This is a genomic window from Vibrio sp. 10N.286.52.F8 (assembly GCF_041468745.1).
Taxonomy (GTDB): Bacteria; Pseudomonadota; Gammaproteobacteria; order Enterobacterales; family Vibrionaceae; genus Vibrio; species Vibrio crassostreae_C.
Genome location: NZ_JBFRJF010000032.1, coordinates 1 through 57,671 on the forward strand (window position 1 = coordinate 1; position 57,671 = coordinate 57,671).

The 57,671-nt window shown below is 44.7% G+C and carries 46 protein-coding genes (1 of these 46 running past the window's edge); 20 read left to right on the forward strand and 26 right to left on the reverse strand.

What is annotated here, in order from left to right; genetic code table 11:
• Window positions 1-66 precede the first annotated feature (66 nt).
• A complete protein-coding gene (glmS, locus tag AB4133_RS15435) occupies window positions 67-1,899 on the reverse strand; it encodes a glutamine--fructose-6-phosphate transaminase (isomerizing) (RefSeq protein ID WP_017061405.1) in 1,833 nt (610 codons plus the stop codon).
• A 107-nt stretch (window positions 1,900-2,006) separates the two neighbouring features.
• Complete coding sequence (locus AB4133_RS15440) at window positions 2,007-2,777, reverse strand: DeoR/GlpR family DNA-binding transcription regulator (protein ID WP_017061404.1); 771 nt, start codon at window positions 2,775-2,777, stop codon at window positions 2,007-2,009.
• 429 nt (window positions 2,778-3,206) lie between these two features.
• On the opposite strand from AB4133_RS15440, the gene pykF reads away from it, so the two are divergent.
• Both pykF and AB4133_RS15450 read left to right on the forward strand, forming a co-directional pair.
• A complete protein-coding gene (gene pykF, locus AB4133_RS15445; protein ID WP_017061403.1) occupies window positions 3,207-4,619 on the forward strand; it encodes a pyruvate kinase PykF in 1,413 nt (470 codons plus the stop codon).
• Between the two features lie 176 nt (window positions 4,620-4,795).
• A complete protein-coding gene (locus AB4133_RS15450) occupies window positions 4,796-5,467 on the forward strand; it encodes a GntR family transcriptional regulator (RefSeq protein WP_080582236.1) in 672 nt (223 codons plus the stop codon).
• A gap of 581 nt (window positions 5,468-6,048) precedes the next feature.
• Here the strand turns inward: AB4133_RS15450 and AB4133_RS15455 are convergent.
• From AB4133_RS15455 to AB4133_RS15500, 10 genes are all read right to left on the reverse strand, one after another.
• On the reverse strand, window positions 6,049-7,932 hold the full coding sequence (locus tag AB4133_RS15455; RefSeq protein ID WP_372224976.1) for a diguanylate cyclase: 1,884 nt from the start codon (window positions 7,930-7,932) through the stop codon (window positions 6,049-6,051).
• 113 nt (window positions 7,933-8,045) lie between these two features.
• Entirely contained in the window at window positions 8,046-8,540 is a 495-nt protein-coding gene (gene ilvN, locus AB4133_RS15460) for an acetolactate synthase small subunit (RefSeq protein ID WP_008219984.1), read from the reverse strand.
• A gap of 1 nt (window position 8,541) precedes the next feature.
• Window positions 8,542-10,299 (reverse strand): acetolactate synthase 3 large subunit, encoded by a 1,758-nt coding sequence (locus tag AB4133_RS15465; protein WP_017062926.1) that lies wholly within the window; start codon window positions 10,297-10,299, stop codon window positions 8,542-8,544.
• A gap of 460 nt (window positions 10,300-10,759) precedes the next feature.
• Window positions 10,760-12,568, reverse strand: coding sequence for a long-chain fatty acid--CoA ligase (locus AB4133_RS15470; protein WP_136973936.1), 1,809 nt, complete (start codon window positions 12,566-12,568; stop codon window positions 10,760-10,762).
• A gap of 201 nt (window positions 12,569-12,769) precedes the next feature.
• On the reverse strand, window positions 12,770-13,729 hold the full coding sequence (gene leuO / locus AB4133_RS15475) for a transcriptional regulator LeuO (protein ID WP_136973937.1): 960 nt from the start codon (window positions 13,727-13,729) through the stop codon (window positions 12,770-12,772).
• 346 nt (window positions 13,730-14,075) lie between these two features.
• Window positions 14,076-15,131 carry an MJ1255/VC2487 family glycosyltransferase gene (locus tag AB4133_RS15480; protein ID WP_017061396.1) on the reverse strand — a complete coding sequence of 352 codons (1,056 nt, stop codon included), beginning with the start codon at window positions 15,129-15,131 and terminating at the stop codon, window positions 14,076-14,078.
• 54 nt (window positions 15,132-15,185) lie between these two features.
• On the reverse strand, window positions 15,186-15,710 hold the full coding sequence (locus AB4133_RS15485; RefSeq protein ID WP_017062930.1) for a phosphatase PAP2 family protein: 525 nt from the start codon (window positions 15,708-15,710) through the stop codon (window positions 15,186-15,188).
• A 294-nt stretch (window positions 15,711-16,004) separates the two neighbouring features.
• Entirely contained in the window at window positions 16,005-19,112 is a 3,108-nt protein-coding gene (locus AB4133_RS15490) for an efflux RND transporter permease subunit (protein ID WP_372224979.1), read from the reverse strand.
• Window positions 19,109-20,446: an efflux RND transporter periplasmic adaptor subunit gene (locus AB4133_RS15495; RefSeq protein WP_372224980.1), complete on the reverse strand. Its 1,338-nt coding sequence runs from the start codon at window positions 20,444-20,446 to the stop codon at window positions 19,109-19,111. Before AB4133_RS15495 ends, AB4133_RS15490 begins: the two co-directional genes overlap by 4 nt.
• A complete protein-coding gene (locus AB4133_RS15500; RefSeq protein ID WP_017062933.1) occupies window positions 20,446-21,105 on the reverse strand; it encodes a TetR/AcrR family transcriptional regulator in 660 nt (219 codons plus the stop codon). Before AB4133_RS15500 ends, AB4133_RS15495 begins: the two co-directional genes overlap by 1 nt.
• 568 nt (window positions 21,106-21,673) lie before the next feature.
• On the opposite strand from AB4133_RS15500, the gene leuA reads away from it, so the two are divergent.
• The 5 genes from leuA to AB4133_RS15525 all read left to right on the forward strand — a co-directional run bounded on the left by leuA (window position 21,674) and on the right by AB4133_RS15525 (window position 27,535).
• Window positions 21,674-23,221, forward strand: coding sequence for a 2-isopropylmalate synthase (leuA, locus tag AB4133_RS15505; RefSeq protein WP_372123319.1), 1,548 nt, complete (start codon window positions 21,674-21,676; stop codon window positions 23,219-23,221).
• Window positions 23,222-23,318: 97 nt separating this feature from the next.
• The gene (gene leuB, locus AB4133_RS15510) at window positions 23,319-24,410 is read left to right on the forward strand and encodes a 3-isopropylmalate dehydrogenase (protein WP_017061390.1); all 1,092 of its coding nucleotides are present in this window, start codon (window positions 23,319-23,321) and stop codon (window positions 24,408-24,410) included.
• Between the two features lie 117 nt (window positions 24,411-24,527).
• On the forward strand, window positions 24,528-25,940 hold the full coding sequence (leuC, locus tag AB4133_RS15515) for a 3-isopropylmalate dehydratase large subunit (RefSeq protein WP_017062936.1): 1,413 nt from the start codon (window positions 24,528-24,530) through the stop codon (window positions 25,938-25,940).
• A 14-nt stretch (window positions 25,941-25,954) separates the two neighbouring features.
• Window positions 25,955-26,557, forward strand: a complete 603-nt coding sequence (leuD, locus tag AB4133_RS15520; protein WP_017062937.1) for a 3-isopropylmalate dehydratase small subunit — start codon at window positions 25,955-25,957, stop codon at window positions 26,555-26,557.
• A 189-nt stretch (window positions 26,558-26,746) separates the two neighbouring features.
• On the forward strand, window positions 26,747-27,535 hold the full coding sequence (locus AB4133_RS15525; protein WP_372224983.1) for a DUF547 domain-containing protein: 789 nt from the start codon (window positions 26,747-26,749) through the stop codon (window positions 27,533-27,535).
• 89 nt (window positions 27,536-27,624) lie between these two features.
• Here the strand turns inward: AB4133_RS15525 and AB4133_RS15530 are convergent, their stop codons facing one another.
• Both AB4133_RS15530 and djlA read right to left on the reverse strand, forming a co-directional pair.
• Entirely contained in the window at window positions 27,625-28,170 is a 546-nt protein-coding gene (locus AB4133_RS15530; RefSeq protein ID WP_372224985.1) for a DUF924 family protein, read from the reverse strand.
• A gap of 57 nt (window positions 28,171-28,227) precedes the next feature.
• Entirely contained in the window at window positions 28,228-29,082 is an 855-nt protein-coding gene (gene djlA / locus AB4133_RS15535; RefSeq protein WP_017061385.1) for a co-chaperone DjlA, read from the reverse strand.
• A gap of 149 nt (window positions 29,083-29,231) precedes the next feature.
• On the opposite strand from djlA, the gene lptD reads away from it, so the two are divergent.
• The 6 genes from lptD to AB4133_RS15565 all read left to right on the forward strand — a co-directional run bounded on the left by lptD (window position 29,232) and on the right by AB4133_RS15565 (window position 35,997).
• Window positions 29,232-31,562 (forward strand): LPS assembly protein LptD, encoded by a 2,331-nt coding sequence (gene lptD / locus AB4133_RS15540; protein ID WP_372224987.1) that lies wholly within the window; start codon window positions 29,232-29,234, stop codon window positions 31,560-31,562.
• A gap of 43 nt (window positions 31,563-31,605) precedes the next feature.
• The gene (surA, locus tag AB4133_RS15545; RefSeq protein WP_136979300.1) at window positions 31,606-32,904 is read left to right on the forward strand and encodes a peptidylprolyl isomerase SurA; all 1,299 of its coding nucleotides are present in this window, start codon (window positions 31,606-31,608) and stop codon (window positions 32,902-32,904) included.
• Complete coding sequence (gene pdxA / locus AB4133_RS15550; protein ID WP_017062941.1) at window positions 32,891-33,883, forward strand: 4-hydroxythreonine-4-phosphate dehydrogenase PdxA; 993 nt, start codon at window positions 32,891-32,893, stop codon at window positions 33,881-33,883. Before surA ends, pdxA begins: the two co-directional genes overlap by 14 nt.
• The gene (rsmA, locus tag AB4133_RS15555) at window positions 33,880-34,695 is read left to right on the forward strand and encodes a 16S rRNA (adenine(1518)-N(6)/adenine(1519)-N(6))-dimethyltransferase RsmA (protein WP_017062942.1); all 816 of its coding nucleotides are present in this window, start codon (window positions 33,880-33,882) and stop codon (window positions 34,693-34,695) included. The genes pdxA and rsmA overlap by 4 nt, the downstream gene beginning before the upstream one ends.
• Window positions 34,696-34,783: 88 nt before the next feature.
• On the forward strand, window positions 34,784-35,164 hold the full coding sequence (apaG, locus tag AB4133_RS15560; RefSeq protein WP_004735899.1) for a Co2+/Mg2+ efflux protein ApaG: 381 nt from the start codon (window positions 34,784-34,786) through the stop codon (window positions 35,162-35,164).
• 29 nt (window positions 35,165-35,193) lie between these two features.
• Complete coding sequence (locus AB4133_RS15565) at window positions 35,194-35,997, forward strand: symmetrical bis(5'-nucleosyl)-tetraphosphatase (protein ID WP_017061380.1); 804 nt, start codon at window positions 35,194-35,196, stop codon at window positions 35,995-35,997.
• 74 nt (window positions 35,998-36,071) lie between these two features.
• Here AB4133_RS15565 and folA read toward each other — a convergent pair whose 3' ends face one another.
• The 6 genes from folA to rplU form a co-directional block, all read right to left on the reverse strand.
• Window positions 36,072-36,551 (reverse strand): type 3 dihydrofolate reductase, encoded by a 480-nt coding sequence (folA, locus tag AB4133_RS15570; protein WP_017061379.1) that lies wholly within the window; start codon window positions 36,549-36,551, stop codon window positions 36,072-36,074.
• A gap of 36 nt (window positions 36,552-36,587) precedes the next feature.
• Window positions 36,588-37,061, reverse strand: a complete 474-nt coding sequence (locus AB4133_RS15575; RefSeq protein ID WP_017062945.1) for a threonine/serine exporter family protein — start codon at window positions 37,059-37,061, stop codon at window positions 36,588-36,590.
• Window positions 37,061-37,828, reverse strand: a complete 768-nt coding sequence (locus AB4133_RS15580; RefSeq protein ID WP_017061378.1) for a threonine/serine exporter ThrE family protein — start codon at window positions 37,826-37,828, stop codon at window positions 37,061-37,063. The genes AB4133_RS15575 and AB4133_RS15580 overlap by 1 nt, the downstream gene beginning before the upstream one ends.
• A gap of 164 nt (window positions 37,829-37,992) precedes the next feature.
• Window positions 37,993-39,165: an Obg family GTPase CgtA gene (gene cgtA / locus AB4133_RS15585; protein ID WP_017061377.1), complete on the reverse strand. Its 1,173-nt coding sequence runs from the start codon at window positions 39,163-39,165 to the stop codon at window positions 37,993-37,995.
• A gap of 324 nt (window positions 39,166-39,489) precedes the next feature.
• A complete protein-coding gene (gene rpmA, locus AB4133_RS15590; protein ID WP_004735905.1) occupies window positions 39,490-39,747 on the reverse strand; it encodes a 50S ribosomal protein L27 in 258 nt (85 codons plus the stop codon).
• Window positions 39,748-39,766: 19 nt separating this feature from the next.
• The gene (rplU, locus tag AB4133_RS15595) at window positions 39,767-40,078 is read right to left on the reverse strand and encodes a 50S ribosomal protein L21 (RefSeq protein WP_004740823.1); all 312 of its coding nucleotides are present in this window, start codon (window positions 40,076-40,078) and stop codon (window positions 39,767-39,769) included.
• A gap of 268 nt (window positions 40,079-40,346) precedes the next feature.
• On the opposite strand from rplU, the gene ispB reads away from it, so the two are divergent.
• Entirely contained in the window at window positions 40,347-41,318 is a 972-nt protein-coding gene (ispB, locus tag AB4133_RS15600) for an octaprenyl diphosphate synthase (protein ID WP_372224989.1), read from the forward strand.
• A 104-nt stretch (window positions 41,319-41,422) separates the two neighbouring features.
• Here ispB and AB4133_RS15605 read toward each other — a convergent pair whose 3' ends face one another.
• Complete coding sequence (locus tag AB4133_RS15605; protein ID WP_017061375.1) at window positions 41,423-41,614, reverse strand: hypothetical protein; 192 nt, start codon at window positions 41,612-41,614, stop codon at window positions 41,423-41,425.
• Between the two features lie 124 nt (window positions 41,615-41,738).
• A complete protein-coding gene (gene mdh / locus AB4133_RS15610) occupies window positions 41,739-42,674 on the reverse strand; it encodes a malate dehydrogenase (protein WP_009847834.1) in 936 nt (311 codons plus the stop codon).
• Window positions 42,675-43,006: 332 nt separating this feature from the next.
• On the opposite strand from mdh, the gene argR reads away from it, so the two are divergent.
• The 4 genes from argR to AB4133_RS15630 all read left to right on the forward strand — a co-directional run bounded on the left by argR (window position 43,007) and on the right by AB4133_RS15630 (window position 48,168).
• Window positions 43,007-43,477 carry a transcriptional regulator ArgR gene (argR, locus tag AB4133_RS15615; RefSeq protein ID WP_004740827.1) on the forward strand — a complete coding sequence of 157 codons (471 nt, stop codon included), beginning with the start codon at window positions 43,007-43,009 and terminating at the stop codon, window positions 43,475-43,477.
• A 342-nt stretch (window positions 43,478-43,819) separates the two neighbouring features.
• The gene (locus AB4133_RS15620; protein WP_017061374.1) at window positions 43,820-44,788 is read left to right on the forward strand and encodes a TAXI family TRAP transporter solute-binding subunit; all 969 of its coding nucleotides are present in this window, start codon (window positions 43,820-43,822) and stop codon (window positions 44,786-44,788) included.
• Between the two features lie 255 nt (window positions 44,789-45,043).
• Window positions 45,044-47,623: a TRAP transporter permease gene (locus AB4133_RS15625; RefSeq protein WP_372224991.1), complete on the forward strand. Its 2,580-nt coding sequence runs from the start codon at window positions 45,044-45,046 to the stop codon at window positions 47,621-47,623.
• Between the two features lie 107 nt (window positions 47,624-47,730).
• The gene (locus AB4133_RS15630) at window positions 47,731-48,168 is read left to right on the forward strand and encodes a universal stress protein (protein WP_048609641.1); all 438 of its coding nucleotides are present in this window, start codon (window positions 47,731-47,733) and stop codon (window positions 48,166-48,168) included.
• Between the two features lie 85 nt (window positions 48,169-48,253).
• Here AB4133_RS15630 and AB4133_RS15635 read toward each other — a convergent pair whose 3' ends face one another.
• Together AB4133_RS15635 and rluA are read right to left on the reverse strand one after the other, a co-directional pair.
• Entirely contained in the window at window positions 48,254-49,216 is a 963-nt protein-coding gene (locus AB4133_RS15635; protein WP_372224993.1) for a D-2-hydroxyacid dehydrogenase, read from the reverse strand.
• 36 nt (window positions 49,217-49,252) lie between these two features.
• Entirely contained in the window at window positions 49,253-49,987 is a 735-nt protein-coding gene (rluA, locus tag AB4133_RS15640; protein WP_372224995.1) for a bifunctional tRNA pseudouridine(32) synthase/23S rRNA pseudouridine(746) synthase RluA, read from the reverse strand.
• A 158-nt stretch (window positions 49,988-50,145) separates the two neighbouring features.
• Here rluA and AB4133_RS15645 point away from each other — a divergent pair, with 158 nt between their 5' ends.
• Window positions 50,146-51,423 (forward strand): NRAMP family divalent metal transporter, encoded by a 1,278-nt coding sequence (locus AB4133_RS15645; RefSeq protein WP_372111108.1) that lies wholly within the window; start codon window positions 50,146-50,148, stop codon window positions 51,421-51,423.
• Window positions 51,424-51,515: 92 nt separating this feature from the next.
• Here AB4133_RS15645 and rapA read toward each other — a convergent pair whose 3' ends face one another.
• Window positions 51,516-54,425: an RNA polymerase-associated protein RapA gene (gene rapA / locus AB4133_RS15650; RefSeq protein ID WP_372224997.1), complete on the reverse strand. Its 2,910-nt coding sequence runs from the start codon at window positions 54,423-54,425 to the stop codon at window positions 51,516-51,518.
• Between the two features lie 466 nt (window positions 54,426-54,891).
• Here rapA and AB4133_RS15655 point away from each other — a divergent pair, with 466 nt between their 5' ends.
• Window positions 54,892-56,271, forward strand: coding sequence for a PhoH family protein (locus tag AB4133_RS15655; RefSeq protein WP_017062953.1), 1,380 nt, complete (start codon window positions 54,892-54,894; stop codon window positions 56,269-56,271).
• Between the two features lie 108 nt (window positions 56,272-56,379).
• Here AB4133_RS15655 and tldD read toward each other — a convergent pair whose 3' ends face one another.
• Window positions 56,380-57,671, reverse strand: the 3' portion of a protein-coding gene (gene tldD, locus AB4133_RS15660; RefSeq protein ID WP_017061366.1) for a metalloprotease TldD. 154 nt of this gene lie beyond the right edge of the window; the window shows 1,292 of its 1,446 coding nt (coding positions 155-1,446); its start codon lies off the right edge, out of view; it ends in the stop codon at window positions 56,380-56,382.

The window sequence follows — 57,671 nt, forward strand, 5'->3', positions numbered from 1 at the left end:
ATGAACCATAAAAAAGCCCATCACAGGATGGGCTTCTTATTATCTATATCTTAGGTAAGCTGTCGATTACTCAACTGTTACCGCTTTCGCTAGGTTACGAGGTTGGTCAACGTCGGTACCTTTTATTAGTGCGACATGGTAAGACAGCAGCTGCATCGGTACTGTGTAGTAGATAGGCGCTGTTACTTCACTTACGTGAGGCATCTTGATGATCTTCATGTTCTCATCGCTTTCAAAGCCCGCATCTTCATCAGCGAATACGTAAAGTAGACCGCCACGAGCACGCACTTCTTCAACGTTCGATTTCAGCTTCTCTAGCAAGTCGTTGCTTGGTGCAATAACGACTACAGGCATATCTGCATCGATAAGAGCCAAAGGACCGTGCTTAAGCTCACCAGCTGCGTATGCTTCTGCGTGGATGTAAGAGATCTCTTTCAGTTTAAGAGACGCTTCCATCGCGATTGGGTAGAACTCACCACGACCCAAGAACAGTGTGTGATGCTTATCAGCAAAATCAGGTGCCAGTGCTTCAATTTCTTTATCGAACGCTAATGCTTTCTCGATATCAGCAGGCAGTTGGTGAAGTGCTTGAACGATTTCCGCTTCTTTTTCTTCATTGATACGACCTTGTAGACGACCAATTGACGTTACCATCATCAGCATCGCTGCTAGTTGAGTTGTGAAAGCTTTAGTAGAAGCAACACCGATCTCTGTTCCTGCGCGAGTCATGAAGGCAAAATCAGATTCACGAACCAGTGAAGAACCCGCAACGTTACAGATAGTCATTGCAGACATATAACCCTTCTCTTTTGCAAGACGAAGTGCAGCAAGCGTATCCGCCGTTTCACCAGATTGAGACAGAGTCACCAATAGGCTGTTCGGACGAACAACGAAATCACGGTAACGGAATTCAGAAGCAATCTCTACGTCACAGCTTACGCCAGCTAGAGATTCAAACCAGTAACGCGCTGCCATGCCTGAGTTGTAAGACGTACCACATGCGATGATCTGCACGTGTTCAACCTTGCTTAGGATCTCTTCAGCTTTAACGCCGATCGCGTTAGTGATAACCGAAGTGTCAGAGATACGGCCTTCCATTGTATTGATCAGCGCTGTTGGCTGCTCGAAGATCTCTTTCTGCATGAAGTGGCGGTATTGACCTTTGTCACCTGCGTCGTGTTCAGCGTTTGACTCAACGATTTCACGCTCAACACGCTCACCCGCTACATCAAATACCGTAACATCACGACGAGTTACCTCAGCAACATCACCTTCTTCTAGGTACATGAAGCGACGAGTTACGCTCAGTAGCGCCAGTTGATCAGAAGCAAGGAAGTTCTCGCCGACACCAAAACCGATAACGATCGGGCTACCAGAACGAGCTACAACGATACGGCTAGGATCTTTACGATCAACCGCAACCGTGCCGTACGCACCGTCTAATTGTTTTGCTGTTTTCTGTAGCGCTTCAACCAAAGAAGCTGAAGTGCGAAGTTCCCACTCAACTAAGTGAGCAATAACTTCTGTATCCGTTTGTGAAGTAAATACGTAACCACGCTCTTGCAGCATAGCGCGCAGTGCTTCGTGGTTTTCGATAATGCCATTGTGTACAACGGCAATATCACCAGACATGTGTGGGTGTGCGTTCGCTTCAGACGGCTCACCGTGTGTCGCCCAACGTGTATGAGCGATACCTGTACCACCAATCACTTGTTGCTCTTCTACTGCGTCAGCTAGCTCTTGTACTTTACCTAGGCGGCGTACACGAGTTAGGTTAGATTCAGTATCGACTACAGCGACACCAGCTGAATCGTAGCCACGGTATTCTAGACGACGAAGGCCTTCTACTAAAATTTCAGCTACATCACGCTGTGCTACTGCACCAACAATTCCACACATAGTTTCACTCCATCAATTTTGTTTTATTCCTATTGGCAGCAAGCAAAGGCCAAATCTTCATTAAGATCAATTATAGGAAGGTAAATGCATAATACTTAAATTTGTTTTTACGCTGGATCGGTCAGGATCACTCGAACATCATGTGATTCGATACTTGCTTTGGATTCTTCGCCTAAGTCTGTATCGGTAATTAAGATGTCAATGTGTTCCCATGCCAGCTCTAAGTTCGGGATCTTTCGTCCCACCTTTTCCGACTCAACCATCACGATCACTTCTCGTGACACTTCAGCCATTACTTTGCTCAGGCCAACCAGTTCGTTAAACGTGGTTGTGCCTCTATCGAGGTCGATACCATCAGCCCCAATAAATAGTTGGTCAAAATCGTAAGCACGAAGTACCGACTCTGCAACTTTGCCTTGGAAAGAGTCCGAATGGGTATCCCAAGTGCCGCCAGTCATTAATAACGTCGGCTCGCTTTCAAGCTCATTAAGCGCATTAGCAACGTGCAATGAGTTGGTCATAACAACCAAGCCACGCTTAGCATTAAGCTGCTGAATTAGAGCACCGGTCGTACTGCCACTATCGATCACGATGCGGTTATGGTCGCGAATTAAATCTGCAGCGGCTTTTGCCAATGAAATCTTTCGAGTCGAAACTTGTTGACCCAGTTCTTCGTTGACAACCTCTTTCGGTAACGAAATCGCACCACCATAACGGCGTAAAAGCTGACCGTTTTTCTCTAAAGACGCCAAGTCCTTTCTAATAGTGACTTCTGAGGTTTCGAACTTAGCGGATAATTCATCAACACTAACCTCCCCTTTTTCATTCACTAGGTTAGAAATTGCATGTCTTCTGAGCTGGGTGTTTCGTTTCGACATTTAAAAAAGGCCATTAAGTTTCGATATGAAACATATTATAGTTACAACGAAACTATTTAGTCCATTTATTTTGATCCAAAAAATTAATAAATAGCGATAAAACCTTGTCCTAAGACAATTGTTAAGCAGTGATATTGAACTCATTAGGTGGTAGAATCCGCACCCGAAAAGAAAAAAAATTACAAAACTGACTGTTATTTTTTTGCAACTTACCCCCTATATAGTGGGGTAAGTCACAGAAAACCGATATTGAATCAAAATCTTTTAGTCATAAAATGACTAAAATTGATGAAAGACTTACAACTCTGAAGGACATATTGGAAGTCCCGCGCTTTTACACAACAGGCACAAAATGTTGATGTAGCGGACCAATCTTCAGAACTTAAATAAATTTCAAATTGTAACAATACTTACCGGAGAGTACCTTCCATGAAAAAGACCAAAATCGTATGTACGATTGGCCCTAAAACTGAATCTGTAGAGAAGCTAACTGAACTAGTAGATGCTGGCATGAACGTTATGCGTCTTAACTTCTCTCACGGTGATTTCGCAGAGCACGGCACTCGTATCGCGAACTTCCGTAAAGTAATGGAAAACAAAGGTGAGCAACTTGCTATCCTTCTAGATACTAAAGGTCCAGAAATCCGTACTATCAAACTTGAAGATGGTAACGACGTAGATCTAGTAGCTGGTCAAGAGTTCACTTTCACAACTGACGCAACAGTTGTTGGTAACAAAGACGTAGTAGCAGTAACTTACCTAGGTTTCGCTAAAGACCTAACAGCAGGTAACACTATCCTTGTTGATGACGGCCTAATCGAAATGGAAGTTATCGCAACAACAGAAACTGAAGTTAAGTGTAAAGTTCTTAACAACGGTGCTCTAGGCGAAAACAAAGGTGTTAACCTTCCTGGCGTTTCTGTTCAACTTCCTGCTCTTTCTGAGAAAGACAAAGCTGACCTTAAGTTTGGTTGTGAGCAAGGCGTAGATTTCGTTGCTGCTTCTTTCATCCGTAAAGAAGAAGACGTTAAAGAAATCCGTGAGCTTCTAAACGCTAACGGCGGCGAGAACATCCACATCATTTCTAAGATTGAAAACCAAGAAGGTGTAGATAACTTCGATTCAATCCTTGAAGCTTCTGACGGCATCATGGTTGCTCGTGGTGACCTAGGTGTTGAAATCCCAGCTGAAGAAGTAATCTTCGCTCAGAAGATGATGATCGAGAAGTGTAACCGTGCACGTAAGATGGTTATCACTGCAACTCAAATGCTTGACTCTATGATCAGCAACCCACGTCCAACTCGTGCTGAAGCGGGTGACGTTGCGAACGCAATCATGGATGGTACTGATGCAGTAATGCTTTCTGGTGAAACTGCTAAAGGTAAGTACCCAGTTGAAGCTGTTACTATCATGGCTCAAATCGCGAACCGTACTGATTCAGCTCTTAAAGCTGAGCTAGGTTCTCGTCTAGACAGCCCACGTCTACGCATCACTGAAGCAGTATGTAAAGGCGCCGTAGACACAGCAGAGAAGCTAGCTGCTCCTCTAATAGTTGTTGCAACTGAAGGCGGTAAATCTGCACGTTCAGTACGTAAGTACTTCCCAACTGCAAACATCCTAGCTCTAACAACTAACGAAAAGACAGCTGCACAGCTAGTTCTTACTAAAGGTGTTAAGCCAGTTCTTGTTGACTCTATCGAGAACACAGACGCGTTCTACATCAACGGTAAAGAAATCGCTCTACAATCTGGCCTAGGTAACAAAGGCGACATCGTAGTTATGGTTTCTGGTGCTCTAGTAGCTTCTGGTACTACAAACACGGCATCTGTTCACGTTCTATAAGAATGAACCGATTCGCATAAAATATAAAAGAGGGCTTCGGCCCTCTTTTTTTATGAAACAAAATCTTGCCTAACTTTTCAGTACGCTGTATTATCAATCACAATAGAACTACGTACTGTTAACCTCCAACTGACTCTTTCTAAGAGACGGATTAGCAGACTAGAAATCATATATAGATGAGGTTTGTAATGTCTAGTCCTACGCTCACTGACAAAGTATCAAAGATGATTCGCCAAGATATTCTTAATGGTGAGTTAACCCCAGGCCAAAAGCTTGTTGTTGCTGATCTAAAAGCACGCTACAACGTTGGCGCATCCCCTATTCGCGAAGCCTTGGTACAGTTATCTTGGAGCAAATACGTAAAGCTAGAGCCACAAAAAGGCTGCTGGGTATCTCCTGTATCAAAGAAAGAACTGAATGACCTATACGAAAGCCTTCGTGTTGTATCATCGGTTCTGCTTAAAAAAGCGATTGCAGCAGGTGATGAGAGCTGGGAACTGGATGTACTAACGTCTTACCATAAACTATCGCGAGTACAGTACGTATCTGAAGAGTTTGACTGTGTAGAATGGGAAGAGCGCCACCAGCAATTCCATGTCGCACTGCTTGAAGGTGCAGATTCAGAGAACATGTTTAAGTTCTTTGATGACCTAATTAACCAAGTGAAACGTTACCGCTTCCTCGCTATGTCTGCAGAAAGCGCATCAGATGATCTGTTCAATATTGATGAACACGAAATGATCATGAAACTAGTACTGTCTAAGAATGTAGAACAAGCGACTGAACTGCTTGATCAACACCTGCTAGGTTCAATGAAACGAATTGAAGAAGTTATCGAAGCGGCATGATGCCAAGATAGATTCTAACCAAATAAAAACGGAGCCCAGCGGCTCCGTTTTTTTGTTTCCAGTACCACGACTGAACTACCACCCAAAAAACTCTTTGTGATGAGTATTGAGCAGCACAACCATAGGTAAAAAATACAATGCACTCAATTGAAAGCCAAGAATGGCTAATGTGCCTATGGTTAACCTCACTAAAAAATCGACAAACATACCACGCCTCTTTTAACCAGACTGTATGATCCCCAAACTATTGCTCCAGCTAACCTAATTCTACTGCTGCCTTTCAAGTTATTGATAAGGCTAGCTAACCAGCTGAATTAAGTTAACGGTGTCATCCTTTTACATCTGGTAAACACTCTATTTATTACATCGTTTAACACGATGTAATCTGAAGCAAAGTAGTTTACTTACTGTTCATTTTAGCTCAAATTTCCACCAACATTAGACTTTAGTCTAACTGTATAGATTTTGTGACACAGGTCGCTCAAAAGTGAGATTCCTATAAAAAGGGGGAGAGATAAAGTGAGTCGGGGCCAGCTTGAAGAGGTGAAGCAAAGAGAAGAAAGGATTAGATAGAAGCGAACCTAAGCGACATCATCGTAGCTAGGACACATAGAGACCGTATTACGACCAGACGATTTAGATTCGTAAAGCGCAACATCGGCACACTTGTATGAGCGAGTACTGTTACTTGTTAAATCAGTAAAGCCAACACTCACCGTTATCTTAGTTCCGGCTGCCAGTTCAATCTCTATTCGCAAGCGATCCAATACGCGCTTTGCTTCTGGCAGAGACGTGTGTGGCATCAACAGTGCAAACTCTTCTCCTCCGACACGTGCAACAAAGTCAGTCCCGCGAAGGCTATCTTGCAGAAGCTTGGCGACACTTGCTATCACTCGGTCGCCTTCGTCATGACCAAGTTCGTCGTTGATTCGCTTGAAGTTATCGATATCGACTAAAGCTAAGCAAGTCGTCGATTCATTAGGGTAACGCTCAACCAAGCGAGAATAATACGCGAGCTGCTCTTCGAACTTTCGTCTATTCCAAAGATTACTCAAAGAGTCACGTTCACTTAAGATCCTCAAACGTACTTCAAGCTCCTTCCTTACCGAAATATCAACCAACGAGGTGATGTAGTAACTGACTTTGCCTGAATTGTTTTTGACCGCATGCACTCGCATGATCGCAGTAAAAGGAATACGCAGCTTGTTCTTACACTGAACCTCCCCTTCCCATACTTCTTCTTGCTCTAAATGACTCCAAATAGCCGAGCTTGAGAGCACTTGGTCGGTATTCTCAAGCAGCAACTGCAATGCATTTTGACCGATAACCTGTTTTTTGCAGTACCCAGTCATGTTCTCAAATTCGTTGTTGATCATCATTGTGCGGTGCTGCTTGTCAGAGATCATCACTGCCGACATACCATTCAATGCGGCTCGTGCCAATTTACTCTCTAGGCTTCGGCGTCGGCAGTGCGTCACCAGGTAAGCAAACGGGAAAGCGAATATCAGCACCGTAATCAGAACAATGATCTCTTCATGGGCCAAATCATCTAGATCACGCTCAGCCCGATCCATCAGTTGCTTTTGATTAAGTTGAATCAGTAAATGAACCTTTTGACTGTTCGCGAGCATAACCGTGTTAAAGGCAAACAAATTACCATCTTCAAAAACGTATCCCACCTGATCATTGGAGATCGCATCCCACGTCTTCGGCGCGATATTTTTCAGGTTATAGCCTTTTCTTTCAGGAATAGAGTCTCCGAACAACTTACCGCTGTTGTTACTCGCGATGAAGTAACCCGCGTCATTGAGAACTTCTGCTCTAAGATCGTTATCTGGTGAAAAGCTCAGACGCGACGATAAGCCCCATACATCAAGATTGATGACGAGGTAGCCTACTCTTTCGTCAGGGGTTTCTACTGGGGTAAAGACACGGATTACCGGCGAATAAGGGAAGGTGACTTCACCATGCTCAGTTTCAAGCTCAATACCCCAACCGCCAATCTGTTCGGCTTCTAGTTTTTGAGCGTATTGGAAGTAGTTAGAATCCGACCTATCTTGCAGCTGTTGAGGAAACGTCACTCTACCGGTATCAGAGGAATAGTTAACACGCACCAATTCTTTGCCAGTGACATCTAACAGATGGATTTGTGTATACCACTTCTGGTTCACGAGAACAGATTGCCAGACCTCTTCAAGTAGATGTTTGGTTTGGTCTGAGGGAGAGGAAGCAAAGTTAACCAAGCTCTGGCTATGACTGAGTAGCTCCATGACCGAGACTAACTGAGTCTTGAGAAGATCATAATCTCGCTTGGCATACACTAACTGATGAACGGCTTGCTTAGCTGAGTAGTCAAAGCTCTGCTGTTTTACTTCTTTGTAGCGCTGCAAATAATACAGACATACTGCAGAAGACAATATGATAGAGATAATCAGCAATGTAATTATTGATTTTTTATTTCGCATTGCTAACTCAGATGAATGGAAGTGCAGCGCGGGATTATAGCACTCTAAAAAATTAACAAAATAAAAGCCGCTTAAAAAAGCGGCTTTAAAGTTATTTTTTAAAGACTTATCGTCTAGGCTTTCAACGCACGTTCGCCTCGTGCGATGCCAACAACACCACTTCGAGCTACTTCAAGCACTTCCGTCACTTCAGACAGCGCCTGAATGAAGGCATCCAGTTTCTCGCTAGTACCCGCCATTTGAACCGTATATTGAGAAGCCGTAACATCAACGATCTGACCACGGAAGATATCCGCTGTGCGCTTCACTTCCGCACGAGCAAAGCCGCTCGCACGTACTTTTACCATCAACAGCTCACGTTCAATGTGTTCAAGTTCAGACACTTCTTGTACTTTAAGTACGTCGATTAGCTTATGCAGTTGTTTCTGAATCTGCTCAAGCTGCATTTCGCTCGAGTTAGTAGTGACGTTCAAACGAGACAGCGTCGGATCATCGGTTGGAGATACGTTCAAAGACTCGATGTTGTAGCCACGCTGAGAAAACAAGCCAACCACACGAGAAAGCGCACCAGGTTGGTTTTCCATTAGTAGTGAAATAATGTGTCTCATATTATGTTCTCTCCGTTTTGCTTAGCCACATGTTATCCATACCCTCGCCTTTGATCTGCATTGGGTATACGTGCTCGGTGTCATCCACACTAATATCGACAAATACCAAACGGTCTTTCATCGCCAGTGCTTTTTCCAAACCTGATTCCAATTCATCCGGAGATGAAATGCGCATACCAACGTGGCCATAAGCCTCAGCGATAGCAGCAAAATCAGGAACAGAGTCCATATATGAGTTAGAGTAACGGCCTTGATAAACAATGTCTTGCCACTGTTTTACCATGCCTAGGAAACGGTTGTTAAGGTTAATAATCTTAACCGGGATATTGTATTGCAGCGCAGTCGACAGCTCTTGGATATTCATTTGAATACTGCCGTCACCGGTTACCACAACCACCTCTTCATCTGGCTTAGCAAACTTAACGCCCATACCAGCAGGCAGGCCAAAGCCCATCGTGCCTAGACCACCAGAGTTAATCCAACGACGTGGCTTGTTAAACGGGTAGTATAAAGCAGCAAACATTTGGTGTTGACCTACGTCAGAAGCAACATAGGCATCGCCATTGGTTACTTTATGCAGTGTTTCAATTACTTGCTGTGGTTTGATGCGCTCAGACGATTTCTCGTAAGCTAGGCAGTCACGCTCTTGCCACTGCTTGATTTCACTCCACCAGCTTTCAATTGCTTCTGCATCGTTAGTGCCGCCTTGCTCAACGAGCAAGTTCACCATGCTCTCTAGAACCTTTTCAGCAGAACCTACAATCGGTAGATCCACTTTTACGTTCTTAGAGATCGAAGATGGGTCGATATCAATGTGCATGATCTTCGCATCAGGGCAGTACTTATCTAGGTTATTAGTCGTTCGATCATCGAAACGTACGCCAATACCAAAGATCAAATCCGCATTGTGCATCGCCATATTGGCTTCATATAAACCATGCATGCCTAACATACCCAAAGAGTTCTTATGGGTGCCAGGGAAAGCGCCAAGCCCCATTAGGGTGCTTACCACAGGTAAATTCAGTGCCTCTGCTAATTTTAACAGCGGCTTATCTGCCTCAGAAATAACCGCACCACCACCGACATAAAGTACCGGCTTCTTCGCTTCAAGAAGGGCTTTTAGCGCCTTTTTGATCTGACCTTTATGACCCGTAACCGTTGGGTTATACGAACGCATTTTGAGCGTTTCTGGGTATTCATAAGGAAGCTTGATTTGTGGGTTTAAGATATCTTTCGGCAGATCAATAACCACAGGACCGGGACGCCCTGTCGTTGAAATATAGAATGCTTTTTTAACGACTTCAGGGATATCTTCCGCTTTCTTAACTAAGAAGCTGTGTTTAACGATCGGGCGTGATACACCCACGATGTCACACTCTTGGAAGGCGTCATTACCAATGAGGTTATTTGGTACGTTACCAGAAATAACAATCATTGGGATTGAGTCCATGTAGGCGGTTGCAATACCAGTAACGGTATTGGTCGCACCTGGACCAGAACACACAAGTACTACACCCGGTTTACCGGTAGAACGAGTATAGCCATCTGCCATGTGGGTAGCGGCTTGTTCGTGTCGCACTAATACGTGTTTAATTTCAGCAGTTTTAGCATGCAACGCATCGTAGATATCAAGTACAGAACCACCTGGGTAACCAAAGATTTGTTCTACACCCTCTTCAATTAGAGACTGCACCACCATCTCAGCGCCGGATAACATTTCAGCGCCGGATGACATGGCTGTTTCAGGTTTTGTTGTCATATTGCTCTCCTCACCAGTTTCCAATCATATTTGGTGAACATGTTGGGCTGGTTTTTCATAGTCTAGGGCTTATTCGTAGCCTAATTCGAAATACTTCCACTTTTTCGGCTATGGCTGTCTGTCGTGATAACAACAAACAGTAATACGAAACAACTTTAACGCTTTATTATCATCTGGTCTAACACCTGTTATTCGGCAACTGTGCCAAAAAACCAACTATTAGCTCAAAGCATTAAATAAAACCCAACTCAGCCCCCCACGCCAGGTTTAAACACTAGTTAGCGAACAAAAAAAAGCACTTAATATTTTAATAGATCGCTATTTATCGATAAACCACGAGCTTGCTGGTGTGCGCTTTCGCACATTGTGCTGTGTCATTAGATACAAAAAATCCCCCTAAAAATGCAATCACATTCGTAGGGGGATTTTTAAACAACTGAAAATTTATCTAAGCAGAAAACTACTTATCTTTAGGCTTTTCGTTGTACATTTCTTCGATTTCGTCTTGATACTTATCGTTGATAACTTTACGACGCAATTTTTGAGTTGGTGTCAGTTCACCATCATCCATAGAAAATGCTTTTGGTAGCAGTTTGAATTTCTTCACTTGCTCAAACTTAGCCAGTTCTTGCTGTAGGTCATTCACACGCTTTTCTAGCATCTCGACGATTTGGTGATGCTTAACCAGCTCAACGCGATCGTGATACTTGATATTAAGCTCTTTGGCGTACTCTTCTAGCGAGTCATAACAAGGAACAATCAGCGCAGAAACGAATTTGCGTGTATCAGCGATAACAGCAATCTGTTCGATAAAGTGATCTTTACCAATCGCACCTTCAACCACTTGCGGGGCAATATACTTACCACCAGAAGTTTTCATCAGCTCTTTGATACGATCAGTAATGAACAGGTTACCATTTTCATCAAAATGACCCGCATCACCGGTTTTCAAGAAACCGTGCTCATCGAATGTCTTAGCTGTCTCTTCTGGCATCTTGTAGTAGCCACGCATCACCATTGGACCGCGAACAAGAATCTCGTCCTTAGCACCAATTTTTACTTCTGCGCCCGGCATCGACATACCAATCGAATCAGGGTTAAAACAGCGATCATCCCAACAAGATACTGTTGCCGTGGTTTCTGTCATGCCGTAGCCAAGTTTTACGTTGATGCCGATAGCATGGAAGAAACGACCAATCGTCTCATCAAGCTTCGCGCCACCACATGGCATGAAGTTGATGTTACCGCCGAGTAGAGCGCGCAGTTTAGATAGCACAAGCTTATCAGCTAGCGCATGGCTCTTCTTCAGCATCAACGATGGAGTACGACCTTCTTGGTGACAAACTGAAAGCTTTGCTCCCATGTTCACCGCCCAAGTAAATAGCACTTTACGAATAAATGGTGCTTTAGATACCTTCTCGTGAATCGCAGAGAAGATCTTCTCGTAGAAGCGTGGAACCGCACACATTACAGTAGGTTTCACATCACTTAGCGCATCACGCACTTGCATCGTATCTTGCAGGTAGCAGTTGGTTGCGCCTTTATAAAGAACGTAGAACGTCCAAGCACGCTCAAATACGTGTGATAACGGTAGGAAACACAATGAGACATCGTCTTTGCTCAGGCTAAGGCGCTCATCGTGGCCTTCTAACTGGTAGCCAATGTTGGTGTAATCAAGCATTACGCCTTTTGGCTGACCTGTGGTACCAGAGGTATAGATAAGAGTCAGCAGGTCGTCCATGCTTGCATCAGCAAGACGCACGTCAAGTTCAGCTTGTTGTGCTTCAACGCCGCGCGCCATGAAATCAGCCCAAGATACCGCAAAGCTATGGCCTTGAAGATCGATATCATCAGACATCGCGACAACCACTTCTAGCTGTTCACACTCTTCGAATAGGCTCACCGCCGCGTCAAATTGAACTTGCTCACCAACGAATAAGATCTTCACATCCGCATTTTGGATGATGTAAGACGACTGTGCTGCTGTGTTGGTTGGATAAATCGGCACAGTCACAAGACGAGCTTGTAAAGATGCAAAATCTGCCACGGTCCATTGAGGCATATTATTTGAATAGATACCGATCTTATCTTGAACTCTCAGTCCCTGAGCCAATAGTGCTAATGAAAGCGTATCGATTTGTTGTCCAAACTGCTCCCAGCTAATACCTTGCCATACATTGTCTACTTTGTGCTTCAAAGCTGTACGGTTGCCGCCTTGGGCAATTTGGTCACGAAGTCTTTTTACGATATGAAAATCTAAATTGGCCATCTCTTTACCTTTGGCTTACACCTGTAAGCTTTTTTGAGCGCACAAGTGTACCTCTGATCATGGAAAAGGCAACTGATGAAGCTCAAAGTTATAAGTAATAGTACGTCTCACGCTAAGTTTTCTATCAACAAAAATAGCAGGTACAAAAAAGCCCCAAGCCAGACTCCTAGCTTAGGGCTTATAAAACATAGGGATTAGTGTCTAGTTAAGTGCCACTACTTCGCCACAGATCATCATTAACTGATCTCGTAACCAAATGTGTCCTTTGTCCTTTTCACTTGATTCGTGCCAGCTTAGGAAGCCTGAAATTGCCGCATTATCAAATGGGAAATCTAGAATCTGAAGCTGCTCTTTGTTTGCTGCATGTTCTACCATCCAACGAGGAGCAATCGTTACTAGTTCAGACTGACCTACAACGTAAAGAACGTTGCTTAGGCTCGTGCCTTCGTAGAAAGGCATGCAGTCTAGGTCACGGTAAGCTTGCTCAGAGAAGCTACGTTGACCGTGAATGCGAGACAATTTCGCGTGCTTTTCGTTAAGCAGCTCTGCCGCTGTTACTTCACCGTTAATGCGTGGGTGAGAAGCAGAAGCGACAACAACCAACTCATCTTGGAAGATTTCAGTGCTTGAGAAACCTTGCTCATCAAAGCGAGCGTAATCGATCACGAAGTCGATTTCTTGGTAGCGCATACGCTCAGAAAGCTGACGATCGAACTCAGCGTCCATGTGCAGTTTAACGCTAGGTGCTTGCTCGTTGATAGTCGACATAATCTTAGGAGCAAAACGCATATCACAAGGGCTGCAAATCGCTAGTTTGAACAGGCGAGAAGACGACTCTGGAGAGAACACAGAACTTGGTAGTTCGTTGCGTACTAACTGTAGCGCTTGGCGGATTGGACCAAACAACTGACGAGCACGTTGAGTCGGTTGAATACCACGACCTTGACGCATGAATAGTTCGTCGTTAAACATCACTTTTAGACGAGCAACAGCGTTACTTACAGCAGGCTGAGACATACCCAGATTGTGAGCTGCACGTGTAATGTTTTGCTCTTGCATAACTGCATCAAATACAGTCAAAAGATTTAAGTCGACTCCACGAAGTGTGCTTTCCATTCTGTAGCTTGCAATAGCACTCATTGCGTCTTTCTTATCTAACATTCAAGTTGCCTCTTGTCGGTTCGACAGCGTTAAATTGGTAATGGTATGAGAATAGATAACCACTAATTCTTATATTTATCAGACCGATGTTTTTCGGATTGACATTACTATTAACCAATGCATCTCGAGCTACCAACAAGATTGATAAAGAATAATTTTATTTTACCTTAATGATTAAACAACATCTAAAAATCAATTATTTATAGAGTTATAAAAAAACATAAAATGCGTCACTTATGAGTTTAATTTCGACTTATTTAGCTGTTCTATCGTTTGGTTACATTTGTTACAATTTATTGAACTCGTGAATTGTTCAACCGGCCAATTCAGAAATAGCACTTATGAGTTAGGTGAGCGATGCATAACTTGGAAAGTCGACCTTGTCCCAAAGTTGCTTTCTTAAATCATCTTGATTAGACCAATTCCCTGCTAATACCCACTCAACGAGTGCACTTGCCACGTCTGGATAGGTGACCACTTCGGCCTGTTTTTCACTGAGCCAAGCGCGCAAAATAGCCGCATCTAAAAACGTCATGGTTTGAGCTAACCCAAGGGCCTCTAGCGTCGCCACATTGCTCTGTTGTTCGAACTGTCCTTCGAGTGGTTTGAGAAGCAATTTCTTCCCCAAAGTTAGGGCTTCAGATGGCAATTCAAAGCCGCCATTTGCGACCACACCAGAGCACTGATTGAGGTCGAATTGAAAGCCCGCATGACTCAGTGGTTTGAACTCAATATTTTCAACTCGGCTATGCTCAATCACATCCGGGTGGTAACAGACAAAGTTTTGCGAAATGAACTTCATCAGCAGCTCTGAGATCGACTCAAGATCCTCAAATGGCAAATAGACCAACGTAAAGTCTTGTGTTGTTTTTATTTGTTGCACACCAACCAGCGTGTGAACGATAGGCGGCAAAATCGGCTGTTCAAAGTGATACCAGTGCAAGCCAATAGAGTGCTCGGTTGGGGCGAAATGTTGAATCACTGAATGTTCAATCCAGTTGCCCCCTTCTTTGGGTACATCATAACGAAACGCATTCTGGTGGCTTATCCCAATGCATGGCACACCTTGTCTCTTAGCCGCCCATGCAGTGACAGGCTCAAAATCATTAATCACTAAGTCATAAGGCGTAAGATCGATCTGGTTAATCTCACGGAGAAATCGCCAGATGTTGTTCTTCATGAATGTTTTGCCGTATTTAACCTGCCCCTGCTCGCTGTAAAAAGTTAAGCCGCTGCGGGTCTGATAGTTGCCAAACGCTTCCATCGAAAAGTATTTGCTCTCATCTCGCCCAGAGAACAGAAAATCGACATCAATATTTTGCTGACGAAAAGCGACGGCCATTGCTCTCGCTCGAGCGATGTGCCCATTTCCTGTGCCTTGTACGCCATATAAAATTTTCATGCATGTTCCTTTAAATTTACCACTTAAGCTCGGCAGTGGTTGCCAACAAAATAATTACAGGATGAAGCTGATAGCGAGGCTGGTACAAGCGATGCCCAAGGCTGCGCCAATCAGTACGTCCGTTAAAAAGTGCACACCGAGCAGGATTCGAGAGCCTGCAATCGCAGTTGCCCACACCAAGCTAAAGAGGTACAAGCTCGGATAGAAATGCCCGATTAGGGTCGCCATAACAAAAGCAGCAGCGGAATGCCCTGAAGGCAGACTGTATTTATCGGATGGCACAATATGAGAGTGAAGTAGTGAAGAGAATTCAGCTGGTCGACGGCGCTTGAGGGTATTTTTAGCAAACCAGTAAATAGGCAGTTCGATTGCGAAGGCGGTTAAACCGACCAATAGAAAATCTCGACCGGTGTTGCTATCGACCAGCAGTGCAATCAAGGCAATCAAAACATAAAGGTGTCCATCTCCAGTATGAGACACCGCTTTACTGAGCGTTGCATGTTGCCCGCCATAGCGGTTGTTTAAACAGAAAACAGAAAATGCCACATCCCAGCGGACAATAGGTTCGATAGTACGCATACGATCTCCTTAACAATCCTTATTCAGTTAAGGCTCAAGTTATGCCCAACAAATGACAGTTAAGTGACGTTTTGAATGAACTAAAATGAAATTTCCCATGCTTGATAGACAGGTCAATGGATCAAGTCAGGATGGCGATAGAAGCGACCGATAAAAATAAAGCGACCCAAGGCCGCTTTATTCTTCTATGTTTTCAATTCTTTATATAAGCAAGCAAACGCTACTTCTATCGTGTTAATGGTTATAGCGTTCGCTAATAATAGTAGTACTCGCAAATGATAATAGCGCTAAAGGCTATAGGGCTAATGGCTCGTGCTTTTTCACCAAACCGAAATCCGCCAATATCGCGTAGGCCGCTGGGATCATAAACAATACTAATAAGGTCGAGGCAAATATGCCGAATACGATCGAAATAACCAGTGGCTGGATAACCTGAGCCTGTAAGCTGGTTTCCGTCAACAGCGGTAGCAAACCTGCCGCAGTCGTCATTGAGGTCAAGAATACCGCTCGGAAACGCTCGCGACTGGCTTTTACCACCGAGTCATGCACGCTATCTCCCTCATCGACATGGTGACGAATGTACTGCACCAACAAGATGGAATCATTAACCACAATCCCGGCAAGCGACACAAAGCCCATCATGCTTGGCATACTCAAAGAATGGCCAAGTATCCAGTGACCAACGACCACCCCAATAAAAGCGAGTGGAATCGCTAACATCACGACCACAGGCTCTAAATAGCTTCTGAACTGATAGCTAAGAATCGCAAACACGCCGAATAAGCCGAGCAAGAATCCTTTGCCCATCGAAGCGCCAGTCTTGGCTGCATCCTTGGCCTCCCCTTCGAAATCAAAGCGTAAACCCGGGTACTTCTGAATAAGTTTGGCGGCTTCATCTTTTTGGAACTGAGCCAAAATCGCGGATGAACTCGCTTTCTTATTATCAATATCACCAAAGATACTGATGGTTCTCAACCCATCGATACGTTGGATTCGCACATAGTTACGCTGAAAATCTAACGTTGCCAATGTTGCTAATGGAATCTGACTGCCGTCTGCAGTGATGATTGGGAAGTTAGCCAGCTGCTGTAAATCACCCGCTTGTTCTTTATCAAGACGAACTTCAATCGAGATATTCTCAACACCGATTTGAATCTCATCCGCTGTCTGACCAAAGAAAGCCGCACGTAATTGGGAAGCGATCATCTGTCCATTCACATTGTAGGTCTCAGCGCCCGGACGCAGCTTCACCAAAATCTCTTCTTTACCCATACGCATGTCATCCAGCACGCCGTGCACGCCATCAAACTGATTAAGGTATTCCTGAATATCCAAAGAAGCCGATTTCAATGCGCTCAGGTCATCATGCTTAGCACGAATCTCAATCGCACGGCCGCCCGGCCCCATAGTCGGTTGCTTGAAAACTAACGAGATAGGATCAGCCAAGTCACCGATGTCTTCTCGCCATGCATCAATAAAGTCATCAATAACCGTGTTACGACTCTCTGCTCCGCGTAAGTCTAAGCGCACGGTAGCTAAGTGCGGACCAGATTCGTTGGCATCTGCGTTGGCATTAAATTGGCTAGTAATGTGCTCAACCAAGGTGTTGCCTTCTTCGACCTCTTCGCTCCACTGCGCATTTAAACGCTCGGCTGATGCAACAATCTTATCGACCACTATCTCGGTTTGAGACAGTGACGCCCCCGGCGGAAGAATGATACGCGCCTCGGCAATATCGCCATCCAACTCAGGGAACGGTTGGAATTTGACAACACCACCAGCAATCAAGGCGACCGAAAGTAACAACAGCGTAATCACTCCGCCCATAAAGGCATAACGGAAGGTCACGACTTTCTCAACCATGTTCATCAAAGTGGTATTACGAAAGTTCTCGAATTTCTCAAGTAACACAACCTTAAAACGCAGCGCTGGCTTGTCATTCTTTTCTTTATGTAATGAATGAGATAGGTGATTAGGTAGAATCAAGAAGGCTTCAATCAAGCTCAACGACAGCACCAAAATCAAGACTTGAGGAACGGCCTTAAGCACCGCGCCCATCTCACCATCAAGAAACAGTAAACTACCGAAAATACACACCGTGGTTAGGAAAGAAGACAACACTCCGGGAAGCACCTTCTTAACACCGTTGTACACCGCATCGTCAACGTTTTGCCCCCGATCTAAATGGGAGGCTATCGATTCGGCGATCACAATGGCGTCATCCATCATAATACCGATTGCCATCAACAACCCGACCAGCGACATAATGTTAATCGACAAACCAAGGTTGGCCATTAAGAACAAGCCACCAAGGAAGGCAACTGGCAACCCTGCCGCCACCCAAAATGAATAACGTAAGCTGAAGAACAGCCACATAGTTGCGAACACCAGCACAATACCTTGCCAGCCGTTGCGTACCATCATGGTTAAACGATCCCAAAGCACAGACGAGAGATCATTGGTCATTTGCAATGTCACGCCATCAGGAGCAATCGCGCTTTGATCTTCAACGAATCGTGTTACGTTCTCTTTGATTCGCAGCGCATCGTCTTCTTTGTTCTTACTGATCTTAAGCAGCGCTGAAGGCTTGCCATCAAATAGCACCTTTTGCTCATCAAGCTCAAAGCGGTCGGTTATTTTGGCTATGTCTCTCAAACGAATCACCGAGCCATTAGGCGCAGATCCAACCACGATGCTTTCCAGCTCAACAGGCGTAACTCGTCTCTCGTCGAAACGAATCAGAAAGTTTTTGTCTGGTGTTTCAACGTTACCACTCGGCAGTTTTACATTCTGTCGACCAATTTGATCCGCGATATCACCGACACTCAAACCCAACTGACGAATAGCTTGGGTATCCAGTTCCACTCGATATTGATGATCCGAGAAGCCGCTAACCTCGACCAAAGAGACATCGTAATCAAGCTTCATGGTGCGCTTAAGATCTTCCGCGTAGGCCTTAAGTTCTGGCCACGACGTTTCGGCTGTTATAGCGATATCGACAACTGGTTCATTCCAATCTAGCTCTTGAACAACAGGCGATTCAATCTCAGTTGGGAAGTCATTGATCGAGTTGATCTGGGTTTGCACGTCCACCAGCATTCGGCCGATGTCCGCTTTTTCATTTAACTTGAGAATTAAACGGGCGCTGCCTTCGATCGCTTCACATTGAGTCTCTTCAATGTTGGCTAAGCCGTCTACTGCATCTTCCATTCGTACACACAAGCTCTCTTCCACTTCTTGTGGAGAGGCGCCGGGATAGACAATCGCAGCCATAATGTAAGGCGGATCGTAAGCGGGGAAGGTTTCACGTTTGATGGTTGATAGTGAGCTTAGACCCAAGATCAACAACCCAAGCATCAACAAGTTTGCTGCTGTTGGGTGCCGAGAGAAAAATTTGATCATGACGCACTCTCCTGAGTATCTGACTCAAGCTCGGCCTCTTCAGAGTTCGACTCTCTCAGTAACATGCCTTCGATTGCTGGCAGGACATCATTGAGAACCAGTTTATCTCCAGTTTGTAGCTCTCCACTTACAACCACTTGATTGTCTCTACGATAAAGCACTTCAACATTGACCACTTGCAAACGCTGATTGTCATCCATCAGGTAAACCTTATCACCATGCAGTGCTCGCTCTGGAACCACCCAACTTAGATTCGCGACACCCTCAATCTCAGCTTTGACAAACATACCGTTAACCAAAGGCGTTGCGCTGTCTGGTTGCAATTGTGAGTAATCTTGAGCGATCTCGAGAATAATCCCCGCCGTCGCTTGGTTTTCATCAACCGTTTCACTGATTCTTGCCACCTTCGCAGGCCAACTGAGGTTAAGGTTGCCACTGTTAAGTTGAATGCTTGCTTTGATTGGCGCTTCATAAGGATTAGGGATTCCTGCAGCATCACGAGGGAACTGGTTAAAGCTGGAGGCTAAAGTTTGCATATCGTGAATAGAAAGTTGCGCCTCCACTTCCATGACATTAATCCCGTGAGCAATAAACATCTCCTGCTGAAGGTTAACTACTTGATTTTGTTCGATATCAACCTGAGCAATTCGCATCGCTCTTGGTAAAGTGATCGTGGTCTTATCGAGAGAGCGCTGCGCCTCTTTTACCTTAGACACGTTGACCTTAATCACCGCTTCCGCAACACGCTTTTCATCTGGCATCAACGCGATTTGGTTCGCGATATCTAATACCAACTTCTGCTGAGACAATGCGCTTTGTTGTTGCAGGTCGACATCCGATTGAGAGGTGAGCCCTTTCTTACGCAGATCCTGTTTACGTTGTAGCTCTTTATTGCTGATCACCAAACGATTCTTTTCGATCTTAAGAGTCTGATTAAGGTTGTCTTCTTCTTGATTCAATTTCGCTAATGAGGTTTGGCTTGATTTTAGATCCGCCTCTGCTTGTATCAGTTTCAATTCGTAATCCAATGGATCAACCTTGAGCACGACCGTTCCTGCAGGGATCACCTGGCCTTTTTCAAGATCTGGATGTCGATACACGATCTGTCCTGTCACCTCAGCAATCGCTTTCCATTCAACTTTAGGCACTACTTTGCCAAAGCCGACCGCTAACGGCGCTATCAGTTGTTGTTCTAGGCTCACAGTATCAACTAAGCGAGCCCTATCACCCCCAGGTTTGGTTGGAAGATCCGGCTTCAAGTTAATCGCGGCGACAAGGCCAATAACACCAACCGCAAGTGCTGGAAAGAAGAGTAGTTTTTTATTTATTTTCATTATCTTTGGTCCTGCACGGAAGAAGGGCTCGGTGCGTTAATAAAGCCTTCAGTCATCAATTGAATGTTGTGTTCGATTAAACGATTAAGAAATTCTTCATTAATCTCAATCCCATGAATTGCCAATAAAGGCGGCGGAGCGATGAAAGGAAACACCATCAAGCTTACATACGAAATACGGCACAATTTTGGATCCATGTTCTGTTTTAAGATGCCTTGTTCAACCAACTTTTCAAAAATGACATCTTGGGCTGGCTTTGCAACATCGAGGAAAACCTTTTCGAGCAACTCTCTTTGCACTTCAGAGGGAGGCATATTCATCACTTGGGCTATCAAGCGAGGAAACTTCGGCACTTTGACCATCTCTTTGTAGTAAGTCCGCATTAAATCAAGAAAGTTCTCATGACTGCTTTCATCAACGAGTCTCTGCATTTGTAATTGCATAGGGCGTAATGTTTCACGCAGCATCGCCTCAAACAATCCGGCTTTACTGCCAAAGTAATAGCGAATCATCGCAATATTCACACCCGCTCGCTCAGCAACTAAGCGAGTCGATACCTTGTCGTACGGTTGAACCACGAACAGATCTCGAGCGTGCTCAATGAGTAACTGCCGTACATCTAGATTCTGTTGAGGTCGCCCTGCTTTACGCGCTGCCATCACTGAGACCTATCCCTATAATTAATCACACGATTAATTATAGGGATAAATCGACATGGTTGTAGAAGATTAATTACTCACTATTTAATCAAATGATTAATTAATTTAGCCACCCTTTTAATTTTATTGGTGAATCGTTCCATCAAAAAGATTTACTACAAAGTTTTAACCTACACATCAGCCAAACGATAAACTAACCACCCAGTACAAAACACTCAATCAGCTGATAACACCAGCAAACAACACGCAAGCAGCACAAACCAAAAAAAAACACCGCCAAAGCACGCTGATATTGGATTTTCTTGTTTGACGCTCAGAATAAATTGCGGTAAATATGGTGTTAACAGTTTATTTACGGATATTTGTGTAATGATTTTTTCTTCTTCTCGACTGCTGAAACTTCTCCTTATCGTGAACCAATCGCGCGGGTAAGTTGTGGGTCAAGAACTACACAAATATTAAAACCCGCGCTGAGCGGGTTTTTTTGTAACTGGCACTTTTAAAAGAACATCATTCTTAATAATAATTTGGATAGCAATCGATTCATTATCGATATAAGGAAGCACCCATGAACGATCAAGTGATAATTTTTGACACGACCTTACGTGATGGCGAGCAAGCGTTGGCTGCAAGCTTAACGGTAAAAGAGAAATTACAGATCGCTTATGCACTTGAACGACTGGGTGTAGATGTTATTGAAGCGGGCTTTCCGGTGTCATCACCAGGCGACTTTGAGTCAGTACAAACCATCGCAAAAAATATTAAAGACAGCCGAATCTGTGCACTTTCTCGTGCTGTAGCGAAGGATATCGATGCCGCTGCAGAAGCGTTAAAAGTCGCTGAGCAGTTCCGTATTCACACCTTCATATCTACATCAACGGTTCACGTGCAAGATAAATTACGCCGTAGCTACGACGATGTTGTCGATATGGCAGTAAAAGCGGTAAAGCATGCGCGCAACTACACAGACGATGTTGAGTTCTCTTGTGAAGATGCCGGTCGTACACCTATCGACAACCTATGTCGTATGGTTGAAGCGGCAATCAACGCGGGCGCGAAAACCATCAACATTCCAGACACAGTGGGCTACACAGTACCTAACGAGTTTGGTGGCATTATCAAAACGCTATTTGATCGCGTTCCAAACATCGACCAAGCAATCATCTCTGTTCACTGTCACGATGACTTGGGTATGTCGGTTGCTAACTCAATTGCTGCGGTACAAGCCGGTGCTCGTCAAGTTGAAGGTACTATTAACGGTATCGGTGAGCGTGCGGGCAACTGTTCTTTAGAAGAAATCGCAATGATCATCAAAACTCGCCAAGAGTTACTAGGTGTTCATACTGGTTTGAATCATCAAGAGATTCACCGTACCAGTAAATTGGTTAGCCAGCTTTGCCATATGCCAATTCAAGACAACAAAGCAATCGTTGGTGCTAACGCGTTCAGCCACTCTTCAGGTATCCACCAAGATGGCATGCTTAAGAACAAGAACACTTACGAGATCATGACACCTGAGTCTATTGGCTTGAAAAACAAAGCATTGAACCTAACAAGCCGCAGTGGTCGTGCAGCCGTTAAGAGCCACATGGACGCAATGGGCTACAAAGACAATGAGTACAACCTAGATTCATTGTACGAAGACTTTTTGAAACTGGCTGACCGTAAAGGCCAAGTATTCGATTACGACCTAGAAGCACTAATGCACTTCGCAAATCTACGTGACGAAGATGACTTCTATAAACTTAACTACCTAAGCGTACAATCTGGTAGTGTTATGTCTACCACTAGCATCAAGCTGCAATGTGGTGATGAAGAGAAATGTGAAGCGGCTGTCGGTAACGGACCTGTTGATGCTTTATACCAATGTATCTACCGCTTAACGGGTTACGAAATTGCATTGGATAAATTCGACCTTACCGCGAAAGGTGAAGGCGAAGATGGCTTAGGCCAAGCTGATATTATTGCTAACTATAAAGGCCGTAAGTACCACGGTACGGGCGTTTCAACGGATATCGTTGAGGCCTCTGGTCAGGCGCTACTGCACGTTATTAATAGCATTCAACGCGCAGACACCATTGCTGAAATGAAACAGCAAAGAATCGCAACAGTTTAAACACCCAATAACAGAGCCCTAGAGCCGATGTTATTGGCTTTAGGGACAAAATTTAAAACGAGCGAAAGAGCTCAGTAACAAGAATTAAAGGATTAACATGACTGATAAATCATACAAGATTGCCGTACTACCTGGTGATGGCATTGGCCCAGAAGTAATGCAGCAAGCACACAAAGTGCTAGACGCGATTGAAAAGAAGCATGCGATTAGCTTTTCTCGTGAAGAGTATGATGTTGGTGGTATCGCAATTGATAACCACGGCTGTCCACTTCCAGAAGCGACAGTAACAGGCTGTGAAGAATCTGACGCAGTACTATTTGGCTCGGTTGGCGGCCCTAAGTGGGAACACCTTCCACCAAACGATCAACCAGAGCGTGGTGCCCTACTTCCTCTCCGTAAACACTTCCAACTGTTCTGTAACCTACGTCCTGCACAAATCCACAAAGGTCTAGAGTCTTTCTCGCCTTTGCGTGCTGACATTTCAGGTAACGGCTTCGACATCGTTGTAGTTCGTGAGCTAACAGGCGGCATCTACTTCGGCCAACCTAAAGGTCGTGAAGGCGAAGGCGCAACTGAGAAAGCTTTTGATACCGAGGTTTACCACCGTTACGAGATCGAACGTATTGCCAAGATTGCGTTTGAATCTGCACGTCTACGTAACAAAAACGTTTACTCAATCGATAAAGCAAACGTTCTGCAGAGCTCTATCTTATGGCGTGAAGTGGTTGAAGAAATCGCAAAAGATTACCCAGATGTCACGCTAAACCACATGTACATCGACAACGCGACCATGCAGCTAATCAAAGACCCATCTCAGTTTGACGTAATGCTATGTTCAAACATCTTTGGTGACATCATCTCTGATGAGTGCGCAATGATCACTGGCTCTATGGGTATGCTTCCTTCTGCAAGTTTAAATGAAAGCAACTTCGGCCTATACGAACCAGCAGGTGGCAGCGCACCAGATATCGCAGGTAAGAACATCGCAAACCCAGTCGCGCAAATCCTTTCTGCAGCCCTAATGCTTCGTTACAGCCTAGGCGAAGAAGCGGCAGCACAAGACATCGAAGCAGCGGTTTCTAAAGCACTTTCTGCAGGCGAGCTAACGGCAGACCTTGCTGGCAAAAACCAAGCGCTGACTACCTCTGAAATGGGTGACAAGATCGCTGAGTACATCTTAGCTTCATAAGCTAAAGGCTCCGATTAGAAGCAAGTACATAAGAATAATATCAAGCCAAGTCAGCGTAAACCGCATGACTTGGCTAGAAACAAACACTGGGACTGATGCTCCCAAGGAAGAAAAGCTATGTCGACAAACCAGCACGCAAAAACCTTATACGAAAAAGTTTATGACGCTCACGTTGCGGTTGCAGCGAAGGGCGAAACACCAATTCTTTATATCGATCGTCACTTAGTTCACGAAGTAACGTCACCTCAAGCATTTGATGGCTTGCGTGAGAAAGGCCGCAAAGTTCGCCAAGTTGGCAAGACTTTCGCGACCATGGATCACAACGTATCGACACAAACTAAAGACATCAACGCTTCTGGTGAGATGGCTCGTATCCAAATGGAAACGCTATCGAAGAACTGTGAAGAGTTTGGTGTCACGCTTTACGACCTAAACCACAAATACCAAGGTATTGTGCACGTAATGGGCCCTGAGCTAGGTATTACTCTGCCGGGCATGACCATCGTATGTGGTGACTCGCACACGGCTACACACGGTGCATTTGGTTCACTAGCATTCGGTATCGGCACTTCAGAAGTGGAGCACGTTCTAGCTACGCAAACGCTAAAACAAGCTCGCGCTAAAACCATGAAGATCGAAGTAAAAGGCAAGGTTACTCCTGGCATCACTGCAAAAGACATCGTGCTAGCGATCATCGGTAAAACAACGGCTGCTGGCGGTACTGGCTACGTAGTTGAATTCTGTGGTGAGGCAATTACCGACCTTACGATGGAAGGTCGTATGACAGTATGTAACATGGCAATCGAGCTTGGCGCTAAAGCAGGCTTAATCGCTCCAGATGCAACGACATACGAGTACATCAAAGGTCGTAAGTTCTCTCCAGAAGGCGAAGACCTAGAAGCAGCAATCGAATACTGGGATACGTTAAAAACCGATGCTGATGCAGAATTCGATGCAGTTGTTACATTAGAAGCGGCAGACATCAAACCACAAGTCACTTGGGGTACCAACCCAGGTCAGGTTATCTCAGTAGACACACCAATCCCTGCACCAGAAAGCTTCGCAGACCCTGTAGAAAAAGCATCAGCTGAAAAAGCGCTGGCTTACATGGGTCTTGAAGCCGGTAAATCTCTATCTGATTACAACGTAGATAAAGTGTTCGTGGGTTCTTGTACTAACTCTCGTATCGAAGACATGCGTGCAGCAGCAGCGGTAGCGAAAGGCCGTCAAGTAGCGAAACATGTTCAAGCGCTTATCGTTCCGGGTTCAGAGCAAGTTAAAGCACAAGCTGAGGCTGAAGGCCTGGATAAGATCTTCATCGAAGCAGGCTTTGAATGGCGTTTACCGGGTTGCTCTATGTGTCTTGCGATGAACAACGACCGTCTAGGTCCACAAGAGCGCTGTGCTTCTACATCAAACCGTAACTTTGAAGGTCGCCAAGGCCGTGATGGTCGTACGCACCTAGTTAGCCCAGCAATGGCAGCCGCAGCGGCTATCGCTGGTCACTTTGTCGATATTCGTGAACTTTAATTAGAGGATTTAACATGTCAGGTTTTCAACAACACACCGGATTAGTCGTTCCTCTAGATACGGCCAACATCGATACTGATGCGATCATTCCAAAGCAGTTTCTACAGAAAGTAAACCGCATCGGTTTTGGTAAGCACTTGTTCCACGATTGGCGCTTCCTAGACGATGCAGGCCAACAGCCAAACCCTGATTTTGTAATGAACGAAGCTCGCTACCAAGGCGCTTCAATTCTTTTAGCTCGTGAAAACTTCGGTTGTGGTTCATCTCGTGAACACGCACCGTGGGCGCTTGCCGATTATGGTATTCAAGTGATGATCGCGCCAAGCTTCGCAGACATCTTCTATGGTAACTCGATCAACAACCAAATGGTGCCAGTTCGATTGACTGAGCAAGAGGTAGATGAGCTATTCCAATTCGTAGAAGCGAATGAAGGCGCTGAAATCACTGTTGATTTAGAAGCGATGAAAGTCAGTGCTAATGGTAAAGAATACTCGTTTGAAATTGATGAGTTCCGTCGTCACTGCTTACTGAATGGTTTAGACAACATAGGCCTTACACTTCAGCACGCCGATAAAATCTCAGAATTTGAAGCAAAGATTCCTAGCTTCCTGAAATAAAGAACCATGAAATAGCACAGTCTAGAAATAGAGTAAGCGTTTTCAATAACACCTAAAGGTTGGCCCAGTGCCAACCTTTTTTATTCGATTCAACTTCTTCATTTAACTCAACTCTGTGGTTTAACTGAAGAGCTATGAAAGAAAATAGTAAGCCACAAGGTCTTAGTAGTCAGTCATCAGGAGAATGCCATGAAACAACTACTTGTTATTATCAGCCTACTTTTCTCAACCTTCGCGTGGTCTGCGCCTAAGTCCGAACTTTGGCCTTACTGGAATCAAAGTAATGAAGCCAACTCTGAGCAAGTTTCTCATCAAGATTGGCAACAATTCCTCGATAACTATTTAGTAAAACAAGGTCAACACGCCTTAGTTAGATATCAAACGGTGAGTTCTTCAGACAAAACCAAACTGAAGCAGTACATAAGCCGACTTGAACAGATTAACCCTCTCGACTATCCAAAAGCTGAACAGTATGCCTATTGGGTTAACCTATACAATGCAGTGACTGTTGATTTGATTCTTAATGCATACCCAATTAAATCTATCACTAAGCTCGGCGGACTATTCAGTTTTGGACCTTGGGGAGATGATGTAGTTGCAGTTAATGGAAAGACACTGACACTCAATGATATCGAACATCGAATTTTAAGACCGATTTGGCAAGACCCTCGCACGCATTATGCAGTGAACTGTGCCAGCCTAGGTTGCCCTAACTTACAACCTGACGCTTTTACCTCTAAAAATACTGAAGCCTTGCTAGAGCAAGCTGCAACTGAGTTTGTAAGCAGTGACAAAGGCGTGATGGTTACAAACAATAAGCTTCAACTATCATCGATTTACGAATGGTTTGCTGTGGATTTTGGTACGAAGAAACAGCTTATTCAGCACTTAGAACAATATCGAATTGAAGCAGTAACCAATACTCAAAACATCAGTTATGAATACGATTGGTCGCTCAACCAAGCAAACTCGCTCTAAGGCTAAAGTTGATCACTAAAGTAAAAAAGAGGCGAGAGGTTTTTATTAACCTCTAGCCTCTTCTCAATTCTTTGACCGTATTTCTACAATTAAAAGCTTGAGCCCGGTTGCTGCAAGAACTCAATCTCTTCGGGAGTCGAAGCTCGCCCTAACACCTCATTACGGTGCGGATAGCGACCAAATCGCTCAATGATAACCTTGTGCTTAAACTCAAAGTCCAGATTATGCTCTAATCCCGTTTGAGAAAAGAGTTCCACGGCTTGTTCATGGACTAACAAAGATTCACTGTGCATATAAGGCATATACAGGAAGCTTTTCTGTTGCTCGTTAAGCTGGTGATCAAAGCCACTCGCTACCGCTTCTTGAGCTAGAACCAACGCCATAGGATCTGCAGTAAACGCATCTGGACTATTTCTACCAAGATTCCGAGAAAACTGGTCAAGCACGATAATCTCAGCCAAGCGACCCTCTGCTGTCTGACGCCATTCAAATAACTCACCTTGAATGGCGGCTTTGTGCAGTTCAGAAAAACGAGACGCTATCAAAGCGTCAATCTCGGCGCCGCCAGTAAACCAATCTTTAGGCGTCAATTCATCGAACCAAAACTCTAGAACATTCTGATACGTTAACGTCATATAATTCCCTTTAATAAAAAACCGAGTAACTTTGTTATTACTCGGTTTGGTGTTCGATTACTTAAAACCTTTGACCTTCTTTATCAGGTCATAAGCATTTTGAATTTCTTGCGATTTTTCTTTCGCAACATTCATCATCTCAGGCGGTAAGCCCTTCGCCATCAGTTTATCTGGGTGATGCTCATTCATCAATTTACGGTAGGCTTTCTTCACCTCTTTACCATCAGCACTTTCACTCACACCAAGAACCTTATATGCATCGCCAAGCTGGTTCTGTTGCGAAGCCTGTTGCCAACCTGATGATTGCCCATGGCCTTGATGCCCCCCAAAGCTTCCACCTTGCTGTTGGAAACGGAACGCAGCTTCTTGCATCTGCAAGCGGCGTTCTAGTTGTGCTGCCGAAAACCCAAGCCCTTGCGCTATTTTATGCAGAACTTGACGTTCACTCGGGTGCAAACTTCCATCCGCAAATGCGGCAGATACCTGAAGCTCTAGAAAGAACTGCAGAAGATCAAAACGACCACCCGATGAGATTTTAACTCGCTCAAGTACGTCGTTCAGAGGGAAGTCGCTCTCTTTGCCGTCACGGAATGCATCTTGCGCTGCTTTACGCTGTTCGCCATGCAGGTTCATACGCTCCATCATGGTAGAAGCGAGTTGAATCTCTTCTGGCGTTACCTGCCCTTTCGCTTTAGCAACGTGCCCCATAACCGCAAAAGCGGATTTAAAAAACTCGTTCTGTCTTTCTGCTTGGCTTGGACCTCGACCAAAACCAGAGCTATTGAAGCCTGATTGGTTCAATCCGCGAGCTTTATCGAATTGGTGTCCTAAAAACAGACCAAAAACTAAACCGAGTGGCCCTCCAAATAAAAAGCCAAAAAACGCGCCCAAAATTTTGCCAAATATTTGCATTATGTGTTCTCTATCTATGAATTTTATCTGAGTAATGCTGTCTGATGATGCTGAATGCTATTATTTCCTTTATCATAAGGAAAATGCTTTATTAATTGGATTGATACTAGATCAACCCTTCATCTAGTGACACAGGATAGTTCAACTTCATGCAATCTTTTTCCCGCACCTTGTTAGCCGCGTCTATAAGTACGGCGTTATACGTGTCGACAACTCAAGCTGAAACAATCACCGATAGTAGTGTGCAGGAAATGCCCTCTATAGATCAATGCTTGATCGAGCCCGCTGCAGAAAACGAGACACAGCTACCCGCTCATGTTGAGTCAGATCGCTTAGAAGCTATCAATGGTGACAAAGCAATATATTCAGGTGACGTAGTCGTTACGCAAGGGAACAAGACCATCCTTGCCGATAACGTAACCCTGCACCAACAAGAAAATATCGTTGTAGCTGAAGGCAACGTAAACTTTAGTGATGGTCAAATCAAATCTATCTCAGACAGAGCGACCAATAATCTGACTACAGATGAAATGACGCTTGAGAACACCGATTACGAATTCCTTTGCGAGCCCGGTCGCGGAGATGCTGTTTATATAGCAAAAACAGGTAAAGCGGTTTATGAGATTGAAGATGGCTCCATTACCTCTTGCCCTATCGGCGATAATGCTTGGCGTCTAAGAGCATCGAGCATCAGTGTCGACCAAGACGAAGAACAAGCCACTTTTTATAATCCACGTTTTGAAATCCAAAGTGTTCCCGTCTTTTACTTACCTTACTTAACAGTACCGGTGGGTGATACACGTAAAACCGGTTTCTTGTACCCAACAGTTTCGTATGGTTCAAGCGATGGTTTTGAAGCTGAAATTCCTGTTTATTGGAACTTAGCACCAGACTACGATTTGGAAACTACCTTCAAGTACATGCAAGAGCGTGGCACTCAACTCAACAGTAAATTCAGATATTTAAGCGATTTTGGTTCCGGTAGTATCGAGTCTGAATATTTACCAGACGATCAAAAGTACACTGATCTAGGCGATCGTTGGGGTTTCCAACTAGAACATTCAGGAATATTCCAACAATCTTGGTTATTCGAAATTGATTACTCTAAAGTCAGTGATATTGACTACTTTTCGGACATGAGCTCAAATATCGGTAACCGTGAAGATGGACAACTGCTTCAAGAAGGGCAAGCAACATACCGTTCTCAAAATTGGGATGCGTCTGTACTTGTTCGAGACTTCCAAGTTCTTACCACCAGCAATAACTTGCCTTATCGTCTAATGCCACAACTCGAGTATAACTACTATGCTCCAGAGGTAATGGATTACCTAGATTTTGACTTAATCAGTCATATATCAATGTTCGATACCGACGCATCAGGCAAACCATCAGCCACTCGTGTTCACGTTGAACCTGGTATTACAATCCCAGTAGGTAACACTTGGGGCACTTGGACAACCGAAGCACGATTACTTGGTACATACTACCAACAGGATCTTGATGGCGTTGATACAACAAGTGACGAGTACAAAGATTTAGAAGAATCGGTAAGTCGAGTTATCCCTGAATTTAGAAGCCACGCTGGTATTGTTCTGGAGCGAGATACCACGATTGTAGGTAACTATACTCAAACCTTGGAGCCTCAAGTCCAGTACCTGTATGTTCCTGAAGAGGATCAAAGCGATATTGGTCTTTATGATACTACGCTGTTACAAACCGATTACTACGGCCTATTTAGAAGCCGTAAATACAGTGGTGTAGACCGCATTGCGTCAGCAAATCAAATTAGCTATGGCGCATCATCTCGCTTTTTTGATGATGAGTACCGAGAGCGCTTAAACATATCTTTTGGTCAAATTTTCTATTTTGATAAAGATACAAAACAGACTTTAGACAACGACGACTCTAATAAGAAAACTAATTATTCGTCTTGGGCTATTGAAATGGATTTCAACTACGATGATTACCTTTTCTACCATGGCGGTGTGCAATACGACATTGATTCATCTTCGATGCAACTTGCTAACAGTACCATTGAGTACCGTTTTGCCGGCGGCTATATACAAACCAACTACCGCTATGTAACAGAAGAGTACATAAATGAAACTGTAGATTTTGACGTATCATCCATAACTAGAGATGGTATCTCACAAGCAGGCTTACTTGGTGCTTACCAGATTTCGCGGAAGTGGAATGCCAGTGCTCAATATTTCTATGATTTAACCACACAAGAAAATCTAGAATGGTTGGCTCGCTTGAACTATAGATCGGATTGTTGGTATATCGGATTTACGTATAGTAACCAGCTGACAAATAACATTAGTGATCCAAATGTCACGCCTGAATATGAAAATAACTTTGGTGTGAATTTCGGTATTATCGGCTTTGGTACTAACTTAGGCTCTGATTCAGGCGCTGTTGGGGATAGCAGTTCTGATAACTCATTGAGCTACGGTCGCCCATTCTTCTTAAACAACTAATTTTCTTTACTGATAAGAAATCAGTAAATTTAAAGGATTACACATGACATTGTGGAAACGCACATTAATTGCTATTGCAGCGACCTGTACTTTATCAACAAGCTTTGCAGCACCGGTTGAGCTAGACAGCGTAAAAGTTATCGTTAACGAAGGCGTTATCTTACAAAGCGACATCGATGCTTCGATGAAGACACTGCGTGCCAACGCAAAAAAAAGCGGTCAAACACTGCCATCGCAAGATGTGCTCAATGAGCAAGTACTAGAAAAACTGATCATCGATACTATTCAAACTCAAGAAGCAGAACGTATCGGTGTTCGTATTGATGATGCTCGACTTGATCAAGCAATTGAAGGTATCGCTAAAGACAACAACCAAACGGTAGAACAACTTACCGCATCGGTTGCTGAAGAAGGCCTTAGCTACAATGCATTTCGAGAGCAAGTAAGAAAAGAGATTGCAGCAAGTGAAGCTCGTAACGCCTTAGTTCGTCGCCGTATCAATATTCTTCCTGCGGAAGTTGATAACCTAGCAGATATCTTAGCGCAAGAGACTAACGCGACCGTTCAATATAAAATTGGCCACATTCAACTGCGCTTTAATGATGACCAAACCAAAGAAGAGTTAGAAGCTCAAGCTACTGAACTGGTTGAAGAACTGAACTCAGGCAAAGATTTCAGCACCATGGCATATACTTACTCTAAGGGTCCTAAAGCGCTGCAAGGTGGTGATTGGGGTTGGATGCGTAAAGAAGAGATGCCAACCATTTTTGCTGACCAGATCAAAATGCAAAATAAAGGCAGCATCATCGGTCCTTTCCGTAGCGGTGTAGGTTTCCACATTCTAAAAATTGAAGATGTGAAAGGCTTAGAAACCGTAGCAGTAACGGAAGTGAATGCTCGTCATATCTTGATTAAGCCAACCGTAATCTTGAGTGACGATGGCGCGAAAGAACAACTTGAAAAGATCACGCGCCGCGTAAACGCAGGTGAAGCGAGCTTTGGCGACCTTGCACAGCAATACAGCCAAGATCCAGGTTCTGCAGTACAAGATGGTGAGCTAGGCTACCAAACACCAGATTTGTATGTACCAGAATTCAAACACCAAGTAGAAACGCTACCAGAAGGCAAAATCAGTGCGCCATTCAAAACCGTACACGGTTGGCACATTGTTGAAGTACTAGACCGTCGCGAAGTCGACCGTACCGATTCAGCTTTGAAAAACAAAGCTTACCAAATTCTATTTAACCGTAAATTCAACGAAGAAGCTGGTGCTTGGCTACAAGAAGTAAGAGCAAGTGCCTTTGTTGAGATGGTTGAGGACGACCAAGATGACAACAACTAAACGTATTGTCATAACCGCAGGTGAACCAGCAGGGATAGGCCCAGATTTAACTTTGGCTCTATCTCAAGAAAGTTGGCCTCATCAACTCGTGGTTTGTGCTGATAAAACACTGCTATCCGAGCGAGCTAAAATTCTTGGTATCGAAGTCGATCTTCTGGACTACGATGCAAATGCAGCTAAGCAACCGCAACGCGCTGGCACACTGGTAGTGAAACACGTTCCACTTGCTGAAACGGCAGTTGCAGGTCAACTCAATGAGGCTAATGGTCATTACGTATTAAATACTTTAGAAACCGCAGCAATTGGCTGTATGAATGATGAATTTGATGCTATTGTCACCGGCCCCGTTCACAAGGGTGTAATTAACCGAGCTGGCGTTGCTTTTAGCGGCCATACCGAGTTCTTTGCAGAGAAGTCCAATACACCACTGGTGGTGATGATGTTGGCAACTGAAGGGCTGCGTGTTGCGCTAGTAACAACGCACATCCCACTAGCTTATGTATCTCAAGCTGTGACCGAAGACAGATTAGAGCAAATTATTGCTATTCTAAATAAAGACTTGGTTGAAAAATTTGCTATTGAGAAACCAACTATCTATGTGTGTGGCTTGAATCCACATGCTGGTGAAGATGGTTGTTTAGGGCGTGAAGAGATTGAAACTATCACCCCGACGCTAGAAAAAATTCGCCAAAAAGATGGCATCAATTTAGTTGGCCCATTGCCAGCAGACACCATCTTTAATGAAAAATATTTGCAAGATGCAGATGCTGTTTTAGGTATGTATCACGACCAAGTACTCCCGGTATTGAAATACAAAGGGTTTGGTCGCTCAGTGAACATCACGCTTGGCTTACCGTTTATTCGCACATCAGTCGACCACGGTACCGCCTTAGACTTGGCAGGGAAAGGCCAAGCCGATACAGGGAGCTTTAGAACAGCGCTCACGCACGCCATTGAATTAGTAGAGAAAAAGCAATGAGAAATGATGTCCACTTAGGGCACAAAGCGCGTAAACGTTTTGGTCAAAACTTCCTTAACGATCCATACATTATTGATGGCATCGTATCGAGTATTAACCCACTACCAGGTCAAAACTTGGTAGAGATCGGTCCTGGTCTAGGCGCAATTACTGAGCCTGTGGGTAAGCTTGTCGATAAATTTACTGTTATCGAATTGGATAGAGACCTTGCAGAACGTCTTCGTAACCATCCAGATCTTGCGGACAAGCTAACGATCCGTGAAGGCGATGCGATGAAGTTCGATTTCCAAGAACTGGTTAAGCCAAACAATAAGCTACGCATCTTTGGTAACTTGCCATATAACATCTCTACACCATTGATGTTCCACCTTTTTGAATTCCATAAAGACGTGCAAGACATGCACTTTATGCTTCAAAAAGAAGTGGTTAACCGTCTAGCTGCTGGCCCTGGCAGTAAAGCTTACGGTCGTCTTACTGTAATGGCTCAATACTACTGTAAAGTAACGCCTGTGTTAGAAGTTCCACCAACGGCCTTCGTTCCGCCACCGAAAGTAGACTCAGCAGTCGTGCGCCTACAGCCATACGAAGTGCTGCCTTATCCGGCAAAAGATCTGAAATGGCTAGATCGCGTATGTCGTGAAGGCTTTAACCAACGTCGTAAAACAGTTCGTAACTGCTACAAGAGCTTAATCGATAAGGAAGTGCTTGAAGAGCTAGGTATCAACCCAAGCATGCGTCCTGAGAACTTAACGCTCGAGCAGTTTGTCGACATGGCAAACTGGTTGTACGACAGTCATAACGCTGACAAATAAATAAAAAAGGCTCCTACACTTCGGTTAGGAGCCTTTTTTATGTAATACTTTAATTACATTAAGTATATCAACAACAAAAGGTGCGAATATGGATATATCTACGCCTTGTATCAAATGCCAGGTTCACTCTAAGTACATAGAAGAACAATCTGAGCCAACGAAGAATCGTTATGTCTTCGCCTACATTATTACCATCAAAAATCTAAGTAAAACAACGGTGCAACTTATGTCTCGCCGCTGGTTAATTACCGACTCTAACGGCAAGCAGCTCACCATTGAGGGTGATGGTGTAGTTGGCCAACAACCCGTGATTGAAGCCAACGACGAGTACACCTACACAAGTGGTACGGTCATCGAAACCCCTGTTGGCGTTATGCAAGGTCACTATGTGATGACCGATAACAAGGGCATTGATTTTATTACCGAAGTTGACCCATTCAGACTCGCAATCCCTAATATTCTTAATTAGCCGTACATCCGTATCTACAGGAAACTATTGTGTCGAATTACATTGTCGGAGACATCCAAGGGTGCTTCGACGAACTTCAAGGACTACTTGAAAAAATTAACTTTGATAAACACCAAGATACTTTATGGGTCGCCGGAGACTTAGTTGCTCGAGGCCCTAAATCATTGGAGACGTTACGCTTTATTCGTAACCTTGGTGACGCAGCTAAGGTTGTATTAGGCAACCACGACTTACATCTTCTGGCGGTGTCCTTAGGACTATTTCCAGCGAAACCAAAAGATAAGACTCAAGCGATTCTTGATGCTGAAGATCGTGAACTGCTACTCGAATGGTTAAGACAACAGCCTTTGCTTCAAGAACACCCAGAGTTCGTGATGTGCCATGCGGGTATCTCACCGCAGTGGAATCTAGAAAGAGCACGTGTTGAAAATCGAGAGATCGTATCCTTGTTAAAGTCCGATAAATGGCAATGGCTAATCGAAAACATGTACAGCAACGCGCCTGATTTATGGCATCAGGATTTACATGATATTGAGCGCTATCGCTATGCGATCAATAGCCTGACAAGAATGCGTTTCTGTTTTGAAGATGGCCGTCTCGACATGGCATGTAAGCTACCACCGAATGAGATTACCGATGAACCATTAGTGCCATGGTTTGACCTTCCGCAACGCATAAAGCTCGATAAAACCGTTGTTTTTGGACACTGGGCTGCGCTTGAAGGCTATAACGGAAAAGACGTAATTGGACTTGATACTGGATGCGTCTGGGGAGGTGAATTGACAATTCTTCGCTGGGAAGATAAACAGTTTTTCACTCAGAAAGCGCTATAAAGATACGAGAAACTTGCGCTACCTTGGTAGGGTAACGCAAGCATTTTTCAGAGACTAGCTATTGATAACCACAGTTAACGCTCGAGAATCACAAACTCCATGTTGTGTTTGTTTTTCTCGTCAGCTTGATAGCTCTCGTTGAAGCTCTGCTTCCAACCTTCACCCCAGTCAGGAAATTGTGTATCTCCATCGACGGCGAAATCGATGTAAGTCAGATACAACTTGTCCGCTTTAGGTAAGCAGCTCTCATAAATAGAGCCGCCACCAATGATCATCACCTCTTCAACATCACTGAGTAGCTCTAGAGCCTGTTCAATAGAAGTTACCGTGGTCACTCCTTCAATTTGCAAGTTCGCATCACGGCTGATCACAATGTTTAATCGACCAGGTAAAGGACGTCCAATCGAATCATAGGTTTTACGGCCCATTACGACAGGTTTACCCATCGTTGAGCGCTTGAACCATGCGAAATCCGCAGGCAAGTGCCAAGGCATCTGATTGTCTTTACCAATTATACGGTTGTTTGCCATTGCCGCTATCATGCTGATGATCATAAATCGAAAGTCCTGTCCCTAAAAAGAAAATTAACGCTAAACGATAGGTCTACGGCGATAGAATAACAGCCCTGGCACCGCTAAGCCAACCGCAAGCCCTGCGATAATGAACATCGATTTTAAAAAGTTCTCCATCAACATTGCCAACAACTCAGGCGTGTAGCCTGCCCTGTTAATCTCCACCATCGCAATCATCGCCTTGAAGGCGAACACACCTGGCACCATAGGAATTAGAGCTGCAACCGTAAACACCTTAGGATGTGCTAACAGTTTATGTGACCAATGAACCCCTATCATACCAACCACGGTTGCGGCGAAGAACGTCGCCCATTCGATTGGAATACCAAAGTGCATCATCAGATACCGGCTACCATGACCGATAGAACCACCGAGTGCACAATAAATTAAAGCACGTTGCGGAACGTTAAACACCAATGCAAACCCAACCGCAGGAATAGCGGCGAAAAACATATCGTTGAGCAGACCTAAAAACAGTTCGAAAATACTCATTAGCTTGCCCACCCCCAAACATCTGATAGACTCATCGCCGCGACAATGCCCAAGCTCGTCGCCAGAGTTAATAAGCTGGCCATGGTAAAGCGCGCTAACCCCATATTAATATGGCCTTTAAGCATATCAGCGACGGAGTTAATCAGAGGAAAACCAGGTACTAACATTAATACAGATGAAGCCATCACGATCGTGGGTTGGCCGCCAATATTGTAAAGTACGGCTTGAGCTGAAATGGTCGTGGTAACGAATGCTGTGATAGCAAAGTTTAATAGCGGATTGAAATGGCGGTGCCCAATCTCTTGCCTGACGATCATACCGCAAGCTGAAGCAATAAAAGTCATCATGAAGACTTGCCAGTCTCCGCCCGCAAGGTGGCTAAAAGAGGCGCACGACAACCCTATCATCACAACCACTAACCAACGGTTGTAGCGCTCGGGGCTGATGTTTTGAATCTTTTTATACGCCAAATCATAATCGAGAATTCCCTTCTCCATCATGATGCAAATGCGTTGAATGTCGGTGATAACCTGCATGTTAATGCCACGATCAGCACAACTTCGAGTAGTGGTAATACAGTGATCATCCATTACGGTAGTTACAACAAGCGCATTGGCTGACAGTGCGACTTCAACCTCATTCACCCCACAAGCAATACCGATGCGACGCATGATATCGCCGACCAGTGTGCTCTCTGCCCCGTGCGCCAATAACATTTGTCCTGATTGAGCGACGAGTCTTGAGATCGCTCTTTGCTTTGATGCCATGATTTCCTTCCCATAGGCGTTAATTATCTAAAGATAAATTTTGCATAAAAAACAGTAAGACGTCATGATTTAGATACAAAAAAACCGCAATTTTCATTGCGGTTTAATAAAACTATCAGTGTACTTGTAAGAAGCGACCGATGCGTTATGAGAAACTAAGAGGATTAGTCACGAACATAGATAACATGGCCGTCATCCTCTTCGTCATCCCAATCGTCCCAATCGTCGTCATCTTCAGTAACGACATTCTTACCGCTCATCGCATCTTTATGGTAGTCATCCCACATAAAGTCTACTTTTTCTTCTTCTTCAACTTCTACAACTTCACGAGGTAGGTTTTCCATAAACTCACCTAGTTTGAAGCAAAGGTCTTTGGTGCCGATTTTATTCACAGCAGAGATCTTGAAGTACTCGCCTTCCCAGCCCAAAGCATCGATGATTTCTTGAATCTTTTCGTCTGCTTCGTCTTCTGGCATTAGGTCAACTTTATTGAACACTAACCAGCGAGGTTTTTGTGAAACTTTTTCACTGTATTGCTCAAGCTCATCGATGATCGTTAGTGCATTCTGAATAGGATCAGATTGATCGATCGGCATAATGTCGATCATATGCAGAAGAACACGACAACGCTCAAGGTGCTTAAGGAATCGGATACCAAGGCCAGCGCCATCAGCTGCGCCTTCGATTAGTCCTGGGATATCGGCAACAACGAAGCTCTTTTCAGGGACAACACTTACCACACCCAAGCTTGGGATCAAAGTAGTGAACGGGTAATCAGCCACTTTTGGTTTCGCAGCAGATACTGAACGAATAAAAGTAGATTTACCTGCGTTTGGTAGGCCAAGCATACCAACGTCAGCTAATAGAAGAAGCTCTAAACGCAGTTCACGAACTTCGCCTTTAGTACCCATTGTCTTTTGACGAGGAGCGCGGTTAACAGACGATTTAAAACGCGTGTTACCAAGACCGTGCCAACCACCTTTACCAACCATTACTTTCTTGCCGTGTTCAGCAACTTCAGCAACGATTTCGTTGGTGTGGATATCAACTGCACGCGTACCAACTGGTACTTTCAGCGTAATGTCTTTACCACGTTTACCAGTACAGTTACCGCCGCGACCATTCTCGCCACGCTCTGCATTGTAAAAACGTTGGAAACGGTAATCGATCAGTGTGTTTAAGTTCTCATCCGCTTGGATGTAAACATCACCGCCGTCACCACCGTCGCCGCCATCAGGACCACCTTTAGCGACGAATTTTTCGCGCCAAAAGCTAACTGTACCATTACCGCCATCACCGGCTTCTATTTTTACTACCGCTTCATCAACGAATTTCATTTTTTAACTCCGCACTTACGTTGCGTTACCACTCATCAAGGAGTGATATAAATTCTAGCAGATCCGTGTTTAGATCGATCACCTAAGATCTAGGCCGACCTGCAACCAAGGAACAAATAAGGAGAGGTTCTTTGCTTTCTATTTCTTTTAAAACAAACGGCTTCTTAAAAACCAAACTGTTTATCAAAAAATAAAACGGCTTCTCAAAACCAAAACAAGAGCGTCTGCTTTTTTATTCTTGCTATAAATAAAAAACCCTGCCGAATCGGCAGGGCTTTTGAATTCAGCTTGAAAGCTAATAAAATAATCTAATTAAAGATTAAATTACTCAGCTTCGATGCTTACAAACTTACGGTTTTTAGGACCTTTAACAGCAAATTTCACTTTACCTTCAGTAAGAGCGAAAAGAGTGTGGTCTTTACCGATGCCAACGTTTGTGCCAGCGTGGAACTTAGTACCACGTTGACGAACGATGATGTTACCTGCAAGAACAGATTCACCACCAAAACGCTTAACACCAAGACGTTTGCTTTCTGAATCGCGGCCGTTATTAGTAGAACCGCCAGCTTTTTTATGTGCCATTGTTAAACTCTCCTAATACTTAAGCGTTAATGCCAGTGATTTTCACTTCAGTGAACCACTGACGGTGACCAGCTTGCTTACGCGAGTGCTTACGACGACGGAACTTAACGATTTTTACTTTATCGCCACGACCGTGTTGTACTACTTCTGCAGTAACCTTGCCACCTTCAACAAGAGGTGCACCAACAGCGATTTCTTCGCCGTTAGCAACAAGAAGAACTTTATCAAATTCAACAGTTGCACCAGTTTCAACGTCTAATTTCTCTAAACGAAGTGTTTGACCTTCGCTTACTCGGTGTTGTTTGCCACCAGATTGGAAAACAGCGTACATATTTTACTCCGCTTTTTCCGCACAGCCTATGGTTGTTAATTGTACAACTCGGGTGTGCGCTAAACTAATCAATAGGGCGCAGATTCTACGGGAATCATGGCGCTATGACAAGCCATATTTTTAAAAAATTGGCGAAAACCTGTTCGCCAAAGAAAAGTGCGGCAATCATGCCCTTTAGCGATGTATTAATCAACGTTTTTTAGTGTATTATTCAACAATTGAATACAACGTATAAGCCTTACAGGGTCTAACTTCAGCCGGATGAACAATGGATTTTAAAGCTATCCAAACGCTTACTGCCAATGATATGGCAAAAGTGAATGAAACAATTCAAGCCCAACTTAATTCTGACGTAAGTTTAATCAACCAGCTTGGTTTTTATATCGTTAGCGGTGGTGGAAAGCGCCTACGCCCTTTGCTAGCTCTTTTATCTGCCCGCGCACTTGGTTACCAAGGTGAAGCTCATATCACCTCTGCAGCCTTTATCGAGTTTATTCACACCGCAACCCTGCTTCATGACGACGTTGTCGACGAATCGGACATGAGACGCGGTAAGGCGACGGCCAATGCCGCTTTTGGTAATGCCGCTAGCGTTTTGGTGGGTGACTTTATCTACACTCGCTCATTCCAAATGATGACAACACTAGGATCTTTAAAGATCCTTGAGCTAATGAGTGAAGCAGTAAACGTGATTGCCGAGGGTGAAGTTCAACAATTAATGAACTGCAATAACCCAGACACCACAGAAGAAAGCTACATGCAGGTGATCTACTCTAAGACCGCTCGCTTGTTCGAAGCTGCGACCCAAATCGGCGCAATTCTTACTGAGTCATCACCAGAGATCGAAACAGCAATGCAGAACTATGGTAAATACCTAGGCACCGCTTTCCAGCTGATTGACGATGTGATGGATTACACTGCTGATGGTAAAGAGATGGGTAAGAACGTTGGTGACGACCTAGCCGAAGGCAAACCAACACTGCCTCTACTTTACGCAATGCATAATGGCTCTCCTGAACAAGCTAGCATGATTCGTGAAGCGATTGAGAAAGCGAACGGCATGGAACGTCTTGACGACATTATGGCTGTGATGAAAGAGACAGGCTCTTTAGAGTACACCACAAATAAAGCCTACGAAGAGGCCGATAAAGCCATCGCTGAGCTTTCTGTACTTCCTGACTCTGAATATAAGCAAGCGCTAACCACGCTCGCACACTTATCTGTTAAACGCAGCAAGTAAGCAGCTTAATAGACAACTCGCTTCTAGCTTCTATATAAATAACAAAAAAGAGCCTCAGGGCTCTTTTTTTTGGTTTTCAACAAATATTTGTAGGTGAGCCAAATTCAATATCGACTGGCTTCTAATGATAACGGCAGTTGTGCTTCAATCTCTTCAAGCTCTTCCATTGGCACCGCGTACTGCTCATGCCCGTTGTAAGTCTCTACTAGCGCGTACTGCTCTTGCTCATCAATTACCAATACTTTTCCTAAGTGCCCCAAATATTCGACATTCATACCCTTCTGAACAGTAGCCATAACATTTACCTTCACATTAATTGTAAAGCTAAATACGAGTAGCTTGAACTTCAGGATCAAAAAAGCCGATCATAATGACCGGCCCTTATTAATTAGCTTAAGTCTGAGTTAAATAGCGTTTCGCTTATTTAGCGAATTCAACACCAATCTCGATGTCACCATTTAGCGTCTCAAGCATGCTATCTAAAGCGTTACGTTCGAAGTCACTCAGCTCACCGTAGCTAAGGATCGCTTCAGCGCCCTCTTTGCCTAGTTTAACTGGCTGTGCGAAGAATGGAGCGTGTTCGCCTTCACCTTCAACGTATGCACATTCAATCACGTTCTCTTCACCTTGAAGCGCTTTCACTAGAGCAAGACCGAAACGACAAGCCGCTTGACCCATAGACAGTGTCGCACTGCCGCCGCCAGCCTTCGCTTCTACTACTTCTGTACCTGCATTTTGGATACGAGTCGTTAGTGCTGCGATTTCTTCGTCAGTGAACTCTACGCCTTCAACTTGAGAAAGTAGAGGAAGAATCGTTACGCCTGAGTGGCCACCGATAACAGGAACACGAATGTCGCCTGGATCTTTGTCTTTAAGTTCAGCAACGAACGTTTCAGAACGAATCACATCAAGAGTCGTAATACCAAATAGACGACGCTTGTCGTAAACGCCCGCTTTCTTCAGTACTTCAGCCGCGATTGGCACTGTTGTGTTTACGGGGTTCGTGATGATACCAACACAAGCAGTAGGACAAGTAACTGCGATTTTCTCTGCAAGAGACTTAACAATGCCAGCATTCACATTGAAAAGATCCGCACGATCCATACCAGGCTTACGAGCAACACCCGCTGAAATAAGTACAACATCCGCACCTTCGAGTGCTGGTGTTGGATCTTCACCCGCGTAACCTTTGATCGAAACAGGCGTTGGGATATGGCTAAGATCGGCAGCAACACCCGGTGTTACCGGAGCGATGTCGTAAAGTGCAAGATCTGAACCAGCAGGTAGGCGGTTCTTAAGTAGTAGGGCTAGGGCTTGACCGATGCCACCAGCGGCACCAATAACAGCTACTTTCATTGTTATTCTCCTTGAGAGCTTTCTCTTATAGATTCTTTGTAGGGTAATTCTTGAGCTAAATCTAAGTTAAAAAACTATATTAATCACAAAGTGATTACAATCAATTAACGCTAGCTTTGCGACTTCGCGCAAGTCAATAAAACCGTGCTACACAGCAAGTTCGCATTATGGCGATAATCGACTGAAATAACAAAATAAGTCGTCGCAAATAACACATTATTCTATTAAATATTTACAGTGATATGACTAACAAATTACAGGGATGTTTTGGCTAAAATTGAATATGTATGCGAGAATATGCAAACATCTTTGTTAATGAATAAGAATGACATATGCGCAATACAGAAAAGCAAGACAACTTAGTTCGTGCATTTAAAGCCTTACTAAAAGAAGAACGTTTTGGCTCACAAGGCGAAATTGTGGATGCCCTAAAACACGAAGGTTTTGAAAGCATCAACCAGTCTAAAGTCTCGCGTATGTTAACCAAGTTTGGTGCCGTTCGAACTCGTAACGCAAAAATGGAGATGGTTTACTGTCTTCCTGCTGAGCTAGGTGTTCCGACCGTTTCTAGCTCTCTAAGAGAATTAGTACTAGATATTGACCACAACAATGCATTGGTGGTGATACACACAGGTCCTGGTGCGGCGCAGCTGATTGCTCGTTTATTAGACTCACTAGGTAAGTCGGAAGGTATACTGGGCGTAGTCGCAGGTGATGATACTATCTTCATTACCCCAACGTTATCGGTTACCACTAAGCAACTGTTTGATTCAGTGTGTGAACTGTTTGAATACGCAGGATAATTGATCGCTGTTTCATAACTATCAGCCTTATTAATGGATCACGAGTATCTATTTGCTTCGTGATCCAAATCACATCCTAGAATATCCATACCTCCCTTCCAAAATCACACTAAACCATTGATTTTAAAAAACTCAGTAGCAAATCAAACACGAGATCAAGACATCATTTGTTAGATTTTTTAGCTATATCTTTTAACATTCGAGTAATTTTCTGCCAATTTTTGATATTATTCAGCCACTTTTTCATCACATGGATTGAAAAAGGTGCCGTTTCCAAATAGGAAACTCCTGAAGCAACTACACTTGTTTCAGGGTTAATAATGAATAAAGGAAGGGAAATTCATGGCATTTACCAAACTTATTAAAGTTGGTGCTATTGCAGCTGCTGTAATGGGCGCTGGCGCTGTTAACGCTCAAGAGTTCATCACGATTGGTACTGGTTCAGTTACGGGTGTTTACTACCCAACTGGTGGTGCGATTTGTAAGCTAGTGAACAAGGGCCGCAAAGACCACAACATTCGTTGTTCTGTAGAGTCTACTGGTGGTTCAATCTACAACGTTAACACCATCCGTGCTGGTGAACTAGATTTCGGTGTTGTTCAATCGGACTGGCAATACCACGGCTACAACGGTACAAGTAAGTTCAAAGATCAGGGCGAATACAAGAAACTTCGCGCGATGTTCTCTCTACATACAGAACCGTTCAACATCATCGCTCGTACTGATGCTGGCATCAACAATGTGTCTGACCTAGCAGGTAAGCGTGTAAACATTGGTAACCCAGGTTCTGGTGACCGTGCAACGATGGGTGTTGTAATGGACGCTATGGGCTGGACTAACGACAGCTTCAAGCTTGCTTCTGAACTTAAAGGTTCTGAGCGTTCACAAGCACTTTGTGATAACAAGATTGATGCATTCATCTACATGGTTGGTCACCCGAACGGATCAATCAAAGAAGCAACAACGTCTTGTGATGCAAAACTGGTTTCAGCAACAGGTCCACAGATCGACAAGATCGTAGCTGAAAACCCATACTACGCTTACAGCACAGTTCCTGCTGGTATGTACCGTGGTACTGACGCTGACGTAAACAGCTTCGGTGTTGCAGCTACTATGGTAACAACTTCAGACGTTTCTGAAGAAGTTGCATACAACGTTGCTAAGGCAGTATTTGAAAACTTTGACACTTTCAAACGCCTACACCCAGCATTTGCTAACCTGAAAAAAGAAGACATGGTTAAAGCGGGTATCTCTATCCCTCTTCACCCAGGCGCAGCAAAATACTACAAAGAAGTGGGCCTTCTAAAGTAACTCTACTTTAAGCCTACTACACCAATAAGGAGGCTAGCCCTCCTTATTGGCTTTTCACGTTTTATAAAAATAATTTAAGTGAAAAGAACAGCCCTTTAAGTTTCTCCAATTTGGAGGACTTACCTTCGTATCAAGCCTAAGACAAAGACGAACAAAAAACGCATTTCCCTATCCATTCACTACACTAGATAGGAAATAAATAACGTTTGGTTGTTCGTAAGAAAAGGCAGACCATCAATAATAAGGATAAAGTACATGACGCAGACAACATCACCGTCTCCAGATGTGCAAGAAATGGTGGCACAATCAGATACTGGTGCGCGTAGCCCTCGTGGTATCCAAGGCCGTATTTTATGGTTTGTGCCTCTATGTTGGTCACTGTTCCAACTTTGGTATGCATCTCCGCTGCCGTTCATTTTTAACTTCGCAATTTTAAACGACACTGAAGCTCGAGCAATTCACCTTACGTTTGCTATTTTCCTAGCCTTTACCGCTTATCCAGCCATGAAGAATTCACCTAGGGATCGCATCCCCGCAGTCGATTGGATATTAGCGCTTGTAGGTAGTTTTTCAGCTTCTTATATCTATATTTTCTATACTGAACTCGCTGAGCGATCGGGCGCACCAACAACATTCGATATTGTTGCGGCTGTATTCGGTATGGTTTTACTGCTTGAAGCAACACGACGCGCTTTGGGTCCACCTCTTATGGTTGTGGCAGCAGTATTCCTACTTTATACCTTTGGCGGCCCTCACATGCCGGACGTTATTGCCCACAAAGGTGCGAGCCTGAACAAGGCAATGTCGCATCTGTGGCTAACAACTGAAGGTGTATTCGGTGTGGCACTTGGCGTATCAACGTCATTCGTATTCTTGTTTGTACTGTTTGGTGCAATGCTAGAACGTGCTGGCGCCGGTGCTTACTTTATTAAAGTTGCATTCTCTCTGCTTGGTCACATGAAGGGCGGCCCAGCGAAAGCAGCCGTTGTCGCATCAGGTCTGTCTGGTTTGGTATCAGGTTCATCTATCGCGAACGTGGTAACCACGGGTACCTTTACTATCCCGCTAATGAAGCGTGTTGGTTTCCCGGGCACAAAAGCCGGTGCGGTAGAAGTCGCGGCTTCAACCAATGGTCAATTAACACCACCTATCATGGGTGCAGCAGCCTTCTTGATGGTTGAGTATGTGGGCATTTCGTATGTAGAAGTAATCAAAGCCGCGCTACTGCCCGCTCTGATCTCTTACATCGCTCTGATTTACATTGTTCATCTAGAAGCATGTAAAGCAGGTATGACTGGCCTACCTCGTCGCCACACACCAACTATCGTACAAAGCTTACTGTCTTTCACGGGTACCATTTTAGGTCTGTGTGTCATCAGCGCCGCGGTTTACTACGGTGTGGGTTGGACGAAAGATGTATTTGGCGATGCGGCAACACCAATCGTAACTGTGGCGCTATTGATCGCTTATGTTGCGCTGGTTCGTGTATCAGCAAAATACGCAGCTGAAGGCGGCATGGAAATCGATGCTGATCTAAAAGAAGTTCCGGAGCCGGGGCCAACGATTAAATCTGGTTTGCACTTCCTACTGCCTATCGTAGTACTTGTTTGGTGTTTAACAGTTGAACGTTTCTCTCCAGGTCTGTCGGCATTCTGGGCGACCGTGTTCATGATCTTCATTCTGATCACTCAGCGTCCGTTAATGACTCTGATGAACAAATCAGACGATCTTGCAGAGCAAACTAAAGCTGGCTTCGTTGATCTAGCAGAGAGCTTGGTTTCAGGCGCACGTAACATGATTGGTATCGGTGTAGCGACAGCGGCTGCAGGTACGGTTGTAGGCGTGGTGACTCTAACGGGTATCGGTCTTGTAATGACTGACTTCGTTGAGTTTATCTCAGGCGGTAGCATCATTCTTATGTTGCTATTCACTGCGGTAATCAGCTTGATCTTAGGTATGGGCTTGCCAACAACGGCGAACTACATCGTTGTTTCCACACTGATGGCACCAGTAATTGTGACCTTAGGCGCAGCGCACGGCTTGATCATTCCATTGATTGCGGTTCACTTATTCGTGTTCTACTTCGGTATTCTTGCAGATGATACGCCTCCAGTTGGTCTCGCAGCGTTTGCTGCAGCCGCGATTGCGAAATCCGATCCGATTCGTACGGGTATTCAAGGCTTTACCTACGATATTCGTACCGCGATTCTGCCATTCATGTTCATCTTCAACACCCAACTTCTATTGATGGGTATTGATTCTTGGTGGCACTTAGCGTTGACGATTTTCTCCTCTGTGACTGCGGTACTTATCTTTGCAGCAGCGACACAAGGTTGGTGGTTCACGAAGAACAAGTGGTGGGAAACGATTCTACTTATCGTTCTGACCTTCTCTTTCTTCCGCCCAGGTTTCTGGTGGGACATGATTTATCCAGAGAAAGTTCTTTCACCTGGAGTTGAGATCGCTCAAATCACAGAAAATCTATCTGTGGGACAATCACTTGAATTGAGAGTAGGTGGCGAAAACTTAGAAGGTAACTATTCTGAGAAAACAGTTCGCCTTCCGTTTGAAGATTCTGCGACAACAAGTGAAGACCGCATTGCTTCAATGGGCCTAATGCTGACACAAGCTGACGACAAGATGATTGTTGATATGGTTGAGTTTGGTAGCCCTGCAGAAGCCGCTGGCATTGACTTTGATTGGGAAATTAAATCAGTTATCCAAGACGCAGAACGACCAATGAAAGAGTGGGTATTCTTACCTGCCCTACTGATTTTGATTGGTTTAGCGATGAACCAAAGAAGGCGTGCTCGTAAGGATGAGATTAGCGCGTAATGGATAGAGCCAAGTAGCGCTCTACTCTATTTGGCTTTTTTACTACATGGAAAAGATAATTACAGCGTTTGGTATGTACTAAGCGCTGCTCAAAAAGAGACGAATACATGTATAGACAAATCCTTGTTCCCGTTGATCTTAACGACAAAGGCTTTTCTGATAAAGCCGTCGAGCTAGCGGTATGGCACGCGAAACACAGCAATGCTGAAGTCCACATTCTTAACGTACTACCGGGCATTCACATGTCGATGGTTGCGTCTTACTTCCCGAAAGATGCAGCGAACCAAATGAAGCTTGATGTGAAAAATCAGCTCAAAGAGTTTGCTGACAAGCACATTGACGATGAAGTGGTGTATAAAGTTCACGTTGCCGAAGGCAAGACTTACACAACGATTCTAGATTACGCAGAAAAACTGGGCGCTGACCTTATCGTGATGCCTAGCCATAAGCGTTCGAAAATCGACAAAGTTGTGCTTGGTTCTGTTGCAAGCAAAGTGGTACAGAACTCACCAATCAATGTATTGGTAGTTAAGCCGCAAGGCTAAATCACTTAATCGACACAACGATCTAAAAAGGTTGGCCTAAAAGCCAACCTTTTTTGTTTTTCGTTCACGCAATTTAATTCTTCAATCAACTCACTAAGTTCTGCGGATTACCCGCAACAAACCCATCAATATTGTCGATTAAGATATCAGACAGCTTTTGAATTGAACTTTCACTGCCCCACGCAACATGAGGTGTCAGCAATAAGTTAGGTAGGTGACTGTTAGCTAAGAGTGGGTTCGAGTTGTCTGCAGGCTCTTGTGTAAACACGTCCATGCCCGCACCTGCGATCTCATTACCTTTCAAAGCTTCAACCAAAGCTTGTTCATCGACAAGCCCACCACGGCCAGCATTAATTAACACCGCACTTGGTTTCATCATTGCTAGCTCTCGCTGTGAAATCAGATTACGGGTCGCTTCAGTCAATGGACAATGCAAGCTGATCGCATCCGCTTGCTTCAATACCGTATCAAAAGGTAGATACCCTTCTCGACAAGACTCTGCTCCTTTTCGCTCGGCAAACATCACCTTCATACCAATCGCTTTGGCTAACATTGCGGTGGCTTGACCTAAGCTGCCACTCCCCATCAACCCCAGTGTGCTGCCAGCCACATCTTGAATCGGATGAGTAAAGAAGCAGAACTGCTTGTCCTTTTGCCACTCGCCCGCCTCAATGTCTTTATGATAACCAACAAGGTTTCGTTTAAGTGCAAACAGCATTGCGATGACATGTTCAGGAACCGATTGAATCGCATAGCCTTGCACGTTTGTCACTGCAATGTTTTTAGATTTGCAGTATTCCACATCGACATTATTGACACCGGTCGCTGAAACCGCGATCAACTTGAGTTTTTTCGCACCAGCGAGATTCGACTCATTGAGCACTACCTTGTTAGTGATCACCACATCAGCTTCTTCAACTCGCTCTGATACTTGCTCAGGAGCTGTGAAATCATACTCTACCCATTCATGCTCAAAGCTCAGAGGCTTTAAATGAATTTGAGATGGGATAGTCGCTCTATCGAGAAACACAACTTTCAGCGTTGGCATTCTTCTTCCTTGGTTAGATCTATGAATCAGTCCATTCTAAGCTTTTAGCTTACTGTAGTCTGGAAGCTCAGGCGCAATTTCAAAGTGCTGTTCGATTTGTGGCGATGCTTGAGGATAAAACTCACACGGAACAAAGGCTTTGAATAACTGATCATTGGCCGGGTGATAAAAACTGAGTTCACACGCGTGCAGAGCTAACCTCTCGCTATAGGTAAATGCATCTGGCGTTGCATAAAACTCATCACCCACAATAGGATTCCCCACCTCCATGCAGTGCACTCGCAACTGATGAGATCGTCCCGTGATAGGCAGTAGCTTCAATAAGGTCGTTTTTACCTCTTCTTGCTCAACCACATAGCGAGTCTGAGATGATTTACCATCCTCGAAACACACTTTCTGCTTCGGCCGGTTTGGCCAATCGCAAATAAGAGGGAGGTCAATCAAACCTTCTGCTTCTTCTACTGAACCCCATACTCGGGCGTAATAGAGTTTGTGTGTCAGTCGATATTGAAATTGCTTCTTCAAATGACGCTCAGCTTGTTTGTGTTTAGCGAGCAGCATCAAGCCTGAGGTCGACATGTCCAATCGATGAACGACTTGAATCTCTGGAAATTCGACAACTAACCGACTCCACATGCTGTCGTAATGCTCAGGTAACCTACCCGGAACAGAAAGCAGGTCTGCAGGCTTGTTCACCACAAGAATATCGTCATCTTGATAAACAATATCAATCCACGGTTCACGTGGTGGTGTGTACTGTTCTAACGCCATTGAAGCCTCTTAATTGCTAGTGAACAAATAATTCACGGTTGATTCGTTTATAAATAAATACAATTTTCAATATTTTCGTACATAAAAGTTGACGGCTTTACAAAACATGGTATTGATAGGGTAACAGATAATAAGAAGTCAGCATCAAAGGAAAAATGATGGAAAGTACGGTTAAAACCACCAACACAAAAACACCAACCTCAGCTCCCCTATCAAGTTTAATTAAGTCTCTTGGCCCAGGCGTTATGATGGCCGCAGCGGCTGTAGGTGGTTCTCACTTAGTCGCCTCAACCAAGGCGGGTGCGATTTATGGTTGGCAGCTTGCCGCTCTCATTATCCTCGTTAACGTATTTAAATATCCATTCTTCAGAGCCGGCATCCAATACACGCTAGGAACGGGTCAAAGCTTGGTGGAAGGTTACTCTAACCTAGGCCGCCCATACCTTGTGATCTTTTCGATCTTGAGTGCCATATCTGCGGTCGTGAATACCGCTGCCCTGCTATTATTCAGTGCAAGCCTACTCAGTTACTTTGTTCCTTTCGATTTAGCCACTAGCACCTTGTGCATGATCGTTTTAGCGACCTGTTTGATCATTCTGTTTGCTGGCCATTATCGTGCTCTAGATACACTATCTAAAGCGATCATGGCGATCTTAACCATCACAACCTTAGCTGCAGTCGCCATTGCTATCGGCTCTCCAGTCGAACCTGATGCTGCTTTTGTTCCACCGTCGCCTTGGTCATTGGCTGCTATTGGTTTTATCGTGGTGACCATGGGTTGGATGCCTGCGCCTATCGAAATATCAAGCATCACCTCTATGTGGCTAAAAAGCCAAAAAGAGAAGCAGGAAGTGACCGCACAATCAGCGCTGTTCGACTTTAACGTTGGCTACATTGGTACGGCGCTGCTTGCTTTAGTATTCGTTGCGTTAGGCGCGCTAGTACTTCACGGTTCGGGAGTTGAACTGTCTCGCTCCGGTGTTGGCTTTACTCATCAATTGGTCGGCATCTACGCTTCGACAATTGGTGAATGGTCTCGCCCGTTAATCGCTCTTATCGCTTTCTTCTGTATCTTTGGTAGCACCATTACCGTTATCGATGGCTACTCACGCGTGCTTGCTGAATCACAACGTCTATTATTCAAAAAAGATTCAAGCCCAAGAATGCTGCAAGGCTGGATAATCATTGTCTCTATCGCGGCACTCGCGATTGTGATGTTCTTTAGCGCAGCACTGATGCCTATGCTCGATTTCGCAATGGTACTCGCGTTTGCAACAACGCCATTCTTCGCTCTGCTTAATTTCATCTTGGTCAACAAAGCTAAGCTTCCAGAAGCGCTAGCTATTGGCAGCAAACTAAAATGGTTGTCTGTAGCAGGTCTTGTTTACCTATTTGGTTTCCTAGCGGTATTTGTTTGGTGGAAGTGGTTAATGTAACCAGCTACTTGAATTGTTAATTAAGCTACAGATACAAATAAGGCCTTCATAATGAAGGCCTTATTTCGTTGAAGCATTTCGCTAATTCAAAACTAGTTGTGAGAAACCACAATCAAGCGTAATGAATCTAGCTGAACCTGAGCTTTGCTGATGTAACCGGTCAGTTCATTGATTTGAGCTTCGATTACCTCTAGCTCTTCATCACGAATATTAGGATTCACGGCTTTAAGCGCTTGTAGACGCTCTAATTCACCGTTCAGGTTAGTCTGCATATCTCGTTGAGCTTGTTCACGCACTTCTTCCACTTTAGGAAGTACGTGCGTCTCACCCGCTTCGATTAGCTTGTGAATTTCACTTTGTACCGAGTTAACTAGCTTGCTCGCTAGGTGACGGTTTACAGGGCTTAATTGACGGTTAAAGCTGTCGAACTCAACCTGAGCTGATAAGTCATTACCACGGCCATCCATCATCAAACGAATTGGCGTCTTAGGCAAGAACTGGCTGATACCGCTGCGTTTCGGCGCTTGCGCATCCACAAGGTAAACCAGCTCAAGCAGGATAGTACCCACTGGCAGCGCTTTGTTTTTCAGTAGTGATACCGCTGATGCACCAACACCTTCACTCAGTAGCAGATCGATACCGCCCTGAATCATTGGGTGTTCCCAGCTAATGAAGTTCATGTCTTCACGAGAAAGCGCAGTATCACGATCAAACGTGATGGTTGCGCCTTCGTATGGTAAGCCTGGGTAGCTTGGCACCATCATGTGCTCAGACGGCGTTACAACCAGAGCATTCTCACCCTTGTCGTCTTGGTTCAAGCCAATCGTATCGAACAGGCTTAGTGCAAACGTTACTAGGTTAGTGTCGCCGTCAGTCGAGGCAATCTTCTCTGCAATTTCATGCGCTTTGTCGCCGCCGTTTGAGTGCATTTCTAATAGGCGATCACGGCCTTTTTCTAGATCTGATTTCAGGCTTTGATTTAGCTTGGCAGACTCTTCAATCACTTCATCAAGTTGCTCAGTGTTACCAGAAGCCAGCATCTCGATAAGAACATCTGAGTACTTATCGTAAACCGTGCGACCCGTTGGACAAGTTTCCGCAAATGCATTCAGACCTTCATCGAACCAACGCGCAAGGATCGCCTGTGATGTGCCTTTTAGGTAAGGAACATGAATGTCGATATCACGCAGCTGACCGATACGGTCCAAACGGCCAATACGTTGCTCAAGCAAGTCTGGGTTGAATGGAAGATCGAACATCACAAGTTGGTTAGCGAACTGGAAGTTACGACCTTCAGAGCCGATTTCACTACAGATAAGAACCTGAGCGCCGCCCTCTTCTTGAGCAAAGTAAGCCGCAGCTTTATCACGCTCTAGAATCGACATGCCTTCGTGGAATACAGTTGCACGTACACCTTCACGCTCACGCAGTGCTTGCTCTAATTGAAGAGCCGTACTTGCACGAGAGGCGATCACTAGGATTTTCTCGCTGCGCTTGTCTTGGATCTTTTCAATCAACCAGTTAACACGTGAGTCGAACTGCCACCAGCTTGAATCTTCACCTTCAAACTCTTGGAAGATCTCTTCTGGATACAGCATCTTCATTGCACGAGCTTCGGGAGCCATTTTGCCACCGATCATGCCAGATACACGCATTGAGGTTGTGTACTGCGTTGGAATCTCCATCGGCAGTAGGTTTACATTACGCTTAGGGAAGCCTTTGATTGCAGCACGTGTGTTTCTGAAAAGAACACGGCCGGTACCATGGCGATCCATAAGGTTATCAATCAGTTCTTGGCGAGCTAACGCTTGCTCTTCTTCGCTGCTATCACCTTCAATCACACGGAACAGAGGCTCAACATCTTGCTCAGAAAGCAGTTCCGTAATCTGGTTCTTCGCGCTGTTTTCAAGCTTCACTCCAGAGAACAGAGCCGTTACTGCATCAGCAACCGGTGCGTATTGGTCTTCTTCTTCAACGAATGCTTCGTAATCGTAGAAGCGATCAGGATCAAGCAGACGCAGACGTGCAAAGTGGCTCTCACGACCAAGCTGTTCAGGCGTTGCTGTTAGTAGTAGCACACCAGACGTATTTTCCGCTAAGCCTTCAACCACTTGGTATTCACGGCTTGGTTTGTCTTGGCTCCACTCAAGGTGGTGCGCTTCATCGACAACCAACAAGTCCCACTCGCCTTCAAGTGCTTGCTCGTAGCGCTTACGGCTCTTACGTAGGAAGTCCAAAGAACACAGAACGTACTGCTGGGTATCAAACGGGTTGTCTGATTCAGCAAACGCTTCAATACAACGCTCTTCATCGAAGATAGAAAAATGCAGGTTGAAACGGCGCATCATCTCTACTAACCATTGGTGTTGTAGAGTTTCAGGAACCACAATCAGAATGCGTTCAGCACGGCCAGACAGCACCTGTTGGTGGATGATCATGCCCGCTTCGATGGTTTTACCTAGGCCCACTTCATCAGCCAGTAAAACGCGCGGAGCGTGACGACGACCCACTTCATGAGCGATGTATAGCTGATGAGGGATCAAGCCAGCACGCATACCACACAAGCCACGCATCGGGCTCTTGTGTTGTTGGTACTGGTTGCTTAGCGCACGGTAACGCAACACAAAGTTATCCATACGGTCGATTTGACCTGCGTATAGCTTATCTTGTGGCTTGTTAAAGCGGATCTGGTTGCTTAAGAAGATTTCACGCAGAGTGACTTCTGTTTCTTGGGTATCTTCGCGAGTACCTAAGTAGGTTAGCAGCCCTTTGTCTTCGATAACTTCTTCGACAGACAGAGACCAACCTTCTTGGCATTCGATGACATCGCCTACATTAAACGTTACTCGGGTTACGGGAGCATCAGTACGTGCATAAACACGGTTTTCTTCTGACGCTGCAAACATTAGTGTCACTGTGCGAGCATCCATTGCTACAACGGTACCTAAACCTAAATCGCTCTCCGTATCGCTTATCCAGCGTTGCCCCAAAGCAAATGTCATGAATCGACTACCTCAATCTTATAGTTGGAATTTGGTCTTCTTAACTGCAGTTTTAAACAAGAACATTATCGCTCCTGAACTAAAAATATAGCCAAAAATGTCTAGTTTGCAGCCACTTTTTAAGTGCGCTCTCAATAATAAATATCTCGAGAAAATGGTGCAGAAAAAGGTCGCTAATCTTACTCGATGCTGTGATTTAGGTCACGCCTAAAGGAGATGATTTCATGCTTTTTTTCTGTTTTCGCCAGTGCAATCAAACTGTCAAAAATTCATGGTTAATCTATAGGTAGTAGATTGCTGCTCTCAAACGAATACACCATATTCACTCGTAACGATATGGTGCTGTTCCTCTAGATGAAGTTTAGGTGAGTAGTTGACTATCACCAGAATCAGATACTAATCTTTATATGAGCTTTATCTACGTTCAATGAATGCAAGGCAAGCCGCACGTCGGCAAGGAGATGCTATGGGCGAGACCAACCGGAAGCTATTTGTTTTAGACACCAATATCCTACTTCACGAACCCTTCGCTATATTTTCTTTCCAAGAGCACGATGTCGTTATCCCCATGACAGTGCTAGAAGAACTCGACAGAATCAAAGACAGTAAAAGAGACGTTGCTCGAGATGCGAGAATTGCGATTCGAACGCTCGAAGACCTGTTCAGGGAAGCCACACCAGACCAAATATCGGAAGGCATCCCTTTTTCTAAAGACATAAATGCATCTGGCAGTATTTCAATACTCGCTGACTACGAACTTCAAGAAAGCATCAAAGCCTTTGCCGATGACAAGGCGGGCGATAACCGAATCCTCAACGCTGTCCTCTATCTTCAAAATAAACGCGCACCACGCGAAGTGGTTCTCATCACCAAAGACATCAATATGCGTTTACGAGCAAAAGGCGCCGGTGTACGTTTTGTTGAAGACTATCAAACTGACCAACTGATTGATGATATCCAATACCTCACCAAAGGCTTCCAACAACTGGAAGGCTCATTTTGGGATGGTATCGATAATGTCGAGAGCAGAAGTTTAGGCGGCAAGACGCTGCACACCTTAGCAAGAGCGCCGTTCGAGCCAACCTTCCTCAACCAATATGTGATTGACGAAGAAAGTGACTTTGCCGCTCGAGTCGAGGAGATTGAGCCGGAAAGCATTACCCTGAGAGACCTCAGCCGCGAAAGATTGATGAATCGCAGAGCATGGGACATCACACCAAAGAACGTCTATCAAGGCATGGCGATTGATGCGCTGCTCGACCCTGATATTGATCTTGTGATTCTCACTGGCGCCGCAGGTAGTGGTAAGACACTGCTTGCTATGGCTGCTGCACTTGAACAAACCATTGAACGTAAGCAATTCGATAAGATCATCGTAACCCGCAACACCCCTGATATTGGTGAATCGATAGGTTTCCTTCCGGGTACAGAGGAAGAGAAAATGTTGCCTTGGTTAGCCGCAGTGACCGATACACTGGAAGCGCTGCACAAGAACGACCACTGCACAGAAGGCTCGATGAAGTACATCTGTGACAAAGCCAATATCCAGTTCAAATCAATCAACTTCATGCGTGGCCGCTCGATTCAAAATGCCTTTGTGCTTTTGGATGAGTGTCAGAACCTCACCGCTTCACAGATAAAAACCATCATCACCCGTTGTGGTGAAGGTACTAAGATCGTCTGCTCAGGTAACTTAGCGCAGATAGATTCTTCTTACCTAACCCCTGTGACTTCAGGCTTAACCTACATGGTTGAGCGTTTTAAAAACTTCGAAGGCAGTGCCAACATCCACCTCAATGGTGTGGTGCGTAGCCGACTAGCTGAGTTTGCGGAAGAGAACATGTAGTGACTCTATACGCTCACTGAATCAGTAATCTAAAAACAAAAAGCGCCTCACATTGGAGGCGCTTTTCAATTTAATATTTTGAAGTAAGTCGGCAGAGGTTAGTCTGAATTACTCAGTACCACCAACGGTTAGCGAGTCTAGTTTCAATGTTGGTTGACCAACACCCACTGGCACACTTTGACCAGCCTTACCACACACACCCACACCACGGTCGATGCTTAGGTCGTTACCCACCATAGACACCTGCTGCATCGCTTCGATACCAGAACCGATTAGCGTCGCGCCTTTCACTGGGTGAGTGATCTTACCGTTTTCAATCATGTACGCTTCAGACGCTGAGAATACGAACTTACCTGATGTGATATCGACCTGACCGCCACCGAAGTTCGGTGCGTAGATACCTTTCTCAACCGTCGCGATGATCTCTTCCGGTGTGTGTTCGCCCGGTAGCATGTATGTATTCGTCATACGTGGCATTGGAAGATGCGCGTATGACTCACGACGACCATTACCTGTCGGTGCTACACCCATTAGACGAGCGTTCAGCTTATCTTGCATGTAACCTTTTAGGATGCCGTTTTCGATTAACGTATTGTACTGACCGTTAACACCTTCATCATCGACGTTCAATGAACCGCGTAGATCCGTTAATGTACCGTCATCGACAATCGTACATAGGCTTGAAGTTACTTGCTCACCAACTTTGCCGGAGAATACTGACGACTCTTTACGGTTGAAGTCGCCTTCTAAACCGTGGCCTACCGCTTCATGCAGCAGAACGCCCGGCCAACCAGAACCAAGAACCACAGGCATGGCACCAGCAGGCGCAGCCACTGCTTCAAGGTTAACTAATGCTTGGCGAATCGCTTCATCCGCAAATTGGTAAGCAACTTGAGTGCCTTTGTCATCACTTAAGAAGAAGTCGTAACCAAAACGGCCACCACCACCAGCGCTACCACGCTCACGACGATCACCCTTCTGTGCAAGTACGCTAATAGACAAGCGAACCAGCGGACGAATATCACCAGCGTAAGTGCCATCAGTCGCAGCAACCAGCATCTGCTCATGCACACCACTTAAACTCACCGATACTTCAGTCACCATCGGCTCTTTAGTCCGAATGTAAGCATCTAATGATTTTAGTAATTCTGTTTTCTGCTGTTTTTCCCAACTCGCAAGCGGGTTAACTGCATCATAGTAAGCTTGATTAGAGTTGCGTTTGAACGCTTGAACCTTGCCGTTTTGACCTTGTTTAGCAATACCACGAGCCGCAATTGCGCTCTGCTTAAGACCATCCAATTGGATTTGGTCAGAGTAAGCAAAACCAGTCTTTTCACCAGATACTGCACGAACGCCAACACCGCAATCGATATTGAAAGAGCCGTCTTTAATAATGCTGT

Coding starts and splice junctions, on each gene's coding strand:
- glmS (WP_017061405.1), bottom strand. CDS start 1,899: ATGTGTGGAATTGTTGGTGCAGTAGCACAGCGTGATGTAGCTGAAATT.
- AB4133_RS15440 (WP_017061404.1), bottom strand. CDS start 2,777: ATGTCGAAACGAAACACCCAGCTCAGAAGACATGCAATTTCTAACCTA.
- pykF (WP_017061403.1), top strand. CDS start 3,207: ATGAAAAAGACCAAAATCGTATGTACGATTGGCCCTAAAACTGAATCT.
- AB4133_RS15450 (WP_080582236.1), top strand. CDS start 4,796: ATGAGGTTTGTAATGTCTAGTCCTACGCTCACTGACAAAGTATCAAAG.
- AB4133_RS15455 (WP_372224976.1), bottom strand. CDS start 7,932: ATGCGAAATAAAAAATCAATAATTACATTGCTGATTATCTCTATCATA.
- ilvN (WP_008219984.1), bottom strand. CDS start 8,540: ATGAGACACATTATTTCACTACTAATGGAAAACCAACCTGGTGCGCTT.
- AB4133_RS15465 (WP_017062926.1), bottom strand. CDS start 10,299: ATGACAACAAAACCTGAAACAGCCATGTCATCCGGCGCTGAAATGTTA.
- AB4133_RS15470 (WP_136973936.1), bottom strand. CDS start 12,568: ATGGCCAATTTAGATTTTCATATCGTAAAAAGACTTCGTGACCAAATT.
- leuO (WP_136973937.1), bottom strand. CDS start 13,729: ATGTTAGATAAGAAAGACGCAATGAGTGCTATTGCAAGCTACAGAATG.
- AB4133_RS15480 (WP_017061396.1), bottom strand. CDS start 15,131: ATGAAAATTTTATATGGCGTACAAGGCACAGGAAATGGGCACATCGCT.
- AB4133_RS15485 (WP_017062930.1), bottom strand. CDS start 15,710: ATGCGTACTATCGAACCTATTGTCCGCTGGGATGTGGCATTTTCTGTT.
- AB4133_RS15490 (WP_372224979.1), bottom strand. CDS start 19,112: ATGATCAAATTTTTCTCTCGGCACCCAACAGCAGCAAACTTGTTGATG.
- AB4133_RS15495 (WP_372224980.1), bottom strand. CDS start 20,446: ATGAAAATAAATAAAAAACTACTCTTCTTTCCAGCACTTGCGGTTGGT.
- AB4133_RS15500 (WP_017062933.1), bottom strand. CDS start 21,105: ATGGCAGCGCGTAAAGCAGGGCGACCTCAACAGAATCTAGATGTACGG.
- leuA (WP_372123319.1), top strand. CDS start 21,674: ATGAACGATCAAGTGATAATTTTTGACACGACCTTACGTGATGGCGAG.
- leuB (WP_017061390.1), top strand. CDS start 23,319: ATGACTGATAAATCATACAAGATTGCCGTACTACCTGGTGATGGCATT.
- leuC (WP_017062936.1), top strand. CDS start 24,528: ATGTCGACAAACCAGCACGCAAAAACCTTATACGAAAAAGTTTATGAC.
- leuD (WP_017062937.1), top strand. CDS start 25,955: ATGTCAGGTTTTCAACAACACACCGGATTAGTCGTTCCTCTAGATACG.
- AB4133_RS15525 (WP_372224983.1), top strand. CDS start 26,747: ATGAAACAACTACTTGTTATTATCAGCCTACTTTTCTCAACCTTCGCG.
- AB4133_RS15530 (WP_372224985.1), bottom strand. CDS start 28,170: ATGACGTTAACGTATCAGAATGTTCTAGAGTTTTGGTTCGATGAATTG.
- djlA (WP_017061385.1), bottom strand. CDS start 29,082: ATGCAAATATTTGGCAAAATTTTGGGCGCGTTTTTTGGCTTTTTATTT.
- lptD (WP_372224987.1), top strand. CDS start 29,232: ATGCAATCTTTTTCCCGCACCTTGTTAGCCGCGTCTATAAGTACGGCG.
- surA (WP_136979300.1), top strand. CDS start 31,606: ATGACATTGTGGAAACGCACATTAATTGCTATTGCAGCGACCTGTACT.
- pdxA (WP_017062941.1), top strand. CDS start 32,891: ATGACAACAACTAAACGTATTGTCATAACCGCAGGTGAACCAGCAGGG.
- rsmA (WP_017062942.1), top strand. CDS start 33,880: ATGAGAAATGATGTCCACTTAGGGCACAAAGCGCGTAAACGTTTTGGT.
- apaG (WP_004735899.1), top strand. CDS start 34,784: ATGGATATATCTACGCCTTGTATCAAATGCCAGGTTCACTCTAAGTAC.
- folA (WP_017061379.1), bottom strand. CDS start 36,551: ATGATCATCAGCATGATAGCGGCAATGGCAAACAACCGTATAATTGGT.
- AB4133_RS15575 (WP_017062945.1), bottom strand. CDS start 37,061: ATGAGTATTTTCGAACTGTTTTTAGGTCTGCTCAACGATATGTTTTTC.
- AB4133_RS15580 (WP_017061378.1), bottom strand. CDS start 37,828: ATGGCATCAAAGCAAAGAGCGATCTCAAGACTCGTCGCTCAATCAGGA.
- cgtA (WP_017061377.1), bottom strand. CDS start 39,165: ATGAAATTCGTTGATGAAGCGGTAGTAAAAATAGAAGCCGGTGATGGC.
- rpmA (WP_004735905.1), bottom strand. CDS start 39,747: ATGGCACATAAAAAAGCTGGCGGTTCTACTAATAACGGCCGCGATTCA.
- rplU (WP_004740823.1), bottom strand. CDS start 40,078: ATGTACGCTGTTTTCCAATCTGGTGGCAAACAACACCGAGTAAGCGAA.
- ispB (WP_372224989.1), top strand. CDS start 40,347: ATGGATTTTAAAGCTATCCAAACGCTTACTGCCAATGATATGGCAAAA.
- AB4133_RS15605 (WP_017061375.1), bottom strand. CDS start 41,614: ATGGCTACTGTTCAGAAGGGTATGAATGTCGAATATTTGGGGCACTTA.
- mdh (WP_009847834.1), bottom strand. CDS start 42,674: ATGAAAGTAGCTGTTATTGGTGCCGCTGGTGGCATCGGTCAAGCCCTA.
- argR (WP_004740827.1), top strand. CDS start 43,007: ATGCGCAATACAGAAAAGCAAGACAACTTAGTTCGTGCATTTAAAGCC.
- AB4133_RS15620 (WP_017061374.1), top strand. CDS start 43,820: ATGGCATTTACCAAACTTATTAAAGTTGGTGCTATTGCAGCTGCTGTA.
- AB4133_RS15625 (WP_372224991.1), top strand. CDS start 45,044: ATGACGCAGACAACATCACCGTCTCCAGATGTGCAAGAAATGGTGGCA.
- AB4133_RS15630 (WP_048609641.1), top strand. CDS start 47,731: ATGTATAGACAAATCCTTGTTCCCGTTGATCTTAACGACAAAGGCTTT.
- AB4133_RS15635 (WP_372224993.1), bottom strand. CDS start 49,216: ATGCCAACGCTGAAAGTTGTGTTTCTCGATAGAGCGACTATCCCATCT.
- rluA (WP_372224995.1), bottom strand. CDS start 49,987: ATGGCGTTAGAACAGTACACACCACCACGTGAACCGTGGATTGATATT.
- AB4133_RS15645 (WP_372111108.1), top strand. CDS start 50,146: ATGGAAAGTACGGTTAAAACCACCAACACAAAAACACCAACCTCAGCT.
- rapA (WP_372224997.1), bottom strand. CDS start 54,425: ATGACATTTGCTTTGGGGCAACGCTGGATAAGCGATACGGAGAGCGAT.
- AB4133_RS15655 (WP_017062953.1), top strand. CDS start 54,892: ATGGGCGAGACCAACCGGAAGCTATTTGTTTTAGACACCAATATCCTA.